Source organism: Gordonia sp. NPDC003504 (assembly GCF_053587995.1).
Genome location: NZ_JBSFPC010000001.1, coordinates 457,696 through 515,366, shown reverse-complemented (window position 1 = coordinate 515,366; position 57,671 = coordinate 457,696). Strand labels below are relative to the sequence as shown.

Below are 57,671 nucleotides of genomic sequence, written 5' to 3'. Positions count from 1 at the left end.
GGTTGCTGGCGTTGCTGATCTGGCCGGTACCGGTGCGGGTGGTGATCCTGACCTTCGGTGGCGGACCGGTGGTCGCCGGCGTGGTGATGGTGGTGCTGGCCGTGGCGGCCACCCAGATCGCGGTCGGGCGCTCCGGGCGCCGAGGTGCAATCGGTGCGGGTATGGCGCTGGTCGTGGGAATGATCCTGCTGGTCATCGGTGATGCGTTGTTGCCCGGAACCCGTCGTGCGTGGCTGGTGGTGATCCCGGCGATCGGCTCCACCCTGGTCGCCTCGATCACCATGTACGTCGACTATCGCGTCCGGCACCGCCTCGGATGGACTCCGTTGGGGCGCGGGGTTGCACCACCGACACTGGCCCGCGTGGGTCGGCCGGCGTTCGTACTGATCGCGACGTCGGTGCTGCTCGCCTTCGTGCCGGTGCCGGTCAAGGTGGGTGTCTGGCCCAGTCAGACCATCCCGGGAATGCCGCTCGGGCGACCTCTGGCCATCCCATCGGACTGGCGTCAGGAGAGCGCGCAGCGCTACCCCTGGGTCACCCGGCTCTACGGCAGTGCCTCGGTGATGTACCGGCAGATGGTGCTTCAGGCGCATGGCAGTCCCGAGTTCGACAAACAATCACGCCCGCGCCGCGTCGCCGTCGACAGCGTCGACACCGCTCGCCCCCTGTCCATGCAGGTCTATCCGTACATCTTCCGTTATGACCTCGTGGGTGACCGGGCCAGCAAGTCCCAGGAGATCCCGATGCCGCACGGGGTGCGTGCCTGGATGTGGTCCATCGTCGACGACGCCCGCTACCTCAGCTACACGGTGGTCTCGTGGTGGTGGAACAACGGGTCCAAGGCGCAGCAGGTGATCCTGTGGGCGGTCGACGACCACGAGGACGACGCGTATTTCATCACGCCACAGTTCACCATCGGGCAGAACCTGAACACGATGTTCACCGTCCTGCTGCGGGGCAACGCCTCGATCGAGGATTCCACGCCCACCTTCAAGGATCGTGGCCTCCTGCAGTCGCTGGCCTGGGGCATCGTCGACGCGCAGGTGGACCTCGCACGCCAGGAGACGGGCGCATGACCGCCGGTGCGCCGGGGCGCGCGGCAGCTGACGGGCACCCGGCGCCGGATCCTCGCGCCCGGTGCACCCGGCCGCAACGGGATGTGCGTGAACTGCTGGTCGACGAGGCGTATCGGGCCGACGCGCTGCACGACGCCGTCGAACGCCTTCGCGACGCCGATGCGACGATGTCGGCGTCGGTGGCGTTCAGCAGGCCGCAGAAGTGGGGCGGAATCGCGGCGCTCGTGCTGATCGGGATCCTGACCATCCTGTTTCCGGTGCCGACGCTGGCCACGGTGGTCGGTGCGGCGACCCTCGTCTACGTGGTCGCCCTGATCGACCGGCTGATCATCTTCCGGCGGGGACTGGTCAACGGCGCCATCCGGGTCACCGACGAGCAAGCCCGGGCGATCGCCGACGACGACCTGCCCGCTTACACCGTCCTGGTACCCGCCTACGGTGAGCCGGAGGTGGTCGGCGATCTCATCGAGGCGGTGGAGGCCATCGAGTATCCCCGCGACAAACTGCAGGTGCTACTGCTGCTCGAGGAGGACGACGAACCGACCATCGTGGCTGCGCGGGCCATGGAGGACGAACGCGGCGTGGTCACCGTGGTGCTGACTCCACCGGCGCAGCCGCGGACCAAACCGAAGGCCTGCAACTACGGCATGCACTTCGCCACCGGCGACATCGTCACCATCTTCGACGCCGAGGACAAACCGGATCCCCTCCAATTGCGCAGGGCGGCCTGGGTTTTCCAGAACATCGACGACGATTCGGTGGTGTGTGTGCAGGGAAAGCTGAGTTTCCACAACGCCACCGACAACATCCTGACCCGCTGGTTCACCGCCGACTACGGCATCTGGTTCGGATTCCTGCTGCCCGGCATGATGGTCAGTCGAGCCCCGATCCCGTTGGGCGGCACGTCGAATCATTTCAAACGCGACGAACTCGACACCATCGGCGCGTGGGATCCGTTCAACGTCACCGAAGACGCCGATCTCGGGGTGCGGATCTCCGACAGTGGTTTTCGCACCGCGGTACTGGATTCGGTGACCTTGGAGGAGGCCAATGTCGATGCGATCAACTGGGTTCGGCAGCGGTCGCGGTGGTACAAGGGCTACATGCAGACCTGGCTGGTGCACATGCGCCGGCCACGGCAGTTGTGGCGCATCCTCGGGCCGATCGCCTGGCTGCGGTTCACCCTGCTCATCGCCGGGACGCCGCTGATCGCATGTATGAACATGGTGTTCTGGCTGATCCTGGTGATGTGGATCGCCGGGCAGCCACCGGTCATCGGTGAACTGTTCTGGGGCCCGATCTATTATCTGTCGCTGATCTCGTTGATCTTCGGCAACGGTGCCGCCCTGTACATGAATCTGATGGCCATCCGCGAGGAGGGGCGCAGCGAGTTGCTGATCTCCGCGCTTCTGGTGCCGGCGTACTGGTTCTTGATGAGTGTGGCCGCGATCAAAGGGATGTGGCAGATCCTGTTCAATCCGTCTTATTGGGAGAAGACCTTTCACGGATTGTCGACGGGCACCTCGAAATCCGATTCCGAGGCGGCGGATGACCCGGCGGCGGCACCATGACCCGCAATCGGGTGATCGCGCTCTTCGTCGCCGTGTTCGCGATCTACCTCGGTGTCGGTCTCTATCTGGCCGTCGGCGTGCACTTCTACTTCGGTGATGCACTCTCCCGAGTGCAGTCGGCGCAGAGCGTGTTGTTCAGTCGCTCACCGCATCTGGCCGCGATCGGCTTCATCTTCACCCCGATGACCGCGATCGTCCAACTACCGCTCACCGCACTCACGCCCTGGATACCGCAGATGACCACCGATGCGGTGTCGGCGGTGGTGATGTCGGCGGCGTTCATGGCCGGGTCGGTGATCCAAGTGTCCGGCATCGCCCGCGACCGCGGTCTGGACAGGGTGGCGTCCACCCTCATCACCATCTGCTATGCGTTCAACCCGATGATCGTGTTGTACGGCGCCAACGGGATGAGTGAGGCCCCGTACCTTTTCTTCCTCGCCTGGGCGGCGCGCCGGCTGATGCGGTGGGTCGACACCGACGACGTCCACGAACTCGCAGTCGCCGGAATCGCCTTGGCCTTCGGCTACCTCACCCGCTACGACGGCGGTGCGGCCTCGCTGGCCGCGGCGTTCGTCGTCGCATGGGTGACCTATCGGCGTACCGACACCGACAAACGGATCAGCCGGGTGATGCTCGATGTGGTGCTGGTGGTGGCTCCGTCGGCGCTGGCCTTCCTCGGCTGGGCCTTCGCAAGCTGGTTGATCACCGGAAACGCGTTCGCGCAGTTCACCTCCGAATACGGCAATGCGGCGATCATCGCGCAGTCTGGCGGCAGCGGATCGTCGACGGTCAGCGAGGCCCTGTGGTTCTCGACGGTGGAGTTGGCGATCCTGGCACCGCTGCTCCCGTTGCTGGCGGCGTTGGTCATCGGCATCCGGGCGGCGCGGCGGCGCGTCCAGCCGTTGTTGCCGCCGCTGCTGATGATCGGCGCGGTGCTGTTCTTCCAGGTTTACAGTTACGCACGGGGATCCACCTTCGGGTTCCTGCGGTTCTACATGACGGTGATCGTGCTCGGCGCCATCGTCGCCCTGATCTCGGTACCCGCCCGCCGGCATCCGCCGTTCCGTCGGGAGGGACTGCATGCCGCCCTACCGCCGGTACGTCGGCGGGGTTCGCGGCGCGGCGTGTACGTCTTCGCCTCGGTGTTCGCGATCATCGTGATGACCGTCGCGCTGCCGACCACCGCATACGGGATGACGTCGCCGAAGTTCGCGCCGCAGGAGTTCGCGATCGGGTCGATCGTCTGGCCGCGCCCGGAGTCGGTCTCGCAGCGTCACCTCGACGAACAGGAGGTGGTACGGACCTTCTCCACCGAACGCACGCTCGCCGAATACCTTGACTCCCTGAATCTTCCGGACGGCGCGGTACTGACCGACACCGTCTACGGTTTCGCGGTAGTGGTGCAGTCGCGGCGACCCAAACAGTTCGTGATCCCCTCCGATGGGGACTTTGCCGAGGTCCTCAACGATCCGGCGGGCCACGGCGTCCAGTACCTGCTCGCGGTGCCCGACACCGGCCGGGGAACCTCCGACGCCCTCAATCAGCGTTATCCGACGCTCTATGAGAACGGCGCACAGATCTCGGTGCGCGTCCTCGAGGCCCGTAATCAGGGGGCCAATTCCCCGGATTGGCGGGTGTATCGGGTCACGGGGTAGGCGGGGTGAGTTGGTCGAGGTCGAGACCACGCAACGCCGATTCCGGAAACCGGTTGCAGCGCAGCAGCATCCGACCGCAGTGGCCTACCGCGGATAGGTGGTGATGGTTTCCCCGGTGGCGGGGTCGCGCCAGATGACCGCCCGATCGGCGAGCATGGTGGGGATCAGCAGCCCCATGTGTTTTCGTTGGTGGTCCGGGGTGCACAGCGGCATCAGGTTGAATTCCACCGTCCAGCCACCGGTGATCGGATCCTGGTGCACGAATTTCACCAGGTGATCGATCTGGCAGTCACTGGCCGGCCGACCGCACTGCGGATATCGGCAGGTGCCATCCAACTCGATGATCTTCTCCCGCAACCAGGCCGGTATCCGATACGTCAACGCACCTGGTGGTGGGAGGAGATAGCCGCCGTGCCCGGACGGGTCGATCGGTGCTGCGGGGAACGGATCGTTGAGACGACGCCACGCCGCCGGTATCCGATCCAGTGAGGTGGCGGTGTTGACGGTGGGTATGTCCAGGGTGGGAAACTCGCTGACGGTGACCAGCTGTCCCGAATTGATCAGCGTTCGGGCGTGGGAGTCGTCAATCACGCCGAAGTACTCCAGTCGGGCTTCCCGCTGCCCGGACGGATCGGTGATCAACGACAGCGACAACTGCAAATCACTGTCGGGTTCGGTGTCGGGGTGCGCCTCGACGGTATCTGTTGCCGCACCGTCAGCGTCGTCACGGTCAGCGTCGTCACAATCAGCGTCGCCGTCGGTGATCATCCCGGGATCCTCGGTCACATCAGCGTCCGACTGGGGATCGTCGGTCACGTCGGCGTCCGCATCGGCGTCCGCATCGACATCGTCAGACAGATCCGTCGCGTCGCCGTCTACATCGATGTCGCGGTTGGTCAGGCCACTGGGTTCTTCCGGCAACGGGATCGCCCGCGAGCAGTCACCCCGCCCGCATTCACACGACAGGTACGCGCCGGGCAGGCCTTGGATTTCGGCGAACGCCGCGACCTGCACCTGACCGCGGCGACGCCGATCACGCGGGCAGATCCGCTGACTGATCATCTGTGCGATCCGCGCTAACAGATGCGCACCCATCTCCCCGGGTGCGTAGACGGAGATGCTGCAGTGCCCGTTGGTGTCCCGACGGACCCGCACATTCTGGACACGCGCGGCGGCTTCCTCGCGGCGGTCGGCGGCACCGTCGGGATCCAGGGCGATCACCATCTCGGCGACCTGATCCCGCAGGGTCGTATCCGCCTGATTACGTCCGGCGAGTTGCAGTGCACGGGTTTCGGCGAACGCACGCACATCGTCATCGGATAGGACGACGATCTCGTCGGCGATGATGCGGATACGTTCCAGTGACTGGTCACCGGCCAGGAACGCCGCGGTTACCGTCGGGAGTGTCGACAGCAGGAAACTCAGCGTCATCCACGCGGTGGCGTGCGGCACCGATACTCCCAGCGCGGTCGATACCTTGCCGGTGGCGGCTTTGTCGACGGCGCCGGTGGTGTGCGCGTTGGTCATGTGGCCCGAGAGCAGCATCTCGTCGTACACGGCATGCCCGATTCGCGCTGCCGACAGCACCTTTCGGGCGGTCAGTTGTCGTTCTTGGCGTTGCAACGATCGGGCCAGAGCGGTGGCCTGCTCGGCGGGGAGGTGATCGATCATGGCGGCGTCGTCGGCGGTCATCGACAGTTCCGGCGCGGTAGTCGTGCGAATTGTGGTGTCGGCCATGATGTTCACCCACCTCTGCTCGGTCGTATCAACTGAACTGTGACAAGTATATCGAGGGGCACCGACAAACTTCTCCGCGCGGAATCTGGTGGGGGTGAACGCTGTCGGCTATGTCACGCGTGGGTTCGGTTGGTGGTGGCGAGATTTCGTCGTTGGGTTGCGGACGTGGTCTCGACCTCGACAAGCTCGACCCGGCAGATGCGCGGTCTCAGCGGTTGAGGTCGGACACCACCTGCCAGAGCGGGTCGTCGAAGCCGATGTCGTAGGTGCATTCGGTTGGTCGTGGGTCGGGTACGAACGCCCAGAACAGGATTGCTGCGACCCCGGACCGTCGTTCGGTGAGTGTCTGCTCCCGCAGAGTGTCATAGCGCTCCTGCAACGTCCGACAGGATCCGGCCTTCATGCCGAGTTCGGTGACCACCAGGGGTTTTCCGAGCTGCCGTGACTGAGACAAGCGGGTCGGGAGGTCGCTCCCGGCGGGTGGGGCGCCGTCGTCGTACCGGTAATCGTGGTAGTCGAGGATATCGATGTTGGGCGAAGCGCCGACCGTCAAGATGTCGTCGCCGGCGAGCGAACACTGGTCGCCACCGGTGGTGCCGGAGAAGATCGGATGGCGATCGTCGATCTCACGCAACTGTGCACCCGCGGAGTCGAAGAAGTCCCGCAGCACCTGCGCGGCCCCCGGGGCGCACAGGCGTTGCTGCCACGCGCACCCGCCGGCACCACAGGAACTGGCCTCGGGCTCACCGACGAGCTCCCACCCGGCCAGCGACGTCCGCCCGGCCCAGCGTTTCACCGCGATCGGCAGCCACTGGGCATAGGTGAGTCCACCGACGTGCGGTGTCGTCCGCCACCCGTAGACATACCACTGGCGGTCCTTGAACTGGTTGTCCTCACAGGCGCCGGAGGACCCGGTGAGCACCGGCAAGACCATCTGGTGATGGCGCTCCGCGGCGGCGAACACCGCGTCCAGTGGCGCGAAGTCCAGGCCACCGGTCGTGACGGTCACCGCGAAGGAGGCATAGAGGTTGAACCTTGTGAGGCTGCGCGCGGGCAGCGCCGAGAAATACCTGTCGAGATCGACCTCGGCACCGCATCCGCGGTTGACCGACCAATCGGTACCCAGTTGGTAGGCGTTGAATCCGACTGGCTGCCACGGGCTTCCGTCGAGCAGCAGTGAGTTCGTGGTGGTGTCCACGCGGCCACCGAAGTCGTGGGTGACCGCCGTCGACGTGGAATCGTGCGTAGCGCAGCCGGTGAGCAGAAGCAGTACCGCGATCAGCGCAACGGGCAGCATCGTCGGCGATGTGCACCACCGCCGCGAAGACCCCACACCGCGGAGCGTACCCCGGCCGCTAGTCTCGCGAGGGTGACTCATCGACGGCTCCCGGTGGCCGGCCGCGGCCGGATCGTGCTCGGCGCGGCGGCGTGCGCACTGATCGTCGGGAGCGCAACGGGTTGCGGTGGATCGTCGACGACGTCGACCTCGACCGACTCGGCCGCTGCGTCGTCGTCGGCGACATCGGATGCACCGAGCTCGAGCGTGTCGGTGCCGACGGCGACTGGCCTGGGCTCCTACTCGCCGCCGACCCCGGCCGTCGACCCGGTCAACCGCCCGCCCTACGTCGACCACGTCGAGTGGGTCTCGACCGCGGTCGGTCCGAGCCTGCAGATCCATCCGACCGTCAGTGGACGCAAGACGTACTCCGACGATGGCGCCGACGTCGCCTGGGCGGAGGTCCTGAAGCTGGCCCCCGACGCCGACACCCCGGGTATGCGGGCGCAGTTCGACTGTCACTGGACCTACGCCCGCCTGGTGGCACCGGACAAGCCGAGTTGGAACATCGAGCCGCAACGGCCGGTCGTCGACGAACAGCAGATGGTGGCTACGCGCTGCAATCCGGGCGGTCCGGAGGAGTGACGCCGGCGGGCCCGGGGCGTCGCCGCGCCACAACCTGCCCTGGGTCGGCTATCGGTGGACCCCCGGTCGAAACGCCATACGCGTCGGGCGTCGAACATAATTGCCTGCAGCCCAATCGATGTCGCCGGCCTCGTAGTCGGGGAACCGGGCCAGGATGGCCGTGAGGGTCTCCCGCGCCGCCATCCGGGCCGCCGCCGCACCCAGGCAATGGTGATCGCCACGGCCGAAGGTGAGTATCGCCCGCGGACGCCGAGCGATGTCGAGTTCGTCGGCATCGGGGCCGAAGACGGCCGGATCCCGGTTGGCCGCGGCATAACACAGCAACACCTTGCGCCCGGCCGGGATCTCGACCGGTCCCTCGGGAGTGTCGGGGTAGTGCACGGTGCGGGTGGTCTGACGGCAGAGTCCCTGAACGGGGGAGGTCAGCCGCAGGAGTTCGGAGACCGCGTCGGGGATGAGGTCGGGATCGTCGGCCAGGCGGGCCCGCTGATCGGGGTGGCGCGCCAGCAGGTCCAGGGAACCGCCGAGCAGTCCCGTCGTGGTGTCGTTGCCGCCGGCGATCATCGTGAACACGAATGCCAGGATCGACACCAGCCCCGCGTCGTCGTCGGCCCGGCCCGCGGCGACGAGCGCGGAGACCGTGTCCTCGCCCATGCCGGTGCCGCAGTTTATCGCACGCCGCCGCTCGGCGATCAGGTCGGCGAAGTACCCGAGGAGTTCGCCGGTGGCCGCGCCCGCATCGGCGCCCGCCGAACCGGGATCGCCCACGGCGCCGACGATGGCCTCGGTCCAGACGTCGAACCGCTGCCAATCCCGTTCCGGAACGCCCAGATAGTGCGCCACCACCATGCTCGGCAGCGGTTTGAGAAGTAGTTCGATGATGTCGACCGGCCCGTCGTGACCGGTGAGCCGATCGATCCGATCCAGTCGCCGGGCGACGAAATCCCGCACGCGAGGGGCGATGGCCTCCACCTGGCGAGGGGTGAAACCGCGCGCGACCAGCGACCGGAACCGGGTGTGCTCGGGCGGGTCCTGCATCACCAGCGGCGGATTGTCGGCCATGCCGATGGCCTCGATCTCGTTGTCGGTCACTGTCAACCCGGCAGCCGAAGAGAACGTCGACGGATCGGTGGCCGCGGCCGAGACATCGGCATGACGGGTCAGGACCCAGTAATCCACCGCCGCGCCGGTGCCGTCGTCGGTGACGTGATGCACCGGCGATGTTCGGCGCAGACGCTCGTACATGGCGAAGGGATCACGCCACGTCGACCCGGACCGCAGCGCAAAGGCGGGTGCACGCGACAGATCTGCCACCATCCTGTGATGGTGAGACACATCACCATCAGGTGTCAACGCCCGGGCGGCCGACGGGCGCTGCCCCGGTCGACACATCCGCCACGCCTTAAGCTGGTGGGATGACTTCGTCCCGGCCACGGCGTATCGCACTGATCTCGGTGCACACCTCGCCGTTGGCGCAGCCGGGTACCGGCGACGCCGGCGGCATGAACGTCTACGTCTGGCAGACCGCCCGTCGGCTCGCCCGCCGCGGGATCAAGGTCGAGATCTTCACCCGGGCGACGTCGTCGATGGACGCACCCGCGGTGGACGCCGCCGACGGCATCGTCGTGCGTCACGTGGCCGCCGGCCCGTTCGAGGGCCTCGACAAGCGGGACCTGCCCGCGCAGTTGTGCGCCTTCAGCGCCGGGGTCCTGCGGGCCGAGGCGATGCAGCGGCCCGGCTACTACGACGTCATCCACTCGCACTACTGGCTCTCCGGGCAGGTCGGCTGGTTGGCGCGCGAACGCTGGGGCGTGCCGCTGGTGCACACCGCGCACACACTCGCCGCAGTGAAGAATGCCTCGCTGGCCAAGGGGGACGCCGCCGAACCGCGGCTGCGGGTGATCGGGGAGCAGCAGGTGGTGGCCCAGGCCGACCGGCTGATCGCCAACACCGACACCGAGCGCACCGAGTTGATCACCATGTACGGCGCCGACCCGGCGCGCATCGACGTGGTGACCCCCGGCGCCGATCTCGATTGCTACACACCGGGTTCGGCGGCGGCCGCGCGGGCCGAACTCGGGCTCGACCCGACCGCCGCCGTGGTGACCTTCGTCGGCCGCATCCAGCCACTCAAGGCGCCCGACGTGCTGTTGGCCGCTGCGGCGCCGCTGATCGAACGTTCCCGCGAAGACGGGCGCCGGCCGGTCCGCGTGCTCATCGTCGGCGGGCCGTCGGGCAGCGGGCTGGATCGTCCGACCGCGCTGATCGATTTGGCCGCCGAACTCGGCATCGCCGACGACGTGACCTTCCTGCCGCCGCAACCGGCGGCCCGCCTGGCGCAGGTGTACCGGGCATCGGATCTCGTTGCGGTGCCCAGCTATTCGGAGAGCTTCGGCTTGGTGGCCATCGAGGCGCAGGCCTGCGGAACGCCGGTCCTCGCCGCCGACGTCGGCGGTCTCGGGGTGGCCGTCGCCGACGGACGCTCGGGGATGCTCGTCGACGGACATCAGATCGGCGACTGGACGAACGCGCTGGAGAAGATGCTCAGCGACCCCGACCAGCTCACCCGGATGGGGATCGCGGCGCGTGCCCACGCCGAGCAGTTCTCCTGGGAACACACCACCGACGCGCTCGTCGCCGGTTACGGTCGCGCGATGGAATCCTTCGCGCACACCATGTCGCCGTCGACCGTCGCCACACCACTGGTGCGGGCCACCCGCCGGTGGCGGCGTCGCCGGTCGCGCATGACCATGTGATGTCCGATCGCGGTGATCTCGATCGTCGATCGGTCCGAATCACTGGGTGACGTCATCATTCGGGGACGCCGTCGCCCGGTGACCCCGCCGCGGTATCGACGGTGACCAGAGAGGGAGAGGGACGGAAGATGAGCCACACCGATCACATCGACTTGTTGGAGAAGGTGCTCACCGAGCACGGAATCTCGTTCAGCCGCAAGAGTTCCGGCGGAGCGCAGTCCGAGCACGTGGTGCTCGAGCTGCCCGGTGAACGTAAACTCAAGACCACGGTGCTGCTCACCGCGAGCAACTACGGGGTGCGGCTGGAGGCCTTCGTGTGCCGACGTCCCGACGAAGATCACGAGGGTGTCTACCGGTTCCTGCTCAAACGCAACCGGCGGCTCTACGGCGTGGCGTACACGATCGACAACACCGGCGACATCTACCTCATCGGCCGGATCTCCGGTGACGCACTGACCGCCGACGAGATCGACCGGGTCCTCGGGCAGGTCCTCGAGGCCGCCGACGGCGACTTCAACACTCTGCTCGAGATCGGATTCATCACCTCCATCCGCCGCGAATGGGCCTGGCGGGTGTCGCGCGGCGAGTCGTTGCGCAACCTGCTCGCCTTCGAGCACCTCATCGACAAGGACGCGCTGCCGCAACCCGGTGAGCCGCTCGAGGGACGGTATGTGCCCGGCGAGAGCGGTGCGTCCGTCGTCGACGATGCGCAGCGCGAAGCGGGTGGCGGCGACGGGGACGGGTACGAGGGTCACGCCTGAGTTCGGGTGGAGGTGGGCGCGGGCGGCGCGGCGAGGCCGGTATCGGACAAACCCGACCGAGGTGCGCATCACACCGTGGCAATGAGTGTTGATACGATTGCTCCGATCATCCCGCCAACGGAGGTGCCATGAGCTTCGCCAGTCCCTTTCCCGACGTCGAGATCCCCAATGTCAGCCTGTATGAGCTCCTCTTCGGCGACATCGCCGAGGAGTACCTCGATCGCACCGCGCTGATCGACCCGAAGTCGGGGGCCGAGACAAGCTACCGGCAGCTGATCGGCCAGATCAACGCCGCAGCCGGTGCACTGGCGGCCCGGGGTATCGGCGTGGGCGACGTCGTCGGCATCCTTTCGCCGAACATCCCCGCCTTCGCGACGGTGTTCCATGGGGTGCTGCGCGCGGGCGCCGCCGCCACCACGATCAATGCGCTGTTCACCGCTGACGAGATCGCCAAGCAGCTGACCAACTCGCAGGCGAAGATGCTCATCACCATCTCGGCGCTGGCCCCGCAGGCCATCGAGGCCGCCAAGCAGGTGGGCTTCGCCGACGAGCAGCTGTTCATCCTCGACGGTGAGGGCCAGGAGGTAACCGGCCATCCCAACGCCGCGGACCTGCTCGCCCCCAACCTGCCGGCACCCGACGTCAGCTTCGATCCCGCCACACACGTCGCCGCGCTGCCTTACAGTTCCGGCACCACCGGCAACCCCAAAGGTGTTGCGCTGAGCCACCGTAACCTTGTCGCCAACGTCGTGCAGATCAAGCCGCTGCAGGGCATGACCCCCGACGACGTAGTGATCGCGGTGCTGCCGTTCTTCCACATCTACGGCATGACCGTGCTTCTCAACGCCGCGCTCTACAACCGGGGGCGACTCGTCGTCATGCCGCGGTTCGACCTCGTCGAATTCCTGGAGAACATCCAGAACTTCAAGGTCACCAGCGCCTACATCGCACCGCCGGTGGCGGTGGCGCTGGCCAAGCATCCCATCGTCGACAACTACGACCTGTCCTCGCTGACGACGATGATGTCCGGCGCGGCACCCCTCGACGACGAACTCGGCAAGGCCGTCGCGAAGCGGCTGGACCTGCACATGTTGCAGGGATACGGCATGAGCGAACTCTCGCCGGTCAGCCACCTCATCCCGATCGACACCGCCGCGGTCCTCGGGCGCGAGGACCCGCCGCTGTCGTCCACCGGATGGGCCATTCCGAACACCGAGAACAAGATCGTCGATCCCGGTACCGGAGAAGAGATCCCGCTGCCCACCGAGGGACTCTCGGCCCCCGGTGAACTGTGGGTCAAGGGCCCCAACGTGATGCTGGGGTACCTCAACAACGAGCAGGCTACCGCCGACACCATCGACGCCGACGGATTCTTGCACACCGGCGACATGGCGCAGGTCGACCCGACCGGATGCGTCTACATCGTCGACCGCCTCAAGGAACTGATCAAGTACAAGGGCTATCAGGTGCCGCCGGCCGAACTCGAGGCACTGCTGCTGACCCATCCGAAGATCGCCGACACCGCCGTCATCGGCGTCACTGACGAAGACGGCGAAGAGATCCCGAAGGCCTTCGTCGTCAAACAGGGCGACGCCGACCTCGACGAGGCCGAGGTCATCGAGTTCGTCGCCGCCAAGGTCGCCCCGCACAAGAAGGTTCGTGCGGTGGAGTTCATCGAGGCGATCCCGAAGTCGGCCTCCGGCAAGATCCTCCGAAAGGACCTGCGCCGCTAAGGTCTTCGTCGGTTCTCGTCAGCACGTCGAGTGGGCGCCCTTTCGCGTTGAGTGGGCGCCCTTTCGCGTCGAGCGTGCGTGGTCTCGCGTCGAGTGGGCGCCGGTCATTCACCCGGCCGACATCCCGGAGCATGGTGGTGCACAATCGCTTCGGTGATCACGCTCAGGTCTGCGGTACTGGCCGCCTCGTTGTTGGCCACGTCGGCACTGACAGTGGGGCTCGGCGTCACCGATCCTGCTGTGCCGCTGTACTATCCGTCGCGGTTTCTGGTGTGGAATCTGTTCCTGGCGTGGATTCCGATGGTGTTCGCCACCGGGTTCGCGTCGGTGTCGGGTCGCGGATGGTTGATCCCCCTCGGACTGGGATGGCTTGCGTTCCTTCCGAATGCGCCGTACCTGGTCACCGATCTCGTGCACCTGCGTGAGGGATACGACCTGTGGCGGCACGTGCTGCAATACGGATTCGCGGCGTGGACGGGCATCATGCTCGGCGTCATGTCGTTGTTGGTGGTGCATCGTCGGCTGGAGGCGGAGTTCGGAGCAATCGTCGGGTGGATCGCGGCGGTTGCGTCGGTCGGGCTGTGTGCGATCGGCGTCGTCATCGGACGATTCCAGCGGTGGAACTCCTGGGATCTGGTGACCCGTCCCGACGCCGTCATCCACACCACGCTCGGGTGGGTGCGAACGCCATTCGCGCACGTCGAGTCGACGGGCGTCGGGGTGGCCGTCGCCGCGTTCTTCGGTCTGGCCTATCTGACGATCTGGGCGGTCGCGGGCTGGACAGTCGAGGGACGGGGACCTGTTCGGCGGTCACCGGCCCGACGAGGGTGACCGCTCGGGCATGGCGCCCACTCGACGGGAAACGGCGCCCACTCGACGGGAATCGGTGCCCACTCGACGGGAATCGGCGCCCACTCGATGTGAGAAGAGCGCCGGGGCGGTCTGTGGGAGACTATCGACCATGAGCAACGGCACCCTGATCCTGATGCGGCACGGCGAGAGCGAATGGAATGCGTCCAACCAGTTCACCGGTTGGGTCGACGTGGCGCTCACCGACAAGGGCAAGGCCGAGGCGGTGCGGGCCGGCGAGCTGCTCGTCGAGCACGATGTGCTGCCCGACCTGCTGTACACCTCGCTGCTGCGACGGGCGATCTCCACGGCCCAGATCGCGCTGGATGCTGCCGATCGGCACTGGATCCCGGTGATCCGGGACTGGCGTCTGAACGAACGTCACTACGGGGCGCTGCAGGGGCTGAACAAGGCCGACACCCTCGAGAAGTACGGCAACGAGCAGTTCATGCTGTGGCGTCGCAGCTACGACACCCCGCCGCCGCCGATCGATCCCGAGTCGGAGTACAGCCAGACCCACGATCCGCGCTACGCCGACCTGCCCGAGGTGCCGCTCACCGAATGCCTCAAGGACGTCGTCGTGCGTCTGGTGCCGTACTTCGAGGAGACGATCGCCGCGGATCTGAAGGCGGGGAAGACCGTTCTCATTGCCGCGCACGGTAATTCGCTGCGCGCCCTGGTGAAGTATCTGGACGGGATTTCCGACGCCGACATCGCGGGCCTGAACATCCCGACCGGCAATCCGTTGCGCTACGACCTCGACGAGAACCTCAAGCCGCTCAATCCCGGCGGCACCTATCTCGATCCGGAAGCCGCCGCCGCCGGGGCCGCGGCCGTCGCAGCACAGGGGCAGAAGTAGCCGCTGGTGTGATCCGTAACACAATCGTCATGGTGTCTGTCATGTGACGCGCGCTACATTGGGTGCATGGCAGATCCGGGGCACCTGCGCATCGCACACTCACCTGCGCGAGAGCGGTACGAGGCAGTTCTGAGCAATGACGCGGACGGTGACGAGGTCACCGTCGGATACGTGGATTACGTATCCGAGCCGTATCAGGTCGTGTTGACCCACACCGTGATCCCGGACGCGTACTCCGGTCGCGGTTATGCCGGCAAGCTGGTGAAGGCCGTTCTCGACGACATCCGGCCGACGGGCAAACAAGTGGTGCCGGTCTGTTCGTATGTTCGGCATTTCATCGAGCAGCATCCCGAATACGCCGACATGGCGGTGCCGGTACCGCAATAGGCGAGTCGGCGAGCCGTTATGCACCACGTAGGTGGCTCAGGTCACGAAATGGTCGAACAGCACGTGAACGGCAGTCGAATTGTGCCGTCGCGAATGTTCGTGGTGTTTGCGGGACCGTAAGCTGCGACTGTGACCGCTGCATATATTGCCGGAGTCGTCGCGGCAATCGTGCTCGCGGTGACCGTCGGATTCGTGCTCGGGCGCGTCAACTGGTCGACAGGTGGTTCTCGAGCCTGGTGGACAGGTGGATCTCGAGCGTGGCGTGATCGTTTCGCGCGCTCCACCGACCCCACCGACGGTGCCCCCGCCGAGTCGTCGCGCAGTCTCATCGCCGAACACGATCCCGGTGATTCCGCGGCCGAGGTACCCCGTCTGGTGCCCGAGTCGGCGGCCCTGCGGGAATTCGACGTCCCCACCGTCACCGACGACGGCCGGATGACCAAGGCCGGATTGCTCAGCCTGATCGTGCGGCATTCCGAGGTGGCCGTCGCCGTGGTCGACGAATTCCGCGACGTTGTCCTCTACAACCAGCGGGCCGTCGAACTGGGCATGGTCGCAGAGCACCTGCTCGCCGAACCGGTCTGGCAGGCGTCGCTGGTGGCGCTGGGTTCCGGCGAGGACGAACGATTCGACTTCGTGCCGCCCACCTCGACGCTGGGTTTCCTCTCGACCGGCCGCGCGGCCAAACGGACCGCGGAATCGGTGCGGTGCCTGGCCCGCGTCGGTGCCTACGGCGACGAGCGCTACGTGATGGTCTACGGCACTGACGACACTGAGAACCTGCGTGTGGAGGCCACTCGCCGCGACTTCGTCGCCAACGTGTCCCACGAACTCAAGACCCCGGTGGGGGCGATCGGGTTGCTCGCCGAGGCGATGCTGGAATCGGCCGACGACCCCGAATCGGTGGAGCACTTCGGTCGCCGCGTGGTCGCCGAGGCCCACCGGATGGGCAACATGGTCACCGAGCTCATCGCCCTGTCGCGACTCGAGGGCGGCGAAACCCCCGAGTTCACCCGCGTCGACGTCGACGAACTGATCAGTACCGCACTCGACCACGCCGCGATCAGCGCGGAGGCGGCCGGCATTTCACTGCGTTCCGACGACCCGATCCACGTGACGGTCCGCGGAGACCGCATGCTGCTGCTGACGGCGCTGAGCAATCTGATCGTCAACGCCATCGCCTACTCGCCGGCCAAGACGACCGTCTCGGTCAGTCGCCGGGTGACGACGATGAACGGGGTCTCGATGGTGTCGATCGCGGTCACCGATCGCGGCATCGGCATCGGCCCCGCCGATCAGCAACGAGTCTTCGAGCGGTTCTTCCGCGTCGACAAGGCCCGGTCACGCCTCACCGGCGGAACCGGTCTGGGCCTGGCCATCGTCAAACACGTCGCCGCCACCCACGACGGCAACATCAACCTGTGGAGTCAGCCCGGAACCGGCTCGACCTTCACCCTGTCCATCCCCCAGTCCCACCCCCGCAGTGACGCCGACGTCCACGACGCCGACGCGGGTGGCGAATCCGTGAGACGACGTGCGGATCAGATCGCATGACCCGTCAGCCCGAACAAGTGAGGAGTAATTGGTGACGCACGTACTGATCGTCGAGGACGAGGAGTCGCTGGCCGACCCGTTGGCATTCCTGCTGCGCAAGGAAGGCTTCGAGGCCAGCGTCGTCAACGACGGTGCGCAGGCGCTGTCCGTATTCGACCGGATCAGCCCCGACATCGTGCTGCTCGACCTCATGCTTCCCGGGGTCCCCGGCACCGAGGTCTGCAAGGCGCTGCGCGCCCGGTCCAGCGTTCCGGTGATCATGGTGACCGCCCGCGACAGCGAGATCGACAAGGTCGTCGGACTCGAACTCGGCGCCGACGACTACGTGACCAAGCCGTATTCGGCACGCGAACTCATCGCCCGCATCCGGGCGGTGCTGCGCCGCGGCGGGGACGTCTCCGACGACGATCTGGCCTTGGTGGTGCTGGAGGCCGGTCCGGTGCGGATGGATGTCGAACGGCACACGGTGGCCGTCAACGGTGAGTCGATCACGTTGCCGCTCAAGGAGTTCGACCTCCTCGAGTATCTGCTGCGCAACTCCGGGCGGGTGCTCACGCGCGGTCAGCTGATCGACCGGGTGTGGGGTGCGGACTACGTCGGCGACACCAAGACCCTCGACGTGCACGTCAAGCGGCTGCGATCCAAGATCGAACCCGATCCGGCCTCGCCGAAGCATCTGGTGACCGTCCGCGGACTGGGCTACAAGTTCGAACCCTGATCGACCGATATGAACGCGGTGTGAGAGGTCGCTCGTGTCGATATACGACGCGAGGGACCGCTGACACCGCGTTGATATCGCTTGTCGGCATGGCGGGACACCCCCCACTCACATGGGTCCCGTGTCAGGCGGGTTCGATGTCGAGCAATTCGTACTTGATGTCGCTGCTGCGGCGGGTGGTCGCGGCGGTGGTGGCCGGATGCACGGCGACCAGCCCCAGTTCGTTGCGACGGCGGCAGGCGTCGGCGAGGACACCGTAGGCGGCGGCACCGATGAGTTCGGTGAGCTCCGGCTCATACGACTGCCACACCTGGGTGGCACCGATGTGCGCGTCGGGCGAACCCGAGCAGTACCACTTGAGGTCGTGGCCGCCCTCACCCCAACCGCGCCGGTCGTATTCGGTGATGGTGGTCTTGAGGATCTGGGTGCCGTCGGGCCGATCCACCCAGTCCTGGACCCGGCGAACCGGAAGTTGCCAGCACACATCGGGTTTGACGGTCAGCGGCTCCAGTCCGCGGCGCAGCGCCATGGCGTGCAGGGCGCATCCCGGACCGCGGTCGAAATCCGGCCGGTTCAGAAAGATGCACGCGCCCTTGTGAAGTCGCGTCTTGAGGGCGGGTTCGTCGTCGATCTCGTCCTCGATCAGATAGCCGCGCGGCCCGAGGGGGTCCTTGCCAGAGCCCTTTTTGTAGAACTGCCAATCCTTTTCGGTGAGCAGCGACATCCCCTTGGCCAGACGTTTGCGGTCGTCCTTGTCCGACAGGTAGGCGCCGTGGGTGCAGCACCCGTCGCTTTCCCGGCCGTCGACGATGCCCTGACACGCCGGGGTGCCGAACACGCAGGTCCAGTGCGAACACAGCCAGGTGAGGTCGGCGTTGATGACGTGTTCGGCGTTCACCGGATCGTTGAACTCATACCACTCACGCGGAAAATCGAGATCGACCTCGGGAGCAGGGGTGATCCGCTGGATGGGAAGGGACTTGGCCACGAAGACAACGGTAACCGCAGGGTGGCCAGGAGTGCGCAATCGCCGCCCCGGCGTGACGTCCCCGCGACATCCCGACGCCGCACACCGATCGGCCACCCGCGCGTAAAACGCAGGCGGCCCACCTCTTATCGTGTAACCGTGCGTTTAGGAGTCCTCGATGTGGGCAGCAACACGGTCCACCTGCTCGTCGTCGATGCCCACCGCGGCGGGCATCCCACCCCGATGAGTTCCACCAAGGCCGTGCTGCGTCTCGCCGAACACATCGACGGCCAGGGTCGCCTCGCCGACGGTGCCGCCGAACGGCTCGTCGACTCGATCGAGGAGTTCACCCTCATCGCGAAGAGTTCCGGCTGCCAGCAGATGATGGCGTTCGCCACCTCCGCGGTGCGCGACGCCACCAACTCCGACGCGGTGCTGGCCCGGGTGGCCGCCAAGACGGGCGTCACGGTCGAGGTCCTGTCGGGACGCGACGAGGCCCGCCTCACCTCGCTGGCGGTACGTCGCTGGTACGGCTGGAGCGCCGGACGGATCCTGGCCCTCGACATCGGTGGCGGGTCGCTGGAGATGTCCAATGGCGTCGACGAGGAACCCGACGTGGCGCTGTCGCTGCCGCTCGGCGCTGGCCGGGTGACCCGCGAGTGGCTGCCCGACGACCCGCCGGACCGCCGCCGGATCGGCGTGCTGCGGGACTGGCTCGACGCCGAGATGCGGCCCGTCGCCAAAGAACTCCTCGAACCCGGCAAACCAGATCTCGCGGTCGGGACGTCGAAGACCTTCCGGAGCCTCGCGCGACTCACCGGTGCCGCCCCGTCGGGTGCGGGACCGCGGGTCAAACGCAGCCTGACGGCCAGTGGTCTGCGCCAGCTCATCGCCTTCATCTCCCGGATGACCCGCGACGACCGCGCCGAACTCGAGGGGGTCAGCAGTGATCGTGCAGGTCAGCTCGTCGCCGGCGCTCTTGTGGCCGAGGCCGCTATGCGTGGCCTCGGGGTCGATACACTGGAAATCTGCCCATGGGCGTTGCGCGAGGGGGTCATCCTTCGTCGTCTCGATGCCGAGCCTACGGACGCATCCGATCCGGCTGCTTCCGGCCTCGAGGCCCGCGACGTCCGCTGACAGATGCGACACCGGTCGCGGGTGATCGGCTCGCCGGAGCCGGTCGCCGAGCTGAAGGACGGAGAACGCACTCGATGGCGAACGACACCCGACCGAACGAACCCGGATCCTCGGACGGGGGCCCACGCGACGATGCGACGGACTCGCGGCCGATCTCGGTGTCGGAGTTGCTGGCCCGCACGCAGGCCGCCGACGCCGGGTCCGCGTCGTCGACCGGCCGGTCGCGCGACGGCCGTGGTCGACGGCGAGCCGGCCGCAGCGGTGCCGTCTCGGTGTCCGAACTCACCGGTGAGATCCCCAAGGTGACCGGCCCGGCCGCCTACGACACCCCGAAGTCCGACACCCCGAAGTCCGACACCGCGCAGCCGGATACCCCGCAGTCGGGCACCGGTACGGCACCGGCCGCTGCGTCGACCCCGGCTCCCGCCGCGCCCGCTCCCGCATCGCCGGCCGGGCCGCCGACCGCCCCGTGGTCACCGTCGCCGGAATCCCGCTCGTTCCCGCGGGCCTCCAATCCGCTGGCCCGGCGCGGACCCGATGCGGTGCCCGCACCCGATCAGGCATCCCGCACACCGGCACCGACGGCACGCACGTCGAGTGGGATGCCCGGATTCGCCCCACCGCCGACCCGCGACTTCAGCTCCCGTGCCGTATCGGGTCGTCTCGGGTCCGAGTCGACGGACACCGGGTCTCCGAGCGAGGGTGCTCCGAAGCCGGCAGCGGCCGAGAACACCGCCAATGACGAGTTCGAACCGTCCAACGCGGTGACCGGGATCATCCCGGTGGTCGAGAGCGCCGACGAGGACATCGTCGACGAGGGCCACACCGGAGGCGGCGCCACCGAATCGTCCGAGAAGGCGCCCGCGAGCAGCAGATTCTCCGAGGTCATCGACGACGACTTCGAGGCCTACCGGTCGTTCGCCGACGTGGAACCCGAGGCCGAGGCTCCGGGCGGCGGCAAGAAGCGCCGCTGGTTCTCCCGCCGCACGAAGCCGGCCGCAGCCGCCGCGGCGGGAGCAGGCGGGGTGGCCGCCGCAGCAGCAGCGGCGAAAACTGGTTCCGCACAACAGGATTCAGCGGACACCAGTGTTGCGGCGTCGGAACCCGATGCCCTCGCCAAGGATCAACCCGACGATGTCGCCGCGGATGCGGTCACCGGCATCATCCCGATCGTCGACGGCCCGGAGATCGGCGAGGACGTCGTGATGGTCGACACCGACGACGTCGAGGGTGTGGATCTCGCGGGTCCGCAGGATCGCTTCGCCGAGATCATCGATTCCCCCGAGATCGACGCCGCAGACCCCGCGGCACCGGATATCGACGACGCGGACACCGAGCTTCCCGACACCGCCCCGGCCACCTCGGTGGACGTCACCGAAGACCTCGACGCCGCTGCGATCGAGACGGGGAACGGCGAACCCGCCGACACCGTCGCCGCCGGTGTGTCTGAGTCCGACGTGCTCGAGCCGGAATCCGACGACCTCGCCGACGATGAGGACGGTGACTCCGGGGTGAGCACCGCCGCCCTCGCAGCCGGCGGACTGACCGGGGTGGCCGGCGCCGCCGCGGCCGGTCGGGCACTGCGCAGCGACGACGAAGCCGACGAGACCGACACCGCCAAGAGCACCGGCGACACGACCGGCAAGACCGGCGACGCCACCGCGAAGGCCGAGCAGCCGAAGAAAAAGAAGCGGGACAAGCGCAAGCCCGGGAAGAGCGAGTCGGACGGACACTCCCCGGCGCTGTCGTGGCTCGCCATCGTCGCCGAGGTCGTCGTGGGGCTCGTCGTCGGCGTCGGCCTGTTCTGGGGCTTCACCGAGCTGTGGCGCTGGAATCCGTACTTCGCACTGATCCTGGCCGTGATCGTCATCTTCGGCATCGTGACCTTCACCCATCTGGTGCGGCGCACCAACGACCTCGTCACGACGTTGCTCGCGCTCGCCGCCGGACTCATCGTCACGATGGGGCCGCTCGTGCTGCTGGCGACGTGACCGAGGCGTCGGGGCGCGCGCCCGTCGACCCGGTTCGCCCGGAGATCGCCATCGGGTTGTCCACGGCGTCGGTGTATCCGCAGAACACCGAGGCCGCCTTCGCCTACGCGGCCGAACTCGGATACGACGGGATCGAGCTGATGGTGTGGGGCGATCCGGTCAGCCAGGACATCCGCCACGTCGAATATCTGTCGAACAAGTACCAGGTACCGGTCCTGTCGGTGCACGCCCCGTGCCTGCTCATCTCGCAGCGGGTGTGGGGGCGTGATCCGATCGCCAAGTTGGCGCGGTCGACCGAGGCGGCGGAGGTCCTCGGCGCGGCGACGGTGGTCGTGCACCCACCGTTCCGGTGGCAACGCACCTACGTCGCGGCCTTCGACGACCTGGTGGGGGAGTTGTCGGAGTCCTCCGGCGTGGGGGTCGCGGTGGAGAACATGTTCCCGATGCGCGCGGACCGCGCGTTCGGCGCCGGAACGCGGTCGGCGCGTCGCCTCGCCCGCCGCGGCGGCACCCCCGGGCCGGCGGTCTCGGCCTTCGGCAAATCCATCGATCCCACCGACGACGGTTACGGTCACTACACCCTGGACCTCTCACACACCGCGACGGCGGGCACCGACGCGGTCGGCCTCTACGAACGCATGGGCACCAACCTGTCGCATCTGCATCTGGCCGACGGTTCGGGTGCGGCCACCGACGAACACCTGATCCCCGGCGACGGGACGCAGCCGTGTGCCGACGTGTGCCGGCGCATCGCCGACAGCGATTTCGCGGGCGCGGTGGTGTTGGAGGTCACCACGTCGTCGGCGCGGACCAAACCCGAGCGTCAGGCGATGCTGGCCCGTTCGCTAGATTTTGCCCGGCAACATCTCAAACGGGAGACGAGCCGCACGCGGTGATCCGCGGTGGTGAAGAGGGTGACATGACCGACAAGCTGGCCGAACTGCTGGATCTGCGGGTGATCGGGCCCGCGGCCGATCGTGGGGACGGCAGCGGTCCGTCGATCACCTACGGCGTCACGATCGACGACGCCTTCACCGTCGGACCGAAGGTGCACGGCGGCAGCATGCAGATGGTCATCGCCCGCGCCGCCCGGTTGGCCCTCGACGACCTCGCACCCGCGGATGCCCCGGACACGGCACTGCACACCGCCGACGTGGTGCCGGTGGCGATCTCCAGTGACTACCTCGCCGCGCCCGACCCGGCGCAGGTCGAGCTGACCGCGACGGTCCGCAAACGGGGCCGCACCGTCACCCTGGTGCACGTCGACCTCACCCAGAACGGCCGCGTGATGGTGTCGTCGTCGGTGACGCTGGCCCGCCCGGACACCGGGACGGCGCATCATTCGTCGCCGACGGTGCTCGACGACCTGCCCGTCGAACCGGCCGCCGACGCCATCTCCGTGGGCGAGACGCCGCTGTCGGACGTGATGCATCTGGGGCAGGCCCTGGACCTCGGTCTGGACCCGGCCACCTTCCCGGTGATCCGAGGGGAGAAGGGCGACCCGGTCATCCGGGGGTGGGCCCGCCCCCGTGACGCCGCACCCGACTCGTACTTCTCGGTGCTGGTGTGTGACATCTCGCCGCCGGTGGTGATGAACCTGGCGTTGTTCGGGTGGGCGCCGACCGTCCAGTTGACCACCTACATCCGTCGGGAACCGGCGTCGGGCTGGCTGCGGTTCGCCGCGACCACCGTCGAGGTCGGTGCCGGCATGTTCGAAGAAGACCATCTCGTGGTGGACTCGACGGGTGCGGTGGTGGCGCAGTCGCGTCAGCTCGCCCTCATCCCGCAACGGCAGCGGTGACCTGCACCGATCACCGCCCCACGCTCCTCCGACCAACCCGACGATCCGCCCGTCCACGGGCAGATCGCATCTGCAGAAAGGCTTTCCAGTAGTGAGCGAACGTATCGCGATCATCGGCGGCGGCAAGATCGGCGAGGCCCTGCTGGCCGGTCTGATCGCCGCCGGCACACCGGCCAAGGACCTCGTCGTCGTCGAGCGGGTCGCCGACCGCGCGGCCGAGATCGCCGACGAGTACGGGGTACTCGTGACCGAGGACGTGTCGGTGGCCGCCGAGAGCGCCCAGTATGTGTTCCTCGCCGTCAAACCCGACGACGTCGAGCCGGTCATGCGCAAACTCGCCGCCGCCGAGGACAACGCCGAATCCGAACGGGTGACGGTGTCGTTGGTGGCCGGTGTCCCGATCTCCAGGTTCGAGACGATCCTGCAGGCCGGATCGCCGGTGGTGCGGGTCATGCCGAACACCCCGATGCTGGTCAACGAGGCGATGTCGGCGGTGTCGGCGGGCCGGCACGTGGACGCCGAGCAGTTGCGCGCGGTCACCACGCTGCTCGGCAGCGTCGGCCGGGTGACGGTGCTGCCGGAGAAACTGATGGACGCGGTGACCGCGGTGTCGGGGTCCGGACCCGCGTACGTGTTCCTGCTGGCCGAATCGATGATCGATTCGGGTGTGGCGCTGGGGCTGACCCGCGCCCAGTCCACCGAACTGGTGGTGCAGACCATCCGCGGTGCCGGGGTGCTGCTCAGCGATTCCGGCCTGTCGCCGGTGGATCTGCGTGCCGCGGTGACCTCGCCGGGTGGCACGACCGCCGCCGCCATCCGTGAGCTGGAGACCCATGGTCTGCGTTCGGCGATGTACGCGGCCACGAAAGCGGCCTCGGATGTGAGCCGCGCGTCCGGACGCCGCGTCGACGGTGAGGGTGTGTAGCGGGGACCGGAATTGTCGACTATCGGCGCAATTCTGTCGGCAATGTCGAGCTGACATTGAGGGTTGCTGGCGCTGCCATGCCGGGCCATGTTTCCCACAATTAGTGGTCGTCGCGCCCGAAACCCCAGTATGTTGTGGGCGAGGACGCCCGAAATGGAATTTCCTGGCCACTCACGTCGCTTTTTTCACATCTGCCACGCTAAGCTCCTTTAAGCACGTGCGTGTCTGATGTCCGCCGGAGGGGAAGCCGGCGGCCGCGACGCGTGCTCCGGAGGTATGAGAATTTCATGACGCCTGCAGAGACTCCAGGAGACAGGTCGGCGGCCGGCAATGCCGGAGCCGGATCCCAGTTCCTCACCGTCGCAGAGGTCGCATCCCTGATGCGTGTGTCCAAGATGACCGTGTACCGCCTGGTGCACAACGGTGAACTGCCCGCGGTTCGCGTGGGTCGTTCGTTTCGCGTGCACGCCAAGGCCGTGCACGACTACCTCGAAACGTCCTACTTCGACGCCGGATAACACCGATCCCGCCCGACCGGCCCGGGGCCACCGGCGACCCCGGTGGCCCCGGGCGGGCATGTTCTCCTCCGCTGTGACCCGTCGGGATGCGATTTCTGTTCCGTGGGGTCGGGCCGGTAGTGTGGACAATCGGCTACCCGATCCGGCCCGCAGGCTCCCGGTGTCACCGGGGTGCTCAGCCATGTGGATGCACCGTTGTGGGTGCACCGCGTGCGGTGGCCGGCCCGCAGCATCCTGCGGGGTAGGAAGAACGTTGCACGTGAAGTGAGGAAGTACCCCGATGGGCTCAGTGATCAAGAAGCGCCGCAAGCGCATGTCGAAGAAGAAGCACCGCAAGCTGCTTCGCCGCACCCGCGTGCAGCGTCGCAAGCTCGGTAAATAGGCTCCGGCCCCGCGCGGGCACGACCGCCACGAGAACCCGCCCACGTGCGGGTTCTTGTCGTCGATGGGGGCGGTGACCCTGCCGCCGGGCACTGCGGCGAGCCGACCCGGGGCGCCCCGGCTAGCCTGGTCCCATGCCCGACTCCCCAGACCAGCTGCCCCGATCGGTTCTCGTGACCGGTGCGTCGACATTTCTCGGCGGCTACCTGGTGGCCCGGCTGGCCGCCAATCCCGAGATCGAGCGGGTGATCGCGGTGGACTCGCGGGTGCCCCGTAAGGACCTGATGCGCCGGATGGGTCGGGCGGAGTTCCTGCGTCTAGACATCCGACGGCCGGCCATCGCCAAGGCGATCGCGAACTACGAGGTCGACACCGTCGTCCACGCGGCCACCTCGATCATGGACACCGCGCCGCACTCCACCGCGATCAAGGAGTTCAACGTGGTCGGGGCGATGCAGGTGTGCGCGGCCGCGCAGCGCAGCCCGTCGGTGAAACGGCTGATCCTGCGGTCCACGGCCATGGTCTACGGCGCGAGTGCAAGCGATCCCTCGCACTTCTCCGAGGAAACCCGGGCACGCCGCGAACCCACCCGCAGCTACGGTCGTGACCTCCTCGACGTGGAGGGGTACGTGCGCGGGCTCGGCCGTCGACGCCAGGACATCGAGGTGACCATCCTGCGGCTGCAGGCCATGCTGGGCCCGCGGATCAACACCCGGATGGGCTCGCATCTGTCGCTGCCGGTGGTGCCCACCGTGTTCGGGTTCGCGCCGCGGCTGCAGTTCCTCCACGAGGAGGATGCGCTCGCGGCGATGGAGCATGTGACGCTGGTGAGCCGGCCGGGCACCTACAACGTCGCCGGTGACGGCGTCGTGACACTCGCGCAGGCGGTGCGCCGGGTGGGCCACGTCCCGCTACCGGTGCCGGGCCGCCTGCTCGCACCGATCACCGGCGTTTTGCAGGATCCTCGATCGGCCAAACTTCGAAGTTCCCAAACTGAATTCTTGACTTACGGGCGGGTTTTGGACACCACCCGAATGCGGACCGAACTCGGGTTTGCACCGCGTTTCACCACAATGGAGACCCTGGATGATTTCATCGCCCGTGGCGGGGTGAATCCTGTTGTGAGCGCGGCGAGTTGGCGTGGACTGGAACGGCGCGCGGTGTCTCTCGCACTGGCGCTTCGGTGATTCGTCGCCAACCCGCGGGATGGGAATCGACTTGTGTGGCAGGAGTTGTCGGCTTCGCCAATACGGGGACGCGGCTGCGAAACGCTGCAGCGTTCCGTATCATGAGGTCTCTACGTGTCGGGGCGTCGAAAGGCTCGTTTCCGGTGCATTGTCGCGTCGAATGAAAATTTTCTCTGAAATGGAAGAGTGGGGTGAGAGCGTGGCCGGTGGTTCGGTACCCGATACGCGCACCGCGAAGGTCATTCAGCTCTACGCGAGCTCAGGGGGGCATGGTGGTCGAGGTTTCGACGCGGGCAAGGGACGCCACCCGAGTCAGCAGGTCGCCCATCCCCGGCAGCCCGGCCCGATCACCCATCCCAACACCGACGGCTTCGGCAGTTCGCCGGCCTCGGTGACACCCATCAGCGACGAGGTGGTCGTCGACGACGGCCTCGGCGTCGAGCATCAGGTGCGCTCGTCGCCACTGTTCAGCCTCGGTGGGATCCGCAGTGCCGTTGCCGATTCACTCACTGCCACAGCAGGTTTCATTCGCGAGCGGATGACCGGTGATTACGAGATCGACGATTTCGGATTCGATCCGCACTTCACCGAGGCGGTCTGGTTGCCTGCGGTGCGCCAGCTGTATCAGAAGTGGTTCCGCGTCGAGGTCACCGGCATCGAGAACCTGCCCGTCGAGGGTGGTGCGCTGCTCGTCGCCAACCACGCCGGCACCATCCCGGTCGACGCGATCATGACCTCGGTGGCCGTCCGCGACAATCATCCGACCGGTCGCCATCTTCGAGTTCTGGCCGCCGATATGGCTTTCGACACCCCCGGTGTCAGTGAGGCCGCGCGCCGCATCGGCGCCACCCTCGCCTGCACCAGCGACGCCGACCGCCTGCTCCGGCAGGGTGAACTCACCGCGGTGTGGCCGGAGGGCTACAAGGGGATCGGCAAGCTGTACAAGGACCGCTACAAATTGCAGCGGTTCGGGCGCGGCGGATTTGTCACGACGGCTTTGCGCAACGCCGTCCCGATCGTCCCGGTCTCGATCGTCGGATCCGAGGAGATCTACCCGATGATCAGCGACCTGAAGCCGCTTGCGCGGGTGCTGGGACTGCCGTACGTGCCGATCACCCCGTTGTTCCCGTGGCTCGGTCCGCTCGGCGTCATCCCGCTGCCGTCCAAGTGGCACATCCACTTTGGGCGTCCCATCGAAACCGACGGATACGATGCCTCCTCGGCCGAAGACCCGATGGTGGTCTTCGACCTCACCGACCACGTCCGCGAGGACATCCAGCAGACGCTGTTCCGGATGCTGTCGCGGCGCGGAAGCGTGTACTTCGGCTGAGCGCGTGACCCGAGCGTCGCGGTGCGCGCTACTGTGACAGGCATGAGTTTTGACGCCGATCTCGGCCCCGTCGACGTCGTCGTTGTTCGATTCCCGACCCTGCCGATTCCCGCGTCGGGATTCGATCTGCTCGACGATCGCGTCTCCTCCGGCCGGGTGAACGTCCTCGACATCGAGTTCGTCTCCCGCTCCGCCGACGGCGCGGCCATCCGGCTCGACGCCGGCACCGTCGGCCTCGAGACGCTCACCGGAGCCGACAGTTCTCTGATCGATGAGGGCGGCATTGCCACCGCCGCAACAGAACTCGCCGACGTTGAGGCCGCCGCGATCGTCGTCTACGAGGATCTGACCTTCCTTGCGGTGATCGGGGCGATGGGCCGCCGACGGCGGGTCGATCATCACCAAGGGACCTGTGCCGGTCGACGATCTGATCGGCGCGCTCGACGCCGCCGAAGGGAACCGAGCATGAGTTTGATCCGCACCGCCACCCGCGCCGCCGTCGCGAGCTCGGTTCACGACCGGGTTCAGCGTCGCCAACAGCAACGCTCGGCGCAGCAGGCACCGGCCCGGCCTGCGGTGCCGCAGCCGGCGCCGGTCCAGGCCGCCGAATCGGCCGCCGCCGCCCCCACGACGGCTCTGATGAACGACCTCACCTCGTTGCGACCGGCCGGCGTGGTCACCGACGCCGAGTTCGCCGACATCTCGTCTATCTTCGGCTGATCAGGAGGACAATGTGCGTGCAGTCATCTGTCACAAGGGCGAACTGACGGTGCAGGAGGTCGACGCACCCGAACCCGGCAAGGGGGAGGTGCTGCTGCGGGTCCGGCGGGCCGGGATCTGCGGCTCTGATCTGCACGCACGATCCGATGGCGACGAGACCGCCGACCTGGCCGCCGAGATCGGCTATCCCGGCTTCATGCGGTCGGAACAGTCGGTCATCCTGGGCCATGAATTCGTCGGTGAGGTGGTCTCCTACGGACCGGGATGCCGCAAGAAGTGGGCGCCGGGGACCGCGGTGGTGTCGCTGCCGATGCGCCGGCACGACGGCCAGCCGCATCTCACCGGTCTCGATGAACTCGCGCCCGGCGCCTTCGCCGACTTCGTCGTCGTCGCCGAGGACATGACGATGGATGTGCCGCACGATCTTTCGCTGGACGAGGCGGCGCTCACCGAACCGCTGGCGGTGGCCTACCACGCGGTGCGACGCGGGGAGGTGGGACGCCGCGACGTCGCCACCGTGATCGGTTGCGGCCCCATCGGACTCGCGGTCATCGCGATGCTCAAGGCGACCGGGGTGCGCACGGTGATCGCCAGCGACCTGACCGCCGGACGCCGCGAACTCGCCCGCCGCGTGGGTGCCGACGTCGTCGTCGACCCAGGCGTCGAGTCACCCTTCGACATCACCGCCGAGAAGGGCCGCTACGTCTCGACGGTGCCCCAACTGTTCGACGCGGCCTTCGACGGGATGCGTACCCTACGCCGGATTCCGTTGGTGCCGTGGGCATCGGTGTTCCACCTCGCCGACCGCCTCGGGGCCACGCCGACGGGGCCGGCGATCTTCGAATGTGTCGGCGTGCCCGGCATGATCGAGCAAGTGCTCACCGCCGCGCCGTTGCGGTCGAGGATCATCGTCGTCGGCGTGTGCATGCAGGCCGACCGCATCCGGCCGGCGATGGCCATCAACAAGGAACTCGACCTGCGTTTCGTGTTCGGCTACGACCCGGCCGAATTCCACGACACCCTGCAGATGATCGCCAAACGCGAGGTCGACGTCCGCCCACTGATCACCGCGACCATCGGCCTCGACGGAGTGGCCGAGGCCTTCGACGTGCTCGGTGCGGCCGAACAGCATGCGAAGATCCTCATCGATCCGGCCAGTGAGGTCAGCGCGCTCTCGTAGCGTTTCGGCAGATCAGCGCTTACGCAACAGCTTCGTCGCCGCTGCCGCGGTGCCGCCGGCCGCGCCGATCACCAAAGCCGTTCCGGCGCCGTACTTTGCGGCCTTGCGGGCGGTGCGGAAGTCATACATCTCCCAGCCGCGGACCTTCGCGACGTCACGCAGGTCGGCATCGGGGTTGATGGCGACGGCCGTGCCCACCAGCGACAGCATCGGCACGTCGTTGTGCGAGTCGGAGTAGGCGGTGCACCGTTTGAGGTTGAGTCCCTCGCGAATCGCCAACGCACGCACGGCATGTGCCTTACCGGGACCGTGCAGGATGTCACCGACGAGGCGACCGGTGAACACACCGTTGCGGCTCTCGGCAACCGTGCCCAGTGCACCGGTCAGGCCCAGGTGATCGGCGATGGTCTGGGCGAGTTCCACCGGGGTGGCGGTGACCAGCCACACCTGCTGCCCGGCATCGAGGTGCCGCTGCGCCAAAGCCCGTGTGCCCGGCCAGATCTTGTCGGCGATGTACTCGTCGAAGATCTCCTCGCCGAGTTCGGCGAGCTCGGCGGTGGGGCGTCCGGCGATGAAACTCAACGCCTTCTCGCGGCCCTCTGCGACGTCGTTGGCGTTCTCCTTGCCGGTGATCCGGAACTTCGCCTGCGTCCACGCGAAATCGAGAATGTCGCCGTAGGAGAAGTACTTTCGGGCGGCGAGGCCACGCGCGAAGTGCACGATGGAGGCGCCTTGGACCAGGGTGTTGTCGACGTCGAAGAATGCCGCCGCGGTCAGATCGCGTGGCACCTCGGGTTCGGTGTCGGCCGGTGGCCGGGTCCGCAGGGTGTCCAGGGCGGCCTTGGCGCTGGCCTCACCGGCGAGCGACTGCCGCAATTCCTGTGCGGTCTGCCGGAACCGTCCGCCGGCGGCGCTGGCCCGCTCGGTCAGCCACGCGGTGACCCGATTGCTCTCCTCGTCGGGATCGTGCGGTTCGTCGGCGTCGTCGTGGTCGTCGTCCGCGGCGGTCGAACCCCCGTCGACACGGTCGGCGTGTGCCTCCCAGTCGTCGGCCGAAGGTTCGGCACCCTCGGCCTCGACGGGCGCGGACACCGGTGACTCCGACGGCCCCGAGTCCGAGGCCTCGTCGGAGCCCGGGACGCCGACCGGATTCGTGTCACCGTCCGAGGACACACCCACAGTTCACACCTCCGAGACGGCCCTGTGCGGGCGGTTGGGGCTCGACCCCTACAGCCTAGCGGGGCTGTCAGACTGGACCGTGCAGCCGGGCGTGCCGACGCCCACCGAACCCTCGCCGCGACCGGAGGTCCCCATGCCGATCACCCTGCTCAGCCGCGCCGGATGTGCCGCGTGTGTCGGTGCACGTACCGACCTGGAACGGATCTGCGCCGATTTCGGTGAACCGGTCGAGGTCGTCGACGTCGACGCCGCCGCCGAGGCGGGCGATCCGAGTCTGCGCGCCGAATTCGGTGACCGGCTGCCGGTGATCCTGCTCGACGGTGAGGAACACGGCTACTGGGAGGTCGACGAACCGCGCCTGCGCGCCGACCTGACCGCTCGGGCCGCGCGTCACGACGCCTGAGACGCCTGACCGGGTTCCGGGTCCCCCGCTCCGTTGACAGCGCTCTCGTCCGCATTGACAGCGCTCTCGTCCACACTGACAGCGCTCCCACCGGATGTGACGTCGCCCGCCCGCGTTGCGAAATCGTCCTCGGCGGGGTAGTGGCGGGGGCGTACCCCGTCCGGTATACGCTGATCGACATTCGACGCGGGCACGCCACGGCTGCCCGCCTGGCGGACGGAAGCGGGTGTGCGGCAGTGAGCGTCGGTTCGGTATCCGGTGACATCCCCGACCCCACCGTCGCCCGTCTCGCCGCCTATCTGCACGTCCTGCGGTCCTTCTCCCAACGCGGCGTCGTCGTCGCCTCCAGCGGCCAGCTGGCCACCGCTGCGGGGGTCAATCCGGCGATCCTGCGCAAGGATCTGTCCCACGTCGGCGCCAACGGGGTGCGCGGCGTCGGATACGACGTGAGCAAACTGACCGCGCGGATATCGAACGCGCTACACACGGACGTCACGGTGACGGTCGCCCTCGCCGGCGCCGGTCGCCTCGGGCGCGCCCTGCTCACCCACACCGGCTTCGGCCGCGGATTCGAGGTGTGCGCCCTCTTCGACGACGATCCCGACGTCGTCGGCACCGTTCTCGACGATGCGACACCGCAGGTCCAGGCCCTCGAGGCGATCGCCGAGGTGTGTTCGGATCCGATGGTCGGGCCGGTGGAGATCGGGGTGGTGGCCACCGCCGACGACCAGGCCCAGACGGTGGCCGACGCGTTCACCCGCGTCGGTGTCCGGCAGCTGCTGAACGTGACGCCGGTGAGCCTTGTGGTGGACTCCGATGTCGTCGTCCGGCAGGTTGATCTAGCCTTGGAACTACAGGTGCTGGCCTTCACCGCGTCACGGACCCCGGTCGCGGAGCGTCAGGGCCGGGATTTGCGTGCAGTGGTGGACCGATAGGCGATGAAAACGGTGGCGGCGTGAGTGTCTTGTTGTTCGGTGTCTCGCATCGAAGTGCACCAGTGGAGGTGCTCGAGCGAATCGCGGTCTCCGACCACGAACGGCCCAAGCTCGTCGACGAGCTCCTGAGCTCGCGGGCGATCAGTGAGGCGATGCTGGTCTCGACGTGCAATCGCGTCGAGATCTACGCCGTCGTCGACGCCTTCCACCCCGCCCTCGAGGCCGTCGGCAACGTCGTCGGCGAGCACTCCGGCATGACCATCAACGACCTCACCAGCCACGCCTACGTCCGGTACTCCGAGGCGGCCGTCGAGCATCTTTTCACCGTCGCCGCCGGCCTCGACTCGCTTGTCGTCGGTGAGCAGCAGATCCTCGGGCAGATCCGCAACGCCTACCTCGACGCCGACTCCAACCACAGCACCGGACGCGTGCTGCACGAACTCGCGCAGCAGGCCCTGCGCGTCGGTAAGCGGGTGCACACCGAGACCGGCATCGATCGCGCGGGCGCGTCGGTGGTGTCGGTGGCGCTGCATCGCGCCCAATACCTGCTGGCCGGCGCATCCGGGTCGAGCGACGAGCCGGCCATGCGCTCGGCGGTGGTCGTCGGTGCCGGCGCGATGGGGGGCCTGGCGACCGCACACCTGGCCCGCGAAGGTGTCCGCAGCATGGTGGTGGTCAACCGGACCGTTGCCAACGCCGAACACCTCGCCGGCAACATCACCGCCAACCACGGCATCGAGGTGCGCGGCGTCGGATTCGACGACCTGCCCGCGGTGATGGCCGACGCCGACGTCGTCGTCGCCTGCACCGGGTCGGTCGGTTCGGTGATCGGCGTCGGTGACGTGCATTCGGCGCTCGCCGCCCGCGGGACCGCCGGAAACGCCGGGAAACCGCTGGTCATCTGCGATCTCGGGTTGCCACGCAATGTCGATCCGGCGGCCGCGCGGCTGCCCGGTGTGCATGTCGTGGACATCGCCGGGCTGCGTGGCATGACCGAGGCCAAGGCCGCCGAGGACGACACCCTCGCCGCCCGGTCGATCGTCGCGGGTGAACTCGCCGACTACCTGACCGCACAACGTCAGGCCGAGGTCACGCCGACCGTCGCGGCCCTGCGGCAGCGCGCAGCCGACGTGGTGGAGGCCGAGATCCTGCGCCTGGAGACCAAACTTCCCGGACTCGACGATCCGCAACGCGACGAGGTGGCCAAGGCGGTGCGACGCGTCGTCGACAAGCTGCTGCACGCGCCGACGGTGCGCGTCAAGCAACTCGCGTCGACCCCGAACGGTGACCACTACGCCGAGGCGCTGCGTGAGCTCTTCGAGCTCAAGCCGGGTGCCGCCGAGGCCGTCAGCGCCCCCGAGTCCGGGCTCGCAGAGTCCGGCGATCGGGGCATCACCGCATCGGAGCAGGCAGAACAGTGACCGACACCGACACCCGGGCCGTCATCCGCGTCGGCACCCGGGGCTCCCTGCTGGCCCGCACCCAGACGCAGACCATCGTCGACGCGCTGATCGCCGCCGGGCATCCGGCCGAGCCGGTGATCATCAAGACCGCGGGCGACGCCTCGGCCGCACCGGTCGCCGAGATCGGCGTCGGGGTGTTCACCACCGCGCTGCGCGACGCGCTGCACAACCGCGAGATCGACGTCGCCGTGCACTCGTACAAGGACCTGCCGACCGCACCCGATCCGGGGCTGGTGATCGCGGCCGTCCCACCCCGCGAGGATCCCCGAGATGCGCTGGTCAGCAAGGGTGGGCAGGTCCTCGGTGAACTCCCGCCCGGGTCGACGATCGGCACCTCCGCCCCGCGACGGGCGGCACAGCTTAAAGCATTGGGTCTCGGTTTGGAAATCCGCCCCCTACGAGGCAACCTAGATTCTCGGTTGGGCAAAGTCGCCAGCGGCGAACTCGATGCGGTCGTCGTCGCGCGGGCCGGGCTCGTACGAATCGGAAGGGCCGACGAGGTCACCGAGGCGTTCGATCCGGTGGTCCTGTTACCGGCTCCGGCGCAGGGCGCGTTGGCCGTGGAGTGTCGCAGCGACGATGCCCAACTGGTGAGAACTCTCGCCGAGTTGGACGACGCGTCCACCCGTGCGTCGGTCGACGCCGAACGTGCGGTGCTCGCGGCCCTGGAGGCCGGGTGTACCGCTCCGGTCGGAGCGATCGCAGAGGTGGTCGAATCGCTCGATGACGACGGGCGCATCTTCGTCGAACTGTCGCTGCGTGCGGCGGTGGCGGCCGAGGACGGATCCGATGTGATCCGCGCTTCGGTGGTGGGTCCGGTGGAACGTGCCGACCAGCTGGGCAGGGATCTCGCGGCCGAACTGCTGGAACTGGGAGCAGGCGAACTCGTCGACTCTCCCTAGTTCCGGCAAGGAACACACAGCCCTCACCGTACGAGGGCAGGAGAGTGCGAACGCATGAGCCGTACGACCAAGAAGGCCACTCCGGGGCGGATCTTTTTCGTGGGGTCCGGGCCCGGGGACCCAGACCTGCTGACCGTGCGGGCGCGGAGTGTCATCGCCTCCGCGACCACGGCCTACGTCGACCCGGATGTCCCCGCCGCCGTGGTGGCGATGATCGGCGGGGCGCACCGTCCCGAACCCGCCGACTCCGGCCGCCGGGCCGCCGCCAAGACACCCAAGAACGAGACCGGCGACGACGCGCCGGCCACCGACGTCGCGCCGACGCCGGAGGAGACCGAGGAGCAGGTCGTCCATCCTGCGCTCGGCGATCCCGGCGAGGTCGCCAAGACCCTGGTCGCGGCCGCCAAGGCCGGCGACGACGTGGTGCGCGTCGTCTCCGGTGACCCGCTGACCACCGATTCGGTGCTCACCGAGGTGCACGCGGTGGCACGCACCACCATCACCTTCGAGGTGCTGCCGGGTCTGCCGGCCGCATCGGTGGTGCCGAGCTACGCCGGCATGCCGCTCGGTTCGAGCCACACCCAGGCCGACGTGCGCGCCGAGGGCGTGGACTGGGCCGCGCTGGCCGCCGCCCCCGGCCCGCTGGTGCTGCACGCCACGTCCGGGCATCTGGCCGAGACCGCGAGCGCACTGACCGAACACGGCCTCGCCCCGCAGACACCGGTGGCCATCACCGTCAACGGCACCACCTGCGGGCAGCGCACCATCGAGGCCACCCTGGTCACGCTCAACGAGTTGGGTAACGCGTTGTCCGGACCGTTGATCCTCACCGTCGGCAAGGTGGTGACCCAGCGCGGCAAGCTCTCCTGGTGGGAGTCGCGGTCGCTGTACGGCTGGACCGTGCTGGTGCCCCGCACCAAGGATCAGGCCGGCGACATGAGCGATCGCCTCGTTTCGCACGGTGCCATCCCCAAGGAGGTGCCCACCATCGCGGTCGAGCCGCCCCGCAGTCCGGCCCAGATGGAAAGGGCCGTCAAGGGTTTGGTGGACGGCCGGTACCAGTGGGTGGTGTTCACCTCCACCAACGCGGTGCGCGCGGTGTGGGAGAAGTTCGCCGAGTTCGGTCTGGACGCGCGAGCCTTCTCCGGCGTCAAGATCGCCTGCGTGGGCGAGGCGACCGCCGAGCGGGTGCGCGCCTTCGGGATCAACCCGGAACTGGTGCCCTCGGGTGAGCAGTCCTCCCTCGGCCTGCTCGAAGACTTCCCGCCGTACGACGACGTCTTCGACCCGGTGGATCGAATCCTGTTGCCGCGCGCCGACATCGCCACCGAAACCCTCTCGGAGGGGCTGCGTGAGCGGGGCTGGGAGATCGACGACGTCACCGCGTATCGCACCGTGCGCGCGGCCCCGCCGCCCGCCGAGACCCGCGAGATGATCAAGACCGGTGGCTTCGACGCGGTGTGCTTCACCTCGAGTTCCACCGTCCGCAATCTCGTCGGTATCGCCGGAAAACCGCACGCGCGCACCATTGTTGCGTGCATCGGGCCCAAGACCGCGGAGACCGCAACGGAATTCGGGCTGCGCGTGGACGTGCAGCCGGAATCCGCGTCGATCCCCGACCTCGTCGACGCGCTCGCCGAGCACGCCGCCCGGTTGCGGGCCGAGGGGGCCTTGCCGCCGCCGCGCAAGAAGTCCCGGCGGTCGCGGTCCTAGGGGGTCGGTGATGGCTCCGGTGATCCGTCCCCGACGTCTGCGCACGAGCGCCGCGATGCGGCGACTCGTCGCCGAAACCGTGCTCGCGCCCAGCGATCTGGTGCTGCCGATGTTCGTCGCCGACGGCATCGACGCGCCGCGGGAGATCTCGTCGATGCCCGGGGTGTATCAGCACACGCTCGACTCCCTGCGCAAGGCCGCCGACGAGGCGGTCCGCGCCGGAGTCGGCGGGCTGATGCTCTTCGGGGTGCCCGCAGCGGCGGCGAAGGATGCGTGCGGTTCCGGTGCCGATGATCCCGACGGCGTGCTCAATCGTGCTCTGGCGGTACTGCATTCGGATCTCGGTGACTCGACGGTGCTGATGGCCGACACCTGCCTCGACGAGTTCACCGATCACGGCCATTGCGGCGTCCTCGACGACGCCGGCCGCGTCGACAACGACGCGACCCTCGATCGCTACATCTCGATGTCGTTGGCGCAGGCCCGATCCGGCGCTCACCTGCTCGGTCCGAGCGGCATGATGGACGGTCAGGTCGCCGCGATCCGCGCAGCCCTGGACGCCGAAGGATTCACCGACACCGGCATTCTCGCGTACGCGGCGAAGTACGCGTCGGCGTTCTACGGTCCCTTCCGCGAGGCCGTCGGATCGTCGTTGCAGGGCGATCGGCGCACCTATCAGCAGGACGGTGCCAACCGCATCGAGTCGCTGCGCGAGGTGCGCCTGGACCTCGACGAGGGCGCCGACATCGTCATGGTCAAACCCGCGATGAGCTACCTCGACATCGTCCGCGACGTCGCCGAGATGGCAGACGTGCCGGTCGCCGCGTACCAGATCTCCGGTGAGTACTCGATGATCACCGCCGCCGCCGAACGCGGCTGGATCGACCGCGACGCCGCCATCGCCGAATCGCTGCTCTCCATCAAGCGGGCCGGCGCGAAGATCATCCTGACCTACTGGGCTGCCGAGGTCGCTGCCGCGCTGCGCTGACAGCGCTCTGCTCCGCACTGACAGCGCTCTGCTCCGCACTGACAGCGCTTTCGCGCTCGTTGACGGCGTCCGCTACGACGTTGACAGCGCTCTCGCGCTCGTTGACGGCGCTTTGGAACGCACTGACAGCGCTCTGTGGTCGGATCTGTCCCTGATTTCAGCAATCGATGAGCGCTGTCAACGTCGACGTGAGCGCTGTCAACGATGACGTGAGCGCTGTGAACGTCAATGAGAGCGCGGTCAACGTGGAGGCGAGAGCGCTGTCAGCAATGAGGCGGGCGCTGTCAGTGGTGACTCGAGCGCGTTCATTACCCTGGAAGGTATGTCTTCATCCACCGACCCGGGCGGCAGCTCCAGCCTGGGCAGCGACGATCGGCAGGGCGGAAAACCCAAGATCGTCGAGTCGATCGTCATCGCGTCCGAACTGTGGATCGTGGTGCTGCTCGGACACATCATCACCACGATCGCCACCTATGGCCAGACGCGGGACGCCTACGTCGATTTCGCCAGGTCCAGCTACGGTGAGGGCACCGAGGAGTACAACCTCGTGACGTCGTCGGGTCTGGTGATCACCACCATCGTGATCACGTTGATCGTCGAGATCGCGGTTGCGGTCACTCTCCTCCTCCTGACCCGCAAGGGCTACAACTGGGCGCGATTCCTGCTCGGTGCGTTGAGCCTGTTCCTGGTGATCACCACGTTCTTCTCGCTCTTCGGCGATGTCCACCCGACGTGGGCGATGGTGCCCAACGTGATCGGCGGTGTCGCCGCACTCGGCGCGGTGGTGTTGCTTCTTCGCCGCGAGTCCGACACCTACTGCAAGAAGATGGCGCAGTGGCGTCGCGCACCGCGCATCTCGGCGGCGCCGCCCTATCCGCCCATTCCAGGCCAGGGCAACCCGCAGGCGGGCGCGTATCCGCAGCCGGGCGCGTATCCCCAGCCCGGCGCATACCCGCAATCGGGTCCGTATCCGCCGCCCTACGGCTACGCCCCACCCGGCTACGGGCCGCCACCCACCGGCAACCCAGGCCCCGGATATCCGCCATACCCCGGTCAGCCGCCGCAGCCACCGACCCCGAGTCCCCCGGAGCAGCAGCAGCCTTCCGCCGCAGACGACCCACGGAACGAGCGCGGGGGTGCTTCACTCAGTAAGGAGTCACCCGGCAGCACGTCGTCCGACGCCAACCCATCCGTCGACCAGACCGAAGGAGATCAGTCCCGTGACCAAACCTGATCCCGCCCAGCGCCCGAACGTAGTGGTCTGGGCCTACCGCTGCTGGCTGGTTGCGGGCGGGCTGCTGGCTGCGCTCGGTGCGGCCTACATCCTCATGGGAATCTTCGTGTTCGTCGAAACCCTCGTTCCGGTCGGCGCCGGAGTGCTGGTGGCCGCGGTTGGCGTCGCCTACATCCTGCTGGGCTCCAAGACCTACACCGGCGACGAACGCTGGCGCTCCTCGCTGGCGGCGTTGACCCTGGTCGTCGTGATCATGCTGCTGGTCCTGAGCTTCCTGTCGTTCTGGCTGGCCATCGCCCTGCTCCCCGCGATCCTCGGCCTGCTGGGATCGCTGCTGGCCTACCGGCCCGCCGGCGATGCCTGGTTCACCGGTAAGCAACCGGTCACCACCGCGCCCGCGAAGAAGGGCGCACACCTCAAGAAGCGGGGGAAGAAGACCCGGTGACCGCAGACCGGTCGCAGGAGCCCGACGAGTCGGGTGACCCGGACGACGCTGGTTCTCCGGACGACGCTGGTTCTCCGGACGACGCTGGTTCTCCGGACGACGCCGATTCTCCGGACGACGCCGACACCGCAAAAGACACGGATTCCCCAGACGACACCGAATCGTCCACACCCACCCCGATCCCCGACAACCCCGGCGAGGTGCTGTTCTACGAGCCCGGCGGCAGCTGGTGGGTGGTGGCCGTTGGTCCCGTCCTCATCGCGGCGGTCCTCGGCATGGAGATCGCCGGCCCGGGGCAGGTGCACTGGCTGGTCATCGGCATCTTCGGCCTGATCATCGTCGGATTCTCCGTCATCCAGGTCGTCGCGGCCCGCAAGCACGTGACCGTCGAGCTCACCGAGATGACGCTGCAGCAGGGCACCAAGATTCTCGCCCTGGCCGACATCGATGAGATCCACCCTGCCAACAACGGTTCCGAACACCAGAAGTGGGAAAGCGCCCCCGCGCTCGGCGAGTTGCACGGTGTCCCCCGGCGACGGACCGGTGTGGGAGTCACTCTCGCCGACGGCAGCCTCGCTCAGGCGTGGGCGCGCGACGTGGAACGCTTCCGGAACGAACTCACCGAGGCGCACCTCGCGGTCAAGCTCGGCTTGCCGCCGCGCGGGACGGGCTCATAGGGGTGCGTCCGGAACCTCCGGCGAACGACCGGTCCGACGACGGGTTGGCCGATTCCGACTGGAATCGCACGCAGCGCTCGGAGACTGGCACCCAACGCCTCGACCGCAACTGGTCGTCGCTGCTGCAGGAACTGCGGGTGGCGCAGACCGGCGTTCAGGTGCTCACCGCATTCCTGCTGACCCTGCCGTTCCAGTCCCGATTCGACGTCCTCGACCACGGCATGCGGATCTTCTACCTTGCGGTCGTGGCGTGCGCGGTCGGGTCCACCGTCCTGCTCGTCACCCCGGTGGCATTGCACCGGGCACTGTTCCGCAGGCATCGCCTGCCCACTCTTGTCCCGTGGGCGCACCGGATCGCCTATGTCGGCCTGCTCTTCCTGGGTGTCGCACTCAGCGGCAGCATGGTCGTGGTGTTCGACGCGACCGTCGGTCGGGTTCCGGCGCTCGTGGCGGGTGGGTGCACCCTCGCGGTGTTCGCGGCGTTCTGGCTGGTTTTTCCGTTCGTGCTGCGCCGCGGGTCCGACCGACCCGGCCGGTGCGATGAGCGACCTCGATGACGGTCAGCGCACCTGGGCGGGTGGTCCCGGGCGTGTGAGCGGTGGAGCTTCGTCGAGGTGACAGGTCACCCGTTCTCGATCATCGGCGCCACCATCAACTGCTCCGGGATCCCGAAGGCGTCCACCAGGACCCCGGCATACGGCCGCAGTTCGAGGCACAGTTCGTTGACGCCGCGCCGGATCGCCTTGGCCCGCTCCACCGACACGTGTCGGTGCATCAGGAACCACGACAGATCCTCCTCGAGCGCCGAGTAGACGAACAGGTCGCAGACCTTGCCCAGGAGTTCCGCGGTCGACTTGGAGTCGCAGTCGTTGATGGCCTCGATGAACGACTCCAGTACCACCCGTTCGGTATGTGCCCGACCCACTTTCAGCAGATGATCCTGTGCATTGTTGAACACCTCGAAGGCGTCGTTGTCGTCACCCAACGCGCGCCGCAGACGCTGCGCGCAGGTCCGCACCAGATGATCCTCACGATTGCGGAACAGGCGGATCTGGGTGCCGCGGTTGGTCAGATTCGACTTCTCCGGATCCTCGTCGGAGCTCTCCAGCAGCGTCTGCACCACCTGCCGGGCCGCGGTCTTCTCGACGACGACGTCGCGCGCCATGCCGGCGATGAACCGCACCCATCCGCCCGCCGAAAGGCCTTGCACGTCATCGGCATACGCCGACAGCAACTCCTTGGCCACCAACTGGGTCAGGACGGTGTTGTCGCCCTCGAAGGTGGTGAACACGTCGATGTCGCCACGGATGATCGCGATCTGATTCTCGTCGAGATAGCCTGCACCGCCGCATGCTTCGCGACTGACGTTGATGGCGTGGGAGGCGTGCCAGGTGGCGTACGCCTTCAAACCGGCTGCGGCGCCCTCGAGTTCACGTTGCCGCCCGGCGTCGGAATCATCCGGCGCGGCCGACTGTACCTCATGCAGTTCGGCGGTCAGCTCGTTCTGCGTGCACGCGATCGCATACGACTTCGCGATGAGCGGCAACAACTTCCGCTGATGCCCCAGGTAGTCCAGGACGGTGATCTCCGAGTCGCTGTCGGGGGCCTCGAACTGCTTGCGTACCAAGCCATAACGGGTCGCCAGCGCCAGTGCCTTACGGCCCGCGGCACCCGCCGTCGCGGCCACCGACACCCGGCCGCGGATCAGGGTGCCGAGCATGGTGAAGAAGCGCCGGTTGGAGTTCTCGATAGGGGAGCGGTAGGTGCCGTCGGCGTCCACGTCGGCGTAGCGGTTGAGCAGGTTCTCCGCCGGGATGCGCACGTCGTCGAAGGTGATGCGCCCGTTGTCGACGCCCGCGAGGCCACCCTTGTATCCGCAGTCGCTGGTGGTGACGCCGGGCAGATCGTTGCCGTCGGCGTCGCGAATGGGCACCACAAAGCAGTGCACCCCGTGGCTTTCCGGCTCTTCCCCGGGTCCGGCGGTGATCAGCTGCGCGAATACCGCCGCCACCGTCGCATGCTGGGCGGCGCCGCCGATGTAATCCTTGCGCGACGACGGCGTGGGCGAAGTCACCACGAATTCCCGCGTCTGCGGGTCATAGGTCGCGCTGGTCTCCAGGGCCTGCACATTGGAGCCGTGACCGGTCTCGGTCATCGCGAAGCAGCCCAGCAGATCCAGCGAGATGATGTCGGCGACGTAGCGGTCGTGATGCCTTGCGGTACCGAGTTTTTCGACGGCACCACCGAAAAGTCCCCACTGCACACCGGATTTCACCATCAACGACAGGTCGGCGTAGCCGAGCATCTCGATCGCGGTGATCGACGCACCGATGTCGCCGGTGCCGCCGTGGTCGGCGGCGAAGCCCGCGCCGGCGAAGCCGTGCGACGCCAGTTCCCGCATCTCACCGAGAATCCGCTCACGTGCCTCGTCGAGCGTCAACGACGGATCGGGTAGCAGATCGGAGCGGTCGGACAACTCGCGCACCATGTCCCGGGTCGCAGCCCAGCGGCCGTCGAGTGTGCGGCGCAAACCCTCGACCAGCAGATCGCGGGTGGCGTCGTTGATGGCGTCGTCGTCGTGCGGTGACGGCACGTCCCCCGCGGCGACCGTCGTGGTGGTGCTGGTGGTGTCGTCGGGATTGGCGGGCGATTGCGTGGGTGTGGACATTCCTCCACGGTACGTATCCGGACTCCGTGGCTTGCCGCTTTCGATGGATCGTGGCGTTGCGCTGCGGCGCGGACACGGGCCAACACCGGCGCGACGCTACGGCAGCAACCCCATCCGACGCGCCGTCACGACCGCTTCGCGCCGATTGTGCACCTCGAGCTTGCCCATCAGATTGCGGACGTAACTCTTGATGGTCTCCGGCCGCAACGACAGCCGCTCGGCGATCTCGGCGTTGGCGCATCCCAACGCGAGATGGGCGAGCACATCGCGTTCGCGTGGCGAGAGCGTCACCGCACACGTCGGCCGCGAACCCAGGCCCCGCAACCGCTCCTCGACGTCGCGCAACCGGCGGGCCAGCGCCTCGTCGGTCGTGGTCGCGGCGATCTCCCGCAACGCGACATAGCTCTCCACGATGGCGTCGGCGACCGTGGCGGGGACCTGCGGCTCGGTCGGTTCGACCCGATTCAGCTGCGCCACACGGCGATCCACCTCGTCACGTACCTCGATCTCGTGAGCGAGTTGCCGCGCGGTGCCGACCATCCTGGCGATTACCCGATCGCCGATCCGTTCGGGACTGCGCAGGCCGCCGTAGAGCACCGCCCGCGTCCTGCCGTCGACCACCGCCGGTGCCGCGATCAACGACTCGATGCCCTCCCCGGACACCTCACGGTCGTAATCGTGGGTGATCTCGGTGGAGGTGAAGTAGTCCGATACCGCGCCGGCGCGTCGTTCGGCGATGGTCCGCCCACCCAGGCCGCAGTCGGCCGAGATCAGCAGATCCCGCAGGATGACGCTGCGCGTACCGACGAACCCGGACAGCACCGCCCCGCGGTCATCGACGACGCCGCCGAACAGCACCGGCAGGACGGTGGCGCGGCCCGCGGCACGCAGTGACGCGCGCACGGCGTCGGTGTCGTCGGGTCGGCGGGTGTCGATCGTCCCGGATCTGATCGCTGCGGCCATGTGGTCACCTCCTGCGGGCAAAACCACCCACTTCCGGGGGTGGTGCAACCTCCAGTGTGATCCATACCGTGGAAGGCGACAAAACGTCGCGGGCATCACCGGCCCGCCGCACCGCGACCCGACCAGGAGAAACCGATGTCCGTGCCGGATGTGACCGCCCCACCCACCACCGACCTCGACGCCGAGTTCGGCCGCATCGACAGTGGCACCGCCAACCGTTCCGAGATGACACCTCTGCGGTTCCTGGAACGGTCGGCCCAGGTGTTCCCCGACCGCACCGCCGTCATTTACGGACAGCGCAGCGCCACCTACGCCGAGTTCGCCGACGAGGTGCAGCGACTGGCCCGTATCCTGGCCGACCGGATCGGGCCGGGGGAGCGGATCGCCTACCTCACCCCGAACGTCCCCGAGATGCTGGTCGCGCATTACGCGGTGCCGCTGGCCGGTGGGGTGCTCGTCGCCCTGAACTCCCGGCTGGCCGGACCCGAGCTGGTCTACATCCTCAACCACGCCGGCGTCACGACCCTGTTCTTCGACGCGGAGTTCCGGCACACGGTGTCGCTGATCGTCGACCAGGTGCCGGAGCTGACCACCACCGTCGAGATCGTCGACGCCGAATTCGGCACCGTCCCTGGTGATGTCGCGGCATCCGGAATCCCGGGACTCGAGTCCTACCCCGACTTCCTCACGCGCGCCGACGATCTCGATCCGACGCCGATCCCGTGGACCGTCGACGACGAGAACACCGTCATCACCATCAACTACACCTCCGGTACCACCGGAAAACCCAAGGGCGTCATGTACACCCACCGCGGGGCGTATCTGAACTCCTTCGGTGAGACCTTCCACAACGAGTTCACCGGCCACAGCCGCTACCTCTGGACGTTGCCGATGTTCCACTGCAACGGCTGGTGCACACCGTGGGCGGTCACCCAGGCATCGGCCACCCACGTCTGCCTGCGTGCGGTGCGGGCCGACGCGGTGTGGGATGCGATCGACGATCTGGGCGTCACCCACATGTGCGGCGCGCCAACGGTATGCACCACGATCGCCGGATCGCCTCGCGCCCATCGACTGGACCGGCCGCTGCACATCACCACCGCCGGAGCGCCGCCGAGTCCGACGGTCATCGGTCAACTCGAGGCGCTCGGCATTACCGTCGTGCACGTCTACGGACTCACCGAAGTGTATGGGCCGTACACGATTTGCGAGTACCAGGACGCCTGGGACGATCTCGCACCGGCCGAGCGTGCCACCAAGTTGTCGCGGCAGGGAGTCGGCATGGTGCAGGCCGAGGATGCGCGCGTGGTGGCGCAGGGCACCCTGCCGCTGACCGACGTGCCCGCCGACGGCGAGACGATGGGCGAGATCGTGCTCCGCGGCAACAACGTGATGGCCGGATACTTCAAGGATCCCGACGCCACCCGAGAAGCGTTCGCGGGCGGCTGGTTTCACACCGGCGATCTCGGCGTGATGCACCCCGACGGCTATATCCAGCTGCGCGACCGGGCCAAGGACATCATCATCTCCGGTGGTGAGAACATCTCCACCATCGAGGTGGAGCAGGTCCTCGTCAGTCACGACGCGGTGCTCGACGTCGCGGTCATCGGTGTGCCCGACGAGAAGTGGGGGGAACGGCCCCGCGCCTACGTGCTGCTGAAACCGGGTGCGACGCTGGCGACCGACGACCTCATCGCCTATGCCAAGACCCTGCTCGCCGGCTACAAGGTGCCCCGCGACATCGTCATCGCCGACGACCTGCCACGCACCTCCACCGGCAAGGTGCTCAAGTTCGAGCTGCGCAAGGATGCCGCCCAATAGCGACATCAGCTGCGCGACAGCAACTTCTGTGATACCGAGGTGGGCACCATGTCCAGTGGAATGAGCATGGAGACCGCTTGTGTCGTTCGGATGAACAGCATGTCGCGCCGAATGCATGCGGTGGCAACGCTGGTCAGATCCACGGTGGTGGTGATCCCGCCCGCCATGAACATGATGTGCGCCGGACCGAATTCGGCCATCAGGGGAGTTGTCCTGGGCGCGAAGCGCTTCCAGGTGTTGCGCGTCTGCAGGTAGGGAAGCGCCACATTGGCGACGCCGAGGTAGATGAGCGTGATTCCGATGACGATGATCGGGAAGGCCGCCGGCAGGGAGTTCGTCGTCTCGCCGACCAGTACGCCACTCGCCACCGTGGCGACACCGATGGCGACCGGAACGCCGAACTGTGTCGCCGCGCGTACGGGATTGCCGAAGGCCACCGCGCGTGCGGCCCGCGATGCCAGATCGGCCGCGGCGGTCGAGGTGGTACGGATCATCGTCGGAGGCGCGGTGGTCAGCGAAGGGCGATCGCTCAATGAGGTGTGCGGTCGGTGACCCTGTGCGTGGGTAGCGCCGGTGACTTCAGGACCGCTCACGGTGCCGACTCCTGCTGACGATGGGGATGTGTCGCCCTCGATCTGATCATCTCCGGGGCGCGGAGGCACCGCGCGACGCCGTGATTCATTCGGCCGCCCTACCGCTGCGGCGTTCGGTGAGCCACACTGTGATGCCATGGCACCGAGTGACACGATCGGCGAGCCGGACGATCTGCGGACCCTGGTGGTCGCCGAGTCGATCCGGCTGTTCAGCGAGAACGGTTACGAGTCGACCACCGTCGACCAGATCGCCGCGGCCGCCGGGGTGTCGCGCCGCACCCTGTTCCGGCAGTTCCGCTCCAAAGAGGACATGATCTTCGCCGACCACGAGGCGTTGCTGGCGCAGGTGACCGAGCGGTTGTCGGCCGACGAGTTCGCTCCGGATGAGGCACTCGATGCCGGCGACCCGTGGACCGTGGTGTGCGCGGCCGCCGAGATCGTTTTCACCCATTTCCTCGCGACGCGCGACCTCGCGGTCCGCCGGTTACATGTGGTCTCACGGGTCCCGGCACTGCGGGACCGCGAGCTCGTCACCACCTACCGCTACCAGCGCGTTTTCGAGGAGTACCTGCGACGCGTGGTCCCCGGCGCGTCGGCGGTTCACATCGTCGCGTTCGCCTCCGCGGTCACCGCGGTGCACAACTTTCTGCTGCGGTCGATGATCCGCGGGGACACGGATGCGACCCTGCAGCGGTTGCGTGCCGAACTGGCCGAGGTGCGCACGGCACTCGGTGCCGATCACCGGGCGCGCGATGCGGCTGGATCCGCCGCCGGTGCGATCGCGGTGGTGACCTATCCCGCCGGCGCCGACCCGGACGTCGTCGCCGAGCAGGTTCGTCGACAACTGCGTGCCGTTGACCGCAAGCAGGGACAATAGTGGGGACCGTTCATTGACATGGCACTGCGTGCCATGGTGAACTGTACCGAAGTGACATCACTGGCACGCAGTGCCCGACATGGCCGGAGGGTCGACATGGGTTTTGGTAATCCCGAGTTCAACGTTTTCGAGCTCCCCGAGGAGCACATCGCCCTGCGAGAGGCGATTCGCGCGCTGTCGGAGAAGGAGATCGAGCCCTACGCCGCCGTCGTCGACGAAGAGGCGCGGTTCCCGCAGGAGGCCCTCGACGCGCTCGTCGCCTCCGGATTCAACGCCATCCACGTTCCCGAGGAGTACGACGGTCAGGGCGCCGACTCGGTGGCCGCGTGCATCGTGATCGAAGAGGTCGCCCGCGTGTGTGCGTCGTCGTCGCTGATCCCCGCCGTCAACAAGCTCGGCACCATGGGCCTGATCCTCAACGGCTCCGACGAGCTCAAGAAGCAGGTTCTGCCGTCCATCGCCTCCGGCGAGGCGATGGCCTCCTATGCACTGTCCGAACGTGAGGCCGGCTCCGACGCCGCAGGCATGAAGACCCGCGCCCGCAAGGACGGCAGCAACTGGGTACTCAACGGGTCCAAGTGCTGGATCACCAACGGCGGCAAGTCATCCTGGTACACCGTCATGGCCGTGACCGATCCGGAGAAGAAGGCCAACGGCATCTCCGCATTCATGGTGCACAAGGACGATCCCGGCTTCACCGTCGGCCCGCTGGAGAAGAAGCTCGGCATCAAGGGCAGCCCCACCGCCGAACTCTACTTCGAGGACTGCACGATCCCCGAGGACCGCATCATCGGCGATGAGGGCACCGGCTTCAAGACCGCCCTGCAGACCCTCGACCACACCCGGCCGACCATCGGCGCGCAGGCCGTCGGCATCGCGCAGGGCGCGCTCGACAAGGCCATCGCATATGTCAAGGAGCGCAAGCAGTTCGGCAAGCCGATCTCGAGCTTCCAGGGTGTCGAATTCATGATCGCCGACATGGCGATGAAGGTCGAGGCCGCCCGCCTGATGGTTTACACCTCCGCCGCCCGCGCCGAGCGCGGCGAGAAGAACCTCGGCTTCATCTCGTCGGCGTCGAAGTGCTTCGCCTCCGACGTCGCCATGGAGGTCACCACCGATGCCGTGCAGCTCTTCGGCGGCGCCGGATACACCCGCGACTTCCCGGTCGAGCGCATGATGCGTGATGCCAAGATCACCCAGATCTACGAGGGCACCAACCAGATTCAGCGCGTCGTCATGAGCCGCGCGCTGCTGCGCTGACGTTACGCGCGTACCCTGACGCGCTCCAACGCCGAACGGCGCCCCTCGCTTTTCGTCGAGTGGGCGCCGTTTCTCGTCGAGTGGGCGCTGTATTTCGTCGAGTGTGCGTCGTATTTCGTCGAGTGGGCGCTGTATTTCGTCGAGTGGGCGCCGTTCGACGTCGAGTGGGCTCGCCGTACAACTGCTGACGTACCTGGCTCGGCGGAATCTGACCCAATGGTGGAACCGAATGGCCGCGCGCTGCGTCCAACTCGGCATGACAATCGAAGATTCCACCTCCCCGCCATCGCTGATCACTCGTCAGGACGCCATGTCCGTCGTCGGGATGTCCGCGGAACGTTTCGCCGCCGAGTTCCGTCGCGTGCGTGGCGGCGCGCACATCAGTCGAGCGGAGCTGATGACCGCTCGCGAACGCATTGTCGCGATCGCATCCCAGGCGCAGGGCAATCCGGTCGTTGCCGGGCAGGCGGCAATGGTGATGCACGGCGCGAAGTGGTTCGACGCCGGCTTCGAGGTCGTTCTCATCCGCGGCATCACCGCGTCCGGTCGCCCTGCTCTCGGGACGACCACGTGGCGACTGGACCTACCGGCAGAACACATCGTTACGATCGACGGAATCGCGGTCACCTCACCGATCCGCACCGCCTTCGACGTGGGACGGATCCAGCCGCGAATGCGGGCGATCGGACACCTGGATACGCTCGCCGCCGCCACCGGGTTCGACCTGGACGAGCTCGCGGAGTACGCCAAATCCCAGAAGCGAACTCGTCATGTGCGACAGGTGAGGGGGTTGGTCCCACTCGTCAATCCCCTCCGTGAATCGCCCCGCGAGAGTTCGACGGGGCTGTTCATGCACGACTGCGGATTGCCGACGCCGGTGGCCCAGTGCGAGGTGTTCAACGAGTACGGAATCCTGGTCGCTCGCCATGACTGGGCGTATCCCGACCTGAAAATCGCAATCGAGTACGACGGCGAGGACTATCATTCGTCGCCGGAGCAACAGGCGAGGGACGCGGCGCGAGATGCCGAATCAAACCGGCTGCAGTGGAAGGTGATCCGCGCCAACAACAAGCGGATGACCAGCGACCCCATGGGTCTCATCGCCGAGATCGCCGAGGCGATACATCAGCGCGGCGGCTACTACAGCTGATACCCACTCGACGAGAAAGGGCGCCCACTCAATGGGAATGGGCGCCCACTCGCCGGCCGCCTAGGGGGTGAGGGCCACGTACTTGACCGTCAGGTACTCGTCGATGCCTTCGGCGGCACCCTCACGTCCGATGCCCGACTGCTTGACACCGCCGAACGGTGCTGCCACATCCGACATCACGCCGCGATTGACGCCCACCATCCCGGAGTCCAACGCCGACGCCACCCGCATGCAGCGGTCCAGGTCGCGGCTGAAGAAGTAGGCCGCCAAACCGTACTCGGTCGAGTTGGCCGCACGGATGGCCTCGTCCTCGGAGTCGAAGGAGCTGATGACGGCCACCGGGCCGAAGATCTCGCCGCGGGTGACCGGGGCGTAGGCATCCACCTGATCGATGACGGTCGCCGGGTAGAAGTACCCCTTGCCGTCGGGGGCCTTGCCGCCCAACCGAACCCGGCCACCGTGGGCGACCGCGGTCTCGACCGCCTCGGCGACCTTGTCCCGCTGCGCGGCGCTGACCAGCGGGCCCAGGGTCACCCCGTCGTGGTAACCGGGCCCCATCCGCACCGCCGACATCTTCTCGGTCAGCTTCTCGGTGAACTCCTCGACCACCCCGGACTGCACCAGGAACCGGTTCGCAGCCGTGCATGCCTCACCGCCGTTGCGCATCTTCGCCATGAACGCACCCTCGACCGCCTTGTCGATGTCGGCGTCGTCGAAAACCAGGAACGGCGCGTTGCCGCCGAGTTCCATGGAGGTGCGCTGCACCCGTTCGGCGGCCTGCCCCAACAGGTTTCGGCCCACCGGGGTCGATCCGGTGAAGCTGATCTTGCGGATCCGGTCGTCGGTGATGATCGCCGAGGACACCTCCCGTGCATTCATCGTCGGCAGCACCGACAACACCCCCGCCGGCAGGCCGGCCTCGGCGAAGATCTCGGCGAGGACCAACATCGTCAACGGCGTCTCGTGCGCGGGCTTCACCACCATCACATTCCCGGCCGCGAGTGCCGGACCGATCTTGCGGGTACCCATGGCGAGCGGAAAATTCCACGGCGTGATCGCCAGGCACGGTCCAACCGGCCCGTGCGTCACCAGGATCCGGCCGGTGCCGGCCGGCGAGTGGGTGAACCGCCCGTCGATGCGGACCGCCTCCTCGGCGAACCAGCGGAGAAACTCGTTGCCGTACTTGGCCTCGGAGACGCTGTCCGGGAGGGCGCGGCCGAGTTCGAGGGTCATCAGCATCGCGAGGTCATCGGCTCGCGAGGCCACCAATTCGAAAGCGCGACGCAGGATCTCGCTGCGCTCGCGGGCCGGGGTCGCCGCCCAGTCGGCCGCCACCGCGGCGGCCTTGTCGAGGGCGCGGGCCGCGTCGGCCACCGTCGCGTCGGCGACCTGCGTCAACGGTTCCTCGGTGGCGGGGTCGTAGACGGTGAAGGTGCCGCCGTCGGATGCGGGCACCTCCTCGCCACCGATCCACAAACCGGTGGGTACGCCGTCGAGAATGGCCTGGGTGTCGATCACATCAGTGGTGGTCATGGTGTGTCCCTTCAGAATGGCAGTGCGACGACGGACTCGGTGCGACGTCGAGTGAGGGATTGCGGTCGAAGAACCCGAACGGCTTGAGCCAGAACGACACCACGTCGACGGGCATCACCGGCCAGTCCTCCGGCCGGGTGATGTGATGGATGCCGAAGACATACCACAGCACCACATCGGTGTTCTCGATCGGACGATTGTTCTTGGTCCACTCCGCCATCCCGGTGTCCCGGTCGGACTGGTTGACGAATTCCCCGGCCGGCCAACGCTCGTCGGCGCTGTTCGGTGTCACCCACAGGGTGTGTCCGATCACGGTGGCGCGCTGGAAGATCGGTGACGCCGGATCGAACATCGCGGGGAACGCGCCGGTCGGTGTCAGCTTGTACGCCGGATGCGCGCCGAGGCCGGTGGTGACGTTGGTGTTGACCACCTTCCAGCTCTTCTGGGTGGCGAAATCCGGGTCCTGCATCCCGTCCTGTTCGGTGCGCAGTGCCGTATTCGTGTGCACCAGAGATAATCCCAGCGGATTCCCGGGTCCCATCGGTTCGGCGACGGTCTCGGATGCGAACACCGTGTTGTCGGTGCCGTCGATGTCGAGATCCATGCGTGCCACCAGGAAGTGCTGGTGGAACGGCGCATACGTGCGGTTGTCGATGGTCGTGCCGTGCGGATTGGAGAGCACCCCCGGCGGCATCGGAGTGGTCACCATGATCCCGGTGGCCCGTACCTCACACTCGATGTTGCCGTCCTGATAGAACCGCCAGTACACCAGATACTCGTAATTGGCCACGGTTACATGAAAACTCACCGTCAGGCGACGCATGCGACGGACCTCGGCGCCGGCGTCGTGGTCGACATGCTTCCACAGGACCGCGTTGTCCTCTTCGTGAATGCAGATGGCGTTGGTGATGGTGTACGGCTCACCGGCGCTGTTGTGCAGCACCGCATCGAGGTAGCGGATCTCGCCAAGGCAGTCGCAGCCCAACTCCAGCGACGTCGTCATGAAGCCGAGGCCCCATTCGCCGATGTCGAAAGCGGTACGGCGGTAATGGTCTTCGCAGTGATCCCGGTAGGGCACCACCATCTCCGCGAAACTCAGTCGATGCGCCACCGACCGATCTCGGCCACCGTCGCGGTAACTCACCTGATGCAGGGTCATGCCCTCGCGATAGTTGAAACCCACTCGCAGGGACCAGTTCTGCCAGGTGAGTTTGTTGCCGTCCAACTCGAACGACGGTCCGTCGGGCTGGGTGATCTCCAAGGGCTTCAGCTCCGGCCGCGCGAATGTGTCGCGGATGCGCTGCGGAATGTGCCGCGGCACATACTCACCCATCACCTCCGGCGTCTCGAATCCGCCGGTGTCCTCGATGCGCAGCAGCTCCATCGTGTTCACGTCGATCACGCAGTGAAGTCCCGGAACGGGATTCGCATACGGGTTGGTGCCCTCGGCATCCTTGACCCAGGTGTCCGACCAGCCGAGCCGCCGGCCTCGGTACTCCTCGGGGATCAGTGCCCCGCCGTAGGTCCAGGTGTCCATGAACACCCGATCCAGATCGGTGATGCCACGAGCGGCCAGTGCCGCCTGGACATCGGGATGTGCGCGCAGCACGCGGTCGCATTCCTCGAACTCGTCGACGGTGAAATTCGCCTGGACGCCGGGGATGGCGTCGAACGACTCCACCGCCGAATCCGACAGTGAGACAAATGACTTGTAGGTGAGGTTGTCCCCGGTGTTGAAGCACACCACCACCGCGCGCCGCGGCGGCACCGTGCCGTCGGCGTCGAAGGCGGCGAGCTCGGCCTTGGACGGTTCGGCCAATTCGATGGAGGCATAACGCCATCCGTCGCCGACCCCCTGTTCGGCCGCCAACAGGGCGGTGACACTGCGGAATTCGTCGGATGACAGCGGATCAAGCGGGTACATCGACTCGGCCTCCTCAGGCGTTGTTCTTGATGGCCTCACACAGTACGGACAATCCCTCACGGAGCAGGTCCTCGCCGATCACCAGCGGCGGGAGCAGCCGGATCACGTTGCCGAACGTTCCGCAGGTGAGGATCACGACGCCGGCGGCGTGGCATGCGGCGGCCACCGCCTTGGTCAGCGCAGGATTGTGGTTCGACGCGCGCGGCGCATCCGGTGTCACCAGCTCGATCGCGATCATCGCACCACGTCCACGGACCTCACCGATCACCGGCTTGCCCTGCGCAGCAAGCTCATCGGCCAGCGACGAGAATGTCTCGCGGACGATCTCCTCGATCCGGCGGGCCCGCCCGGCGAGATCGAGGGTCTGCATCTGATCGATCGCGGCGATGCCCGCCGCGCACGCCACCGGGTTCCCGCCGTAGGTACCACCGAGGCCGCTGGGGTGCACCGCATCCATCAGTTCGGCGCGGCCGGTGACTGCGGCGAGAGGCATGCCGCCGGCGATACCCTTGGCCATCGTCATCAGATCGGGGACGATGGCCTCGTCGTCGCACGCGAACCACGATCCGGTGCGGGCGAACCCGGCCTGTACCTCGTCGGCGATGAAGACCACACCGTTCTCTCGGCACCACGCCACCAGCGTCGGCAGGAAACCCGGTGCGGGAACGATGAATCCACCCTCACCCTGAATGGGTTCGATGATCACCGCGGCCAGTTGGCCTGCACCGATCTGCGTCGACATCAGCGAGATCACGTGCTCGGCCGCGGCTACACCGTCGTCGCCGAACTGATCGCGCAGCGGATAACTCATCGGCATCCGATACACCTCGGGGGTGAACGGCCCGAAACCCTGCTTGTACGGCATGTTCTTGGCGGTCAACGCCATCGTCAGATTCGTCCGCCCGTGGTAGGCGTGATCGAAGGCGACCACCGCGTTCCGGCCGGTGGCCAGACGCGCGATCTTCACCGCGTTCTCCACCGCCTCGGCCCCCGAGTTGAACAGCGCGGTGCGCTTGTCGTGGTCACCGGGCGTCAGCGCGTTGAGCTTCTCCGCGATCTCCACGTACCCCTCGTACGGCGCGACCATGAAGCAGGTGTGGATGAGGTGCCCCGCCTGATCGGCGACCGCCGCCGCCACCGCCGGATTGGCCGACCCGACCGAGGTCACCGCGATGCCCGACCCCAGGTCGATCAGCGAGTTGCCGTCGACGTCGACGAGAACGCCGCCATCGCCGTCGACGGCATAGGTCGGCAGGATCGAACTCACGCCGGCGGCGACGCTCGTCGCGCGCCGCGCGCCCAGCTCCCGCGACCGCGGGCCGGGCAGTTCGGTCACCAGCCGCCGCTCCTGCGGAAGGCGGTAGGCGATCTCGGTCGTGGTGCTGGTCATGGGGCTCACCTCGTGGAGATTGTGGTGGATATGCGGAGCGCAAACGCGGTATGCCCAGTCTTCGCCCAATCCCGCGCCGCATGCGCCTGACGGTTTGTCGAACGATCTGCGAAGTGCACGCCATTTTGTCCAGTTCGCGTACGGTGGGGGGATGTCGACGTCGGTCCGCTGGCTTCTCGCTCAACGCCGCCTGGAACTCGAGTTACGGGGTGGCGCCGACGGCCTCGACCGGCCGATGGACTGCGCGGTGAGCTCCGAGTTGGTCACCGCCGCCGACTGGATGGTCGGTGGGGAAGTGCTGCTGACCACCGGCCTCCGCCTTCCCGACGACCCGCCGCTCCGCGAGCAATACGTGGAATCGCTCGCCGAAGTAGGCATCGCCGCCATCGGATTCGGCGTCGGCCTCGGCTACGAGGAGATTCCGCCCGAGATCTGCGCCGCCGCCGACCGCGTGGGTCTCCCGTTGTTCGAGGTGCCCTGGCACATCCCGTTCTCCGCCATCACCCGGGCCGTGCTCGACCACATCGCCGCGGGACGCTCGGCACGCCTGGTCGCGGCCACCCGCGCCCAGCCGAGGATGACCCGCGCGGCGGTCGCACGCGGCCCGGCCGCGGTCATCTCCGAACTCGCCGACGCCGTCGCGAGCCGCGTGATCCTGCTCGACGCCGCCCACGCCGAGGTGGCGGCCGCACCCGGCGGCGCTGCGGCCCCCGCCGACCTCGACCACGTTCGCACCCTCGCCGCCCGCGACCCCGCGTCGGCCGGCGCGGTCGTGGTGACCGATGATGCCACCGTCACCCTCGCCCGGATAGGCTCGTCGACAACCACATTCGGCTTTCTCGGGGTCGTCGGACCGACGCTCGACGAGGTCGCACGGATGCTCGTCGGACATGCCGTGTCACTGCTGGCGATCGAATACGCCAAGCCTCGCGACGTCCGCCGCGACATCGCCCGCGTGCAATCCGACGTCCTCGGCAATGCCCTCGACGGCGTCATCGGCGCCACCGCGCTGTCGATCCTCGAGCGTGTCGCCACCCCCGACGGCCGCGTCCGCGCCGTCGTGTACACCTTCGCCGACGACGTGTCCGCCCGCCGTGGTGCCGACCGCCTCGCCGACGAACTCGAGAGCCGATGGCGACCGGTGTTCGTCTTCTGCGACTGCGCCGAGGTGGTGGTGCTCCTCGACGGCGACGACCATGTGGACGTCGCCGTCGGAATGCTGAATCTCCTTGTCGCGCACGGACTATTGCGGGGTGGGATCGGACCGGCCGTCGCCCTCGCCGACGCCGACGGAGCCCCGCGCCCGGACGCGATCGCCGAGTCGGTGGCCCACGCACGGCTCGCCGCGCGCTCCGCCGCCACCGGCCAGCTCGTCGATCTCGCGGCTGCCCGATCACTGCTCGGCATCCCCGAGATCCGAGATGTGCTGGCCGACAGTCGAAGCCACCGCCTGCGCCCGATCATCGAGCATGATCGCGAACAGGGCGCCGGGCTGGAGGCGAGCCTGCTGGCGTTCCTCGAGGCCAACGGCAACTGGGGCGCGGCCGCGACGACGATCGGTGTGCATCGGCATACTCTGCGCAGCCGGGTCGAGCGGATCGAGGACATGCTCGGCATCGACCTCACCGACGCTCGGACCCGCGCCGAACTGCTGCTGATGATGCTGGGTGCCGACGCATGAGGTGGCTGCGCTCGCTCACCCTCCTCGCGGTCGCGCTGCTCGGGATCGTCGGCTGCGCCCGCGAAACCGGAAGCACCGCAACACCATCGACGTCATCGGGTATGACGGCCCCGAGTGCCGCGTCCTCGAGCACCGCGCCGGCCGACCCGGGCGCCGCCTACGTCCACCTCGGCGACAGCTACGCCGCGGGCACCGGCGTGCTCCCGGTGGTCGGCGGATCGCCCTTCCTGTGTCAGCGCTCCGCGCTCAACTTCGGCCACCTGATCGCGCAGCGACGCGACCTCGCGATAGACGACGTGAGTTGCGCGGGCGCGACGACCGCCGACCTCACCACCGACCAGTACTACGGCATCGGCCCACAACTCGACGCCCTCGGCCCCGACACCCGACTGGTGACGATGATGCTCGGCGGCAACGACGAGAACACCTACGGCGGCGCCGTCAGCAAGTGCAGCGACCTCGGCCGCGCGACCGGCGGCGTCGGATCACCATGCCGCAACCGCTACGGCGACGAGTTGACCGCACCCATCGACGACGAGATCCGCCCGGCCCTCACCGACGTGCTGCGCCAGATCCGTGAGCAGGCACCGAACGCGCGGGTCGTCATCGTCGGCTACCCGTGGATTCTTCCCGCCGCCGACGGCTGCTACCCGACGATGCAGGTCGCCGCCGGTGACGTCGGATACCTGCGCGACCTGCAGGCGACCCTCAATGACGCCGTCCGCCACGCCGCCGACGACACCGGTGCCACCTTCGTCGACATGGCGCCGGCCTCCGAGGGACACGACGCCTGCGCCGGGGCCGATCGGTGGATCGAACCCCAGCAGGGAAGCTCCGCACGGATCACCCTGCACCCCAACGCCACCGGACAGCAGGCGCTTGCCGATCGGGTCATGTCGGTTATCGGCCGGTGACCGGAGGCGTTGTCCACAGAGGGCAATCGATCCACAGATTCGCCCGTGCGGGAGCTGTGACGCCGCGGTGATGTCGTCCGGAGCGGCACACTCACCGCCATGAGTCTTGCCAATCTCGAACTCGCACAAGATCACTGGCGCGGAGTGTTTTCGTGGACGGAACTGTCGCGTCGGGGATTCAGTCAGGCGCAGGTCGCGCGCATGGTCCGAGGTGGTGATCTGCACCTGCTCCGGCGCGGGTGGTACGCCACCGGATACGCGCATCCGCTGGTGGTCCAGGCGGTGTCGGCGGGCGGGGTGTGCTCGTGTGTGACCGCCTTGGATCTGCACGGCATCTGGGTCGTCGCACGAGGAAACCGCGCGCACGTGCGCGCCCGGAAGGCGGCGCACAACGCCGGTGGACGACGATTCTGCAAACAGTTCAGTGGCCCCGAACCCGAGATCTACCCGCTCGACGACATCCCGACGGCACTTCGGCACGCACTGCGGTGCCTCGACGCCGAAGGGATCGTGGCAGCGTGCGACTCCATCTTGAACCAGGATCTTCTCGACATGGCCGACTTGGTGGCGATCTTCGCCACGGCGCCCCTCGACATTCGTGACCTGCTCGAACTCTGCGACGGCCGAGCACAATCGGGTACGGAGAGCATCGTTCGGCTTCGTTTCCGGGCGATGGGCCTCAGGTTCGATATACAAGTGAAGATCGTCGGTCTGGGGCACGTTGACTTCCTCATCGGCGACCGTCTGATCGTCGAGATCGACAGCATCGAGTTTCACGACAAGTCGCCCGAGCAACGCGAGGCGGATCGTCTGCGTGACGAGATCGCCCATCGGCTCGGTTACATTCCGCTGCGCATGTCCTACAACCGCGTGATGTTCGAGTGGAAGGACGCCGCCGAGACGATCACTGATCTGGTTCGCCGCCGCGAGCACCTCAAGGCCCTTGCCGGTCCACGCGAACTCGTCGCAGAGATCGACGCCGCAGTCGACGGTGATCCGGATGTCGATGACACGCCCAACGGGGATGACGAGGGTGACATCGGCGGCGATGAGTACTGGGACGATCCCGATTTCGAGGGATGTTGACGTCGCGGTCGGCCGCACGCCGATACAACCGGGATGGCTCAGGGGTCTCGCGTCAATAATTGTCGTGGGTGGGCGTATTCGTCCCGGTTATATGTGGGCTGTCGGGGTGGATACCCCGACGGTTGGGCAACGTGTGGCGTGTGTGGCCGGTGGTGCTG

51 protein-coding genes (1 of these 51 running past the window's edge) are annotated in these 57,671 nt (G+C 67.4%); 40 read left to right on the top strand and 11 right to left on the bottom strand.

The annotated features are described in order from the left end of the window. The 3 genes in view from ACWDPV_RS02270 to ACWDPV_RS02260 are tightly spaced (each overlapping or abutting the next) and all read left to right on the top strand, a layout consistent with a single transcriptional unit that may run on beyond the window. Nucleotides 1–1,076, top strand: the 3' portion of a protein-coding gene (locus tag ACWDPV_RS02270; RefSeq protein ID WP_449741595.1) for a hypothetical protein. Its footprint begins 454 nt before the window's first position; 1,076 of the gene's 1,530 nt are visible here — the last part of the coding sequence; its start codon lies beyond the left edge, outside the window; its stop codon occupies nucleotides 1,074–1,076. Next, on the top strand, nucleotides 1,073–2,647 hold the full coding sequence (locus ACWDPV_RS02265) for a glycosyltransferase (RefSeq protein WP_449741594.1): 1,575 nt from the start codon (nucleotides 1,073–1,075) through the stop codon (nucleotides 2,645–2,647). Before ACWDPV_RS02270 ends, ACWDPV_RS02265 begins: the two co-directional genes overlap by 4 nt. Further along, nucleotides 2,644–4,302, top strand: a complete 1,659-nt coding sequence (locus ACWDPV_RS02260) for an ArnT family glycosyltransferase (RefSeq protein WP_449741593.1) — start codon at nucleotides 2,644–2,646, stop codon at nucleotides 4,300–4,302. Before ACWDPV_RS02265 ends, ACWDPV_RS02260 begins: the two co-directional genes overlap by 4 nt. 84 nt (nucleotides 4,303–4,386) lie before the next feature. Here ACWDPV_RS02260 and ACWDPV_RS02255 read toward each other — a convergent pair whose 3' ends face one another. Both ACWDPV_RS02255 and ACWDPV_RS02250 read right to left on the bottom strand, forming a co-directional pair. Continuing rightward, on the bottom strand, nucleotides 4,387–6,039 hold the full coding sequence (locus tag ACWDPV_RS02255) for an HNH endonuclease (RefSeq protein ID WP_449741592.1): 1,653 nt from the start codon (nucleotides 6,037–6,039) through the stop codon (nucleotides 4,387–4,389). Nucleotides 6,040–6,247: 208 nt separating this feature from the next. Continuing rightward, the gene (locus ACWDPV_RS02250; protein WP_449741882.1) at nucleotides 6,248–7,336 is read right to left on the bottom strand and encodes a beta-mannosidase; all 1,089 of its coding nucleotides are present in this window, start codon (nucleotides 7,334–7,336) and stop codon (nucleotides 6,248–6,250) included. Nucleotides 7,337–7,408: 72 nt separating this feature from the next. Here ACWDPV_RS02250 and ACWDPV_RS02245 point away from each other — a divergent pair, with 72 nt between their 5' ends. Continuing rightward, complete coding sequence (locus tag ACWDPV_RS02245; RefSeq protein ID WP_449741591.1) at nucleotides 7,409–7,960, top strand: DUF2599 domain-containing protein; 552 nt, start codon at nucleotides 7,409–7,411, stop codon at nucleotides 7,958–7,960. Nucleotides 7,961–8,008: 48 nt separating this feature from the next. Here ACWDPV_RS02245 and ACWDPV_RS02240 read toward each other — a convergent pair whose 3' ends face one another. Next, on the bottom strand, nucleotides 8,009–9,277 hold the full coding sequence (locus ACWDPV_RS02240; RefSeq protein ID WP_449741590.1) for a cytochrome P450: 1,269 nt from the start codon (nucleotides 9,275–9,277) through the stop codon (nucleotides 8,009–8,011). Nucleotides 9,278–9,375: 98 nt separating this feature from the next. Between ACWDPV_RS02240 and mshA the strand changes: the two genes are divergently transcribed. The 8 genes from mshA to ACWDPV_RS02200 all read left to right on the top strand — a co-directional run bounded on the left by mshA (nucleotide 9,376) and on the right by ACWDPV_RS02200 (nucleotide 17,577). Further along, on the top strand, nucleotides 9,376–10,716 hold the full coding sequence (gene mshA, locus ACWDPV_RS02235; RefSeq protein ID WP_449741589.1) for a D-inositol-3-phosphate glycosyltransferase: 1,341 nt from the start codon (nucleotides 9,376–9,378) through the stop codon (nucleotides 10,714–10,716). A gap of 128 nt (nucleotides 10,717–10,844) precedes the next feature. Continuing rightward, nucleotides 10,845–11,477 carry a YbjN domain-containing protein gene (locus ACWDPV_RS02230; protein WP_449741588.1) on the top strand — a complete coding sequence of 211 codons (633 nt, stop codon included), beginning with the start codon at nucleotides 10,845–10,847 and terminating at the stop codon, nucleotides 11,475–11,477. 128 nt (nucleotides 11,478–11,605) lie between these two features. Next, nucleotides 11,606–13,210 (top strand): AMP-binding protein, encoded by a 1,605-nt coding sequence (locus tag ACWDPV_RS02225; protein WP_449741587.1) that lies wholly within the window; start codon nucleotides 11,606–11,608, stop codon nucleotides 13,208–13,210. 153 nt (nucleotides 13,211–13,363) lie between these two features. Beyond that, the gene (locus tag ACWDPV_RS02220) at nucleotides 13,364–14,041 is read left to right on the top strand and encodes a DUF1361 domain-containing protein (protein ID WP_449741586.1); all 678 of its coding nucleotides are present in this window, start codon (nucleotides 13,364–13,366) and stop codon (nucleotides 14,039–14,041) included. Nucleotides 14,042–14,171: 130 nt separating this feature from the next. Continuing rightward, nucleotides 14,172–14,918 (top strand): phosphoglyceromutase, encoded by a 747-nt coding sequence (locus ACWDPV_RS02215; RefSeq protein ID WP_348807453.1) that lies wholly within the window; start codon nucleotides 14,172–14,174, stop codon nucleotides 14,916–14,918. A 66-nt stretch (nucleotides 14,919–14,984) separates the two neighbouring features. Next, nucleotides 14,985–15,305: a GNAT family N-acetyltransferase gene (locus ACWDPV_RS02210; protein ID WP_348807682.1), complete on the top strand. Its 321-nt coding sequence runs from the start codon at nucleotides 14,985–14,987 to the stop codon at nucleotides 15,303–15,305. A gap of 129 nt (nucleotides 15,306–15,434) precedes the next feature. Then, nucleotides 15,435–16,859, top strand: coding sequence for a sensor histidine kinase (locus ACWDPV_RS02205; protein ID WP_449741585.1), 1,425 nt, complete (start codon nucleotides 15,435–15,437; stop codon nucleotides 16,857–16,859). Between the two features lie 31 nt (nucleotides 16,860–16,890). Beyond that, nucleotides 16,891–17,577: a winged helix-turn-helix domain-containing protein gene (locus ACWDPV_RS02200; protein WP_449741584.1), complete on the top strand. Its 687-nt coding sequence runs from the start codon at nucleotides 16,891–16,893 to the stop codon at nucleotides 17,575–17,577. Nucleotides 17,578–17,701: 124 nt separating this feature from the next. On the opposite strand, the gene ACWDPV_RS02195 is transcribed toward ACWDPV_RS02200, so the two are convergent. Further along, nucleotides 17,702–18,538: a hypothetical protein gene (locus tag ACWDPV_RS02195; RefSeq protein WP_449741881.1), complete on the bottom strand. Its 837-nt coding sequence runs from the start codon at nucleotides 18,536–18,538 to the stop codon at nucleotides 17,702–17,704. Nucleotides 18,539–18,703: 165 nt separating this feature from the next. On the opposite strand from ACWDPV_RS02195, the gene ACWDPV_RS02190 reads away from it, so the two are divergent. The 11 genes from ACWDPV_RS02190 to ACWDPV_RS02140 all read left to right on the top strand — a co-directional run bounded on the left by ACWDPV_RS02190 (nucleotide 18,704) and on the right by ACWDPV_RS02140 (nucleotide 29,714). Beyond that, entirely contained in the window at nucleotides 18,704–19,681 is a 978-nt protein-coding gene (locus ACWDPV_RS02190) for a Ppx/GppA phosphatase family protein (protein ID WP_348807448.1), read from the top strand. Nucleotides 19,682–19,755: 74 nt separating this feature from the next. Next, a complete protein-coding gene (locus ACWDPV_RS02185; RefSeq protein ID WP_449741583.1) occupies nucleotides 19,756–21,672 on the top strand; it encodes a DoxX family protein in 1,917 nt (638 codons plus the stop codon). Beyond that, a complete protein-coding gene (locus ACWDPV_RS02180) occupies nucleotides 21,669–22,568 on the top strand; it encodes a sugar phosphate isomerase/epimerase family protein (RefSeq protein ID WP_449741582.1) in 900 nt (299 codons plus the stop codon). Before ACWDPV_RS02185 ends, ACWDPV_RS02180 begins: the two co-directional genes overlap by 4 nt. 23 nt (nucleotides 22,569–22,591) lie before the next feature. Next, the gene (locus ACWDPV_RS02175) at nucleotides 22,592–23,473 is read left to right on the top strand and encodes a thioesterase family protein (RefSeq protein ID WP_449741581.1); all 882 of its coding nucleotides are present in this window, start codon (nucleotides 22,592–22,594) and stop codon (nucleotides 23,471–23,473) included. A 91-nt stretch (nucleotides 23,474–23,564) separates the two neighbouring features. Beyond that, the gene (gene proC / locus ACWDPV_RS02170; protein WP_348807688.1) at nucleotides 23,565–24,398 is read left to right on the top strand and encodes a pyrroline-5-carboxylate reductase; all 834 of its coding nucleotides are present in this window, start codon (nucleotides 23,565–23,567) and stop codon (nucleotides 24,396–24,398) included. A gap of 287 nt (nucleotides 24,399–24,685) precedes the next feature. Beyond that, on the top strand, nucleotides 24,686–24,916 hold the full coding sequence (locus ACWDPV_RS02165) for a helix-turn-helix domain-containing protein (protein WP_348807443.1): 231 nt from the start codon (nucleotides 24,686–24,688) through the stop codon (nucleotides 24,914–24,916). 280 nt (nucleotides 24,917–25,196) lie between these two features. Further along, the gene (locus tag ACWDPV_RS02160) at nucleotides 25,197–25,298 is read left to right on the top strand and encodes a 30S ribosomal protein bS22 (RefSeq protein ID WP_003402602.1); all 102 of its coding nucleotides are present in this window, start codon (nucleotides 25,197–25,199) and stop codon (nucleotides 25,296–25,298) included. Nucleotides 25,299–25,431: 133 nt separating this feature from the next. Next, entirely contained in the window at nucleotides 25,432–26,484 is a 1,053-nt protein-coding gene (locus ACWDPV_RS02155) for an NAD-dependent epimerase/dehydratase family protein (protein WP_348807442.1), read from the top strand. Between the two features lie 178 nt (nucleotides 26,485–26,662). Next, complete coding sequence (locus ACWDPV_RS02150) at nucleotides 26,663–27,814, top strand: lysophospholipid acyltransferase family protein (RefSeq protein WP_348807689.1); 1,152 nt, start codon at nucleotides 26,663–26,665, stop codon at nucleotides 27,812–27,814. Between the two features lie 42 nt (nucleotides 27,815–27,856). Then, nucleotides 27,857–28,534 carry a hypothetical protein gene (locus tag ACWDPV_RS02145; RefSeq protein WP_348807440.1) on the top strand — a complete coding sequence of 226 codons (678 nt, stop codon included), beginning with the start codon at nucleotides 27,857–27,859 and terminating at the stop codon, nucleotides 28,532–28,534. A gap of 13 nt (nucleotides 28,535–28,547) precedes the next feature. Further along, nucleotides 28,548–29,714, top strand: a complete 1,167-nt coding sequence (locus ACWDPV_RS02140) for a zinc-binding dehydrogenase (protein WP_348807439.1) — start codon at nucleotides 28,548–28,550, stop codon at nucleotides 29,712–29,714. Between the two features lie 12 nt (nucleotides 29,715–29,726). Here ACWDPV_RS02140 and ACWDPV_RS02135 read toward each other — a convergent pair whose 3' ends face one another. Next, complete coding sequence (locus tag ACWDPV_RS02135) at nucleotides 29,727–30,893, bottom strand: HAD family hydrolase (protein ID WP_449741580.1); 1,167 nt, start codon at nucleotides 30,891–30,893, stop codon at nucleotides 29,727–29,729. A 133-nt stretch (nucleotides 30,894–31,026) separates the two neighbouring features. Here ACWDPV_RS02135 and ACWDPV_RS02130 point away from each other — a divergent pair, with 133 nt between their 5' ends. The 10 genes from ACWDPV_RS02130 (at nucleotide 31,027) to ACWDPV_RS02085 (ending at nucleotide 40,210) form a co-directional block, all read left to right on the top strand. Then, nucleotides 31,027–31,296, top strand: coding sequence for a glutaredoxin family protein (locus ACWDPV_RS02130; protein WP_348807438.1), 270 nt, complete (start codon nucleotides 31,027–31,029; stop codon nucleotides 31,294–31,296). Between the two features lie 236 nt (nucleotides 31,297–31,532). After that, on the top strand, nucleotides 31,533–32,231 hold the full coding sequence (locus tag ACWDPV_RS02125) for a redox-sensing transcriptional repressor Rex (protein ID WP_348807437.1): 699 nt from the start codon (nucleotides 31,533–31,535) through the stop codon (nucleotides 32,229–32,231). A 20-nt stretch (nucleotides 32,232–32,251) separates the two neighbouring features. Next, on the top strand, nucleotides 32,252–33,652 hold the full coding sequence (locus tag ACWDPV_RS02120) for a glutamyl-tRNA reductase (RefSeq protein WP_449741579.1): 1,401 nt from the start codon (nucleotides 32,252–32,254) through the stop codon (nucleotides 33,650–33,652). Then, nucleotides 33,649–34,596, top strand: coding sequence for a hydroxymethylbilane synthase (gene hemC / locus ACWDPV_RS02115; RefSeq protein WP_348807435.1), 948 nt, complete (start codon nucleotides 33,649–33,651; stop codon nucleotides 34,594–34,596). The genes ACWDPV_RS02120 and hemC overlap by 4 nt, the downstream gene beginning before the upstream one ends. 54 nt (nucleotides 34,597–34,650) lie before the next feature. Then, nucleotides 34,651–36,309, top strand: a complete 1,659-nt coding sequence (locus ACWDPV_RS02110) for a uroporphyrinogen-III synthase (protein WP_449741578.1) — start codon at nucleotides 34,651–34,653, stop codon at nucleotides 36,307–36,309. Between the two features lie 10 nt (nucleotides 36,310–36,319). Beyond that, complete coding sequence (hemB, locus tag ACWDPV_RS02105) at nucleotides 36,320–37,297, top strand: porphobilinogen synthase (RefSeq protein WP_449741577.1); 978 nt, start codon at nucleotides 36,320–36,322, stop codon at nucleotides 37,295–37,297. Between the two features lie 322 nt (nucleotides 37,298–37,619). Then, entirely contained in the window at nucleotides 37,620–38,531 is a 912-nt protein-coding gene (locus tag ACWDPV_RS02100) for a hypothetical protein (RefSeq protein WP_449741576.1), read from the top strand. Beyond that, entirely contained in the window at nucleotides 38,518–38,976 is a 459-nt protein-coding gene (locus ACWDPV_RS02095) for a hypothetical protein (RefSeq protein ID WP_449741575.1), read from the top strand. The genes ACWDPV_RS02100 and ACWDPV_RS02095 overlap by 14 nt, the downstream gene beginning before the upstream one ends. Beyond that, nucleotides 38,973–39,653, top strand: a complete 681-nt coding sequence (locus ACWDPV_RS02090) for a hypothetical protein (RefSeq protein ID WP_449741574.1) — start codon at nucleotides 38,973–38,975, stop codon at nucleotides 39,651–39,653. Before ACWDPV_RS02095 ends, ACWDPV_RS02090 begins: the two co-directional genes overlap by 4 nt. A gap of 2 nt (nucleotides 39,654–39,655) precedes the next feature. Next, nucleotides 39,656–40,210: a DUF6328 family protein gene (locus tag ACWDPV_RS02085; RefSeq protein WP_449741573.1), complete on the top strand. Its 555-nt coding sequence runs from the start codon at nucleotides 39,656–39,658 to the stop codon at nucleotides 40,208–40,210. A 65-nt stretch (nucleotides 40,211–40,275) separates the two neighbouring features. On the opposite strand, the gene ACWDPV_RS02080 is transcribed toward ACWDPV_RS02085, so the two are convergent. Together ACWDPV_RS02080 and ACWDPV_RS02075 are read right to left on the bottom strand one after the other, a co-directional pair. Continuing rightward, nucleotides 40,276–42,321: an acyl-CoA dehydrogenase family protein gene (locus tag ACWDPV_RS02080; RefSeq protein ID WP_449741572.1), complete on the bottom strand. Its 2,046-nt coding sequence runs from the start codon at nucleotides 42,319–42,321 to the stop codon at nucleotides 40,276–40,278. 96 nt (nucleotides 42,322–42,417) lie between these two features. Beyond that, on the bottom strand, nucleotides 42,418–43,284 hold the full coding sequence (locus ACWDPV_RS02075) for a response regulator transcription factor (protein ID WP_449741571.1): 867 nt from the start codon (nucleotides 43,282–43,284) through the stop codon (nucleotides 42,418–42,420). A 135-nt stretch (nucleotides 43,285–43,419) separates the two neighbouring features. Between ACWDPV_RS02075 and ACWDPV_RS02070 the strand changes: the two genes are divergently transcribed. After that, the gene (locus ACWDPV_RS02070) at nucleotides 43,420–45,105 is read left to right on the top strand and encodes an AMP-binding protein (RefSeq protein WP_449741570.1); all 1,686 of its coding nucleotides are present in this window, start codon (nucleotides 43,420–43,422) and stop codon (nucleotides 45,103–45,105) included. Between the two features lie 5 nt (nucleotides 45,106–45,110). On the opposite strand, the gene ACWDPV_RS02065 is transcribed toward ACWDPV_RS02070, so the two are convergent. Beyond that, the gene (locus ACWDPV_RS02065; RefSeq protein WP_449741569.1) at nucleotides 45,111–45,698 is read right to left on the bottom strand and encodes a hypothetical protein; all 588 of its coding nucleotides are present in this window, start codon (nucleotides 45,696–45,698) and stop codon (nucleotides 45,111–45,113) included. 136 nt (nucleotides 45,699–45,834) lie between these two features. Between ACWDPV_RS02065 and ACWDPV_RS02060 the strand changes: the two genes are divergently transcribed. The 3 genes from ACWDPV_RS02060 to ACWDPV_RS02050 all read left to right on the top strand — a co-directional run bounded on the left by ACWDPV_RS02060 (nucleotide 45,835) and on the right by ACWDPV_RS02050 (nucleotide 48,985). Then, a complete protein-coding gene (locus ACWDPV_RS02060; RefSeq protein WP_449741568.1) occupies nucleotides 45,835–46,575 on the top strand; it encodes a TetR/AcrR family transcriptional regulator in 741 nt (246 codons plus the stop codon). 96 nt (nucleotides 46,576–46,671) lie between these two features. Further along, a complete protein-coding gene (locus ACWDPV_RS02055; protein WP_348805108.1) occupies nucleotides 46,672–47,835 on the top strand; it encodes an acyl-CoA dehydrogenase in 1,164 nt (387 codons plus the stop codon). A gap of 256 nt (nucleotides 47,836–48,091) precedes the next feature. Further along, entirely contained in the window at nucleotides 48,092–48,985 is an 894-nt protein-coding gene (locus tag ACWDPV_RS02050; RefSeq protein ID WP_449741567.1) for an endonuclease domain-containing protein, read from the top strand. 60 nt (nucleotides 48,986–49,045) lie between these two features. Here the strand turns inward: ACWDPV_RS02050 and ACWDPV_RS02045 are convergent, their stop codons facing one another. From ACWDPV_RS02045 to gabT, 3 genes are read right to left on the bottom strand one after another with little or no spacing between them, the layout of a single operon-like run. Further along, the gene (locus ACWDPV_RS02045; RefSeq protein WP_449741566.1) at nucleotides 49,046–50,518 is read right to left on the bottom strand and encodes an NAD-dependent succinate-semialdehyde dehydrogenase; all 1,473 of its coding nucleotides are present in this window, start codon (nucleotides 50,516–50,518) and stop codon (nucleotides 49,046–49,048) included. Further along, on the bottom strand, nucleotides 50,505–52,442 hold the full coding sequence (locus ACWDPV_RS02040) for a primary-amine oxidase (protein ID WP_449741565.1): 1,938 nt from the start codon (nucleotides 52,440–52,442) through the stop codon (nucleotides 50,505–50,507). Before ACWDPV_RS02040 ends, ACWDPV_RS02045 begins: the two co-directional genes overlap by 14 nt. Nucleotides 52,443–52,455: 13 nt before the next feature. Next, nucleotides 52,456–53,832: a 4-aminobutyrate--2-oxoglutarate transaminase gene (gabT, locus tag ACWDPV_RS02035; RefSeq protein WP_449741564.1), complete on the bottom strand. Its 1,377-nt coding sequence runs from the start codon at nucleotides 53,830–53,832 to the stop codon at nucleotides 52,456–52,458. A gap of 151 nt (nucleotides 53,833–53,983) precedes the next feature. On the opposite strand from gabT, the gene ACWDPV_RS02030 reads away from it, so the two are divergent. From ACWDPV_RS02030 to ACWDPV_RS02020, 3 genes are all read left to right on the top strand, one after another. After that, nucleotides 53,984–55,513 (top strand): PucR family transcriptional regulator, encoded by a 1,530-nt coding sequence (locus ACWDPV_RS02030; protein WP_449741563.1) that lies wholly within the window; start codon nucleotides 53,984–53,986, stop codon nucleotides 55,511–55,513. Further along, the gene (locus ACWDPV_RS02025) at nucleotides 55,510–56,427 is read left to right on the top strand and encodes an SGNH/GDSL hydrolase family protein (protein ID WP_449741562.1); all 918 of its coding nucleotides are present in this window, start codon (nucleotides 55,510–55,512) and stop codon (nucleotides 56,425–56,427) included. The genes ACWDPV_RS02030 and ACWDPV_RS02025 overlap by 4 nt, the downstream gene beginning before the upstream one ends. Before the next feature lie 99 nt (nucleotides 56,428–56,526). Next, nucleotides 56,527–57,513 (top strand): DUF559 domain-containing protein, encoded by a 987-nt coding sequence (locus ACWDPV_RS02020; RefSeq protein ID WP_449741561.1) that lies wholly within the window; start codon nucleotides 56,527–56,529, stop codon nucleotides 57,511–57,513. Nucleotides 57,514–57,671: the final 158 nt, after the last annotated feature.

Excerpts from the sequence above, each read along its gene's own strand:
- ACWDPV_RS02265 (WP_449741594.1), top strand. The coding sequence starts at position 1,073 with ATGACCGCCGGTGCGCCGGGGCGCGCGGCAGCTGACGGGCACCCGGCG.
- ACWDPV_RS02260 (WP_449741593.1), top strand. The coding sequence starts at position 2,644 with ATGACCCGCAATCGGGTGATCGCGCTCTTCGTCGCCGTGTTCGCGATC.
- ACWDPV_RS02255 (WP_449741592.1), bottom strand. The coding sequence starts at position 6,039 with ATGGCCGACACCACAATTCGCACGACTACCGCGCCGGAACTGTCGATG.
- ACWDPV_RS02250 (WP_449741882.1), bottom strand. The coding sequence starts at position 7,336 with ATGCTGCCCGTTGCGCTGATCGCGGTACTGCTTCTGCTCACCGGCTGC.
- ACWDPV_RS02240 (WP_449741590.1), bottom strand. The coding sequence starts at position 9,277 with ATGGTGGCAGATCTGTCGCGTGCACCCGCCTTTGCGCTGCGGTCCGGG.
- mshA (WP_449741589.1), top strand. The coding sequence starts at position 9,376 with ATGACTTCGTCCCGGCCACGGCGTATCGCACTGATCTCGGTGCACACC.
- ACWDPV_RS02230 (WP_449741588.1), top strand. The coding sequence starts at position 10,845 with ATGAGCCACACCGATCACATCGACTTGTTGGAGAAGGTGCTCACCGAG.
- ACWDPV_RS02225 (WP_449741587.1), top strand. The coding sequence starts at position 11,606 with ATGAGCTTCGCCAGTCCCTTTCCCGACGTCGAGATCCCCAATGTCAGC.
- ACWDPV_RS02215 (WP_348807453.1), top strand. The coding sequence starts at position 14,172 with ATGAGCAACGGCACCCTGATCCTGATGCGGCACGGCGAGAGCGAATGG.
- ACWDPV_RS02210 (WP_348807682.1), top strand. The coding sequence starts at position 14,985 with ATGGCAGATCCGGGGCACCTGCGCATCGCACACTCACCTGCGCGAGAG.
- ACWDPV_RS02185 (WP_449741583.1), top strand. The coding sequence starts at position 19,756 with ATGGCGAACGACACCCGACCGAACGAACCCGGATCCTCGGACGGGGGC.
- ACWDPV_RS02175 (WP_449741581.1), top strand. The coding sequence starts at position 22,592 with ATGACCGACAAGCTGGCCGAACTGCTGGATCTGCGGGTGATCGGGCCC.
- ACWDPV_RS02165 (WP_348807443.1), top strand. The coding sequence starts at position 24,686 with ATGACGCCTGCAGAGACTCCAGGAGACAGGTCGGCGGCCGGCAATGCC.
- ACWDPV_RS02160 (WP_003402602.1), top strand. The coding sequence starts at position 25,197 with ATGGGCTCAGTGATCAAGAAGCGCCGCAAGCGCATGTCGAAGAAGAAG.
- ACWDPV_RS02155 (WP_348807442.1), top strand. The coding sequence starts at position 25,432 with ATGCCCGACTCCCCAGACCAGCTGCCCCGATCGGTTCTCGTGACCGGT.
- ACWDPV_RS02150 (WP_348807689.1), top strand. The coding sequence starts at position 26,663 with ATGGAAGAGTGGGGTGAGAGCGTGGCCGGTGGTTCGGTACCCGATACG.
- ACWDPV_RS02145 (WP_348807440.1), top strand. The coding sequence starts at position 27,857 with ATGAGTTTTGACGCCGATCTCGGCCCCGTCGACGTCGTCGTTGTTCGA.
- ACWDPV_RS02130 (WP_348807438.1), top strand. The coding sequence starts at position 31,027 with ATGCCGATCACCCTGCTCAGCCGCGCCGGATGTGCCGCGTGTGTCGGT.
- ACWDPV_RS02110 (WP_449741578.1), top strand. The coding sequence starts at position 34,651 with ATGAGCCGTACGACCAAGAAGGCCACTCCGGGGCGGATCTTTTTCGTG.
- hemB (WP_449741577.1), top strand. The coding sequence starts at position 36,320 with ATGGCTCCGGTGATCCGTCCCCGACGTCTGCGCACGAGCGCCGCGATG.
- ACWDPV_RS02100 (WP_449741576.1), top strand. The coding sequence starts at position 37,620 with ATGTCTTCATCCACCGACCCGGGCGGCAGCTCCAGCCTGGGCAGCGAC.
- ACWDPV_RS02080 (WP_449741572.1), bottom strand. The coding sequence starts at position 42,321 with ATGTCCACACCCACGCAATCGCCCGCCAATCCCGACGACACCACCAGC.
- ACWDPV_RS02075 (WP_449741571.1), bottom strand. The coding sequence starts at position 43,284 with ATGGCCGCAGCGATCAGATCCGGGACGATCGACACCCGCCGACCCGAC.
- ACWDPV_RS02070 (WP_449741570.1), top strand. The coding sequence starts at position 43,420 with ATGTCCGTGCCGGATGTGACCGCCCCACCCACCACCGACCTCGACGCC.
- ACWDPV_RS02060 (WP_449741568.1), top strand. The coding sequence starts at position 45,835 with ATGGCACCGAGTGACACGATCGGCGAGCCGGACGATCTGCGGACCCTG.
- ACWDPV_RS02055 (WP_348805108.1), top strand. The coding sequence starts at position 46,672 with ATGGGTTTTGGTAATCCCGAGTTCAACGTTTTCGAGCTCCCCGAGGAG.
- ACWDPV_RS02050 (WP_449741567.1), top strand. The coding sequence starts at position 48,092 with ATGACAATCGAAGATTCCACCTCCCCGCCATCGCTGATCACTCGTCAG.
- ACWDPV_RS02045 (WP_449741566.1), bottom strand. The coding sequence starts at position 50,518 with ATGACCACCACTGATGTGATCGACACCCAGGCCATTCTCGACGGCGTA.
- ACWDPV_RS02040 (WP_449741565.1), bottom strand. The coding sequence starts at position 52,442 with ATGTACCCGCTTGATCCGCTGTCATCCGACGAATTCCGCAGTGTCACC.
- gabT (WP_449741564.1), bottom strand. The coding sequence starts at position 53,832 with ATGACCAGCACCACGACCGAGATCGCCTACCGCCTTCCGCAGGAGCGG.
- ACWDPV_RS02030 (WP_449741563.1), top strand. The coding sequence starts at position 53,984 with ATGTCGACGTCGGTCCGCTGGCTTCTCGCTCAACGCCGCCTGGAACTC.
- ACWDPV_RS02025 (WP_449741562.1), top strand. The coding sequence starts at position 55,510 with ATGAGGTGGCTGCGCTCGCTCACCCTCCTCGCGGTCGCGCTGCTCGGG.
- ACWDPV_RS02020 (WP_449741561.1), top strand. The coding sequence starts at position 56,527 with ATGAGTCTTGCCAATCTCGAACTCGCACAAGATCACTGGCGCGGAGTG.